This is a genomic window from Cryptosporangium japonicum, from assembly GCF_039524755.1.
GTDB classification, from domain to species: Bacteria; Actinomycetota; Actinomycetes; order Mycobacteriales; family Cryptosporangiaceae; genus Cryptosporangium; species Cryptosporangium japonicum.
This window is the reverse complement of record NZ_BAAAGX010000023.1, coordinates 57,326-114,996: the sequence shown is the minus strand read 5'-3', so window position 1 is coordinate 114,996 and position 57,671 is coordinate 57,326. Positions and strand designations below refer to the sequence as shown.

Below are 57,671 nucleotides of genomic sequence, written 5' to 3'. Positions count from 1 at the left end.
GCGGTGCAGCATGTCCGGATTGGTGAGCACGAGGCGGCTGTGCGCCCGGACCCACTCACGCTCGGTGTCGACGGTGTCGCCGTCGAACAGCGCGGGCCGGATGCCCTCGCCGAGGTCGATCAGCCCGCGCAGCTGGTCGGCGGCGAGCGCCTTGGTGGGGGAGAGGTACAGCGCGGTCGCCCGCTGGTCCGACAGCAGGGTGGTGAGCGTCGGCAGCTGGTAGGCCAGTGACTTGCCGGACGCGGTACCGGTCGCGACGACCACCGACTCGCCGGAGAACGCGGCCTCCGCGGCCTCGACCTGGTGCGACCACGGCCGCGACACGCCACGGGCGGCGTAGGCGTCGCGAAGAGACGACGGCACCCAGGTGGGCCACTCGACATGGACCGCCGGGCGGGAGGGAAGATGCTCCACGTGTGTCACGGGATCGCTCGTGCGACCCCGGCGTACCCGCTGCAACCAGAGCGCTGGAGAGGTCTCGGCGGACAGCTGCGTGGACACGCAAGAACTGTGCCACGTATGTACGAACGCGCCCAACGCCCAATTAGCACTCTTCGTAATTGGATAATGACGGTGTGAGGCGTGGTTGAATCAGGGCCGAGCTGGCCTTGGGCATCCTGGAGGGTCTTCGTGGAGCTGTCGTTGACGACCCGGGCCGTGGGACGTCACACGGTCCTCGCGGTCGGCGGTGAGATCGACGTCTACACCGCGCCGCAGCTCCGGTCGGAGCTGATTCGCCTCGCCGACGCCGGGTTCGCCCACATCGTCGTCGACATGGAGCGGGTGGACTTCCTCGACTCGACCGGGCTCGGCGTGCTGGTGGGTGCGTTGAAGCGGGCGCGCGCGGCCGGCGGCTCGGTCGAGCTGGTGAGCTCGCAGCCGAAGATCCTGAAAATCTTCAACGTCACCGGGCTGGAGAAGGTCTTCAACATCCATGCCTCGGTTGATGAGGCGGTTGCGGCCGGTTGATGCGCACCGTGAGGTTGGCGTTCTCCCCGACCCCGGCGCATGTCCGTACGGCGCGTCTGGTGGCCGTCGCGACGGCGCGTAACGCCGGTGTGGCCGAGGGGATCCTGGACGAGATCCGGCTCGCCGTGGGTGAGGCCTGTTCCCGTGCGGTCAGCCTGCACGTCCAGCACAAACGATCCGAGCTGGTCGAGGTCGAGTTCACCGACGGGCCCCGGTTCGAGGTGGTCGTGCGCGACTCCGCCCCCGCCGACCAGGCGCTGCACGCCGACCTGGCGGTGACCAGCCCGTTCGTCGCCGGTCCGGCGTTCGCCGAGACCGAGTCCGAGGAGGAGGTCGCGGCCGGCGTCGGCCTCGCCCTGCTGACCGGTCTGGTGGACGACGTTACGGTCACGCCCGCAACGGACCGGGACGGCACGGTCGTCCGGATGACGTGGGAGAGCGCGGCCCGCTGAAGGGCCCAAAGCTCGCGCCCGGTGGCGCTCCTACCGCAACTGCCTATTGCGGACGTTGGACGCTTTCACGCCATTAGCACGCAGGAGTCACTCGCACCGCATCGACCCCGCGGAAGAACTTGCGACTGCGTGCTAGGCGTCACGCCTACCGTGGGTGAACGGATCCCCGCGAACCGGATCGATTCCGACGCTTTGACCTTCCGGACGTTAATGCCGGTCACGGTTGATGTGACTCATCTCGCACCGCAGGTCGCGATGCCACCTGTGGTCAACGTCACCTAGACTCCCCGAATCCCGGCGGAGAGATCCCCCGTCCCTGTTCGTTACCGCCGGGCCCTCAGCGCAGGCTTCTGGGGAGCGTCTCACCGCGCTCGCCCGTTCAGGAGGACGCATGCAAGGGTCCATCTCCGCCATCGACGGCGGAGGCGTAAACATCAGCGGCGACAACATCACCTACGTGGTGATCGCTGCGGCCATCGCCCTACTCGCGCTCGGCGTAGCCGCCGCCCTGGTGCGCGCGGTACTCGCCGCGGGTCAGGGCACAGCGAAGATGCAGGAGATCGCCGCGGCGGTTCAGGAAGGAGCCTCCGCCTACCTGGCCCGTCAGTTCAAAACGCTCGGCATCTTCGTCGTCGTCGCGGTCATCCTTCTGTTCGTCCTCCCCGTTCCGGGTGACGACATCGGAGTGAAGATCGGACGTTCGGTCTTCTTCGTCGTCGGTGCGTTGTTCTCGGCGTTCATCGGCTACATCGGCATGTGGCTGGCCACGCGGGCGAACGTCCGGGTGGCCGCGGCGGCCCGTGAGGCCGACGGTGCGCCGACCGCGATGCGGATCGCCTTCCGCACCGGTGGTGTCGTCGGCTTCTTCACGGTCGGCCTGGGCCTGCTCGGCGCCTCGGTCGTCGTCCTGATCTACAAGGGCGACGCGCCGACCGTGCTCGAGGGCTTCGGCTTCGGCGCGGCGCTGCTCGCGATGTTCATGCGGGTCGGCGGCGGCATCTTCACCAAGGCCGCCGACGTCGGCGCCGACCTCGTCGGCAAGGTCGAGCAGGGCATCCCCGAGGACGACCCCCGCAACGCCGCGACGATCGCCGACAACGTGGGCGACAACGTCGGTGACTGCGCCGGCATGGCGGCGGACCTGTTCGAGTCCTACGCCGTCACGCTCGTCGCGTCGCTGATCCTCGGCCGCGTCGCGTTCGGCGAGGAGGGCCTGGTCTTCCCGCTGATCGTGCCCGCGATCGGCGTCGTCACCGCGATCATCGGCGTCTTCATCACCCGCCTGCGGGCCAGTGACAAGAACGGGATGACCGCGATCAACCGGGCGTTCTTCATCTCCGCGCTCATCTCCGCGGTGCTCTGCTCGATTGCGGCGTTCCTCTACCTGCCGTCGTCGTTCGACGGCTTCACCGGCGTGAGCGAGTCGATCGCCGGGCACGACGGCGACCCCCGCCTGATCGCGGTTGTCGCGGTGCTCATCGGCATCGTGCTGGCCGCGGCCATCCAGCTGCTCACCGGCTACTTCACCGCGGTCGGCAGCCGGCCGGTGCGCGACATCGGCAAGACCGCGCTCACCGGTCCGGCCACGGTCGTGCTCTCGGGCATCACGGTCGGCCTCGAGTCGGCCGTCTACACCGGTCTGGTCATCAGCGCCGGCGTCTTCGGCGCGTACCTGCTCGGCGGCGGCGTCACGGTGATCTCGCTGTTCGCGGTGGCGCTGGCCGGTACCGGCCTGCTCACCACGGTCGGCGTCATCGTCGCGATGGACACGTTCGGCCCGATCTCCGACAACGCGCAGGGCATCGCCGAAATGTCCGGCGACATCGACGAGGCCGGCGCGCGCACGCTCACCGACCTGGACGCCGTCGGCAACACCACGAAGGCGATCACCAAGGGCATCGCGATCGCGACCGCGGTGCTCGCGGCGACCGCGCTGTTCGGCTCGTTCACCGACGCGGTGCGCACCGCGGCCGAGGACGCCGGCCAGCGGGTCACCGGCGAGTACGCGGGCGTGCTCGACGTCGCCAACCCGAAGAACCTCGTCGGGCTGATCATCGGTGCGTCGGTCGTGTTCCTGTTCTCCGGTCTGGCGATCAACGCCGTGACGCGGGCAGCCGGAGCGATCGTGTTCGAGGTCCGCCGTCAGTTCCGGGAGATCCCCGGGATCATGGAGGGCACCGGCAAGCCGGAGTACGGCAAGGTCGTCGACATCTGCACCCGCGACTCGCTGCGTGAGCTGGCGACGCCGGGCCTGCTGGCGGTGCTCGCGCCGGTGGCGGTCGGGTTCGGGCTCGGGGTCGGGCCGCTCGGCGCCTACCTGGCCGGCGCGATCGCGACCGGCACGATGATGGCGGTGTTCCTGGCCAACTCCGGTGGCGCCTGGGACAACGCGAAGAAGATGGTCGAGGACGGGGCGTTCGGCGGCAAGGGCTCCCCGGCCCACGACGCCACCGTGATCGGCGACACGGTCGGTGACCCGTTCAAGGACACCGCCGGCCCGGCGATCAACCCGCTGATCAAGGTGATGAACCTGGTCTCGCTGATCGTGGCGCCCGCCGTCGTCACGCTGTCGGTCGGCGCGGACGAGAACGTCGGCGTCCGGGTGGCCATCGCGCTCGTGGCCACCGCGGTCATCGTCGGCGCGGTGATCGTCTCCCGCCGCCGCCCGATCTCGATCGCCGAGGACGAGGAAGAGCCGGCGAAGGTCCCCACCCAGCCGGTGGGGGTCTAACCACGGTCGGAGGGCCCGCCGCGATGCGGCGGGCCCTTCGTCATGCCGGGGGCAGCCGGACGACCGTCAGGAAGAACTCGTCGACCTGGCGAACGACGTTCACGAACTGCTCGAAGTCCACCGGCTTGGTCACGTAGGCGTTCGCGTGCAGGTTGTAGCTGCGCAGGACGTCCTCTTCGGCCTCCGAGGTGGTCAGCACCACCACCGGGATCCGGCGGAGCACCTCGTCGGCTTTGATCTCCGCGAGCACCTCCCGGCCGTCCATGCGCGGCAGGTTGAGGTCGAGCAGCACCAGGTCGGGTGTCGGCACGCCCTCGAACTCGCCCTCCTTGCGGAGGAACAGCAGGGCGTCGACGCCGTTGTTGACCACGTGCAGCGAGTTGCGCAGCTTGTGGTCATCGAACGCTTCGCGGGTCATCAGGACGTCGCCCGGATCGTCCTCGACCAGCAGGACCTCGATGGGTAGCGGTTCTGTCACGCGTTGCTCTCCGTTCGCGCGGCGCCCACCCCGGTCGTCGCGGCCTTGAGCTCCGACGGTACCGGCAGCGTCCAGCGGAAGGTCGTTCCACCGCCGGCGGCGGCTTCGGTGTCGAGCCAGATCCGGCCGCCGTGGTGCTCGATGATCTTGCGCACCATCGCCAGCCCGATGCCGGTGCCGTCGTACTGCTCCTTGCCGTGCAAGCGCTGGAAGATCACGAACACCCGTTCGGCGTACTGCGGCTCGATGCCGATGCCGTTGTCGCTGCAGGCGAACTCGAACGTGTCGCCCTTCTGCTCGACGGTGATCCGTACCCGCGGTGCGGCCATGCCGTGGAACTTGATCGCGTTGCCGATCAGGTTCTGGAACACCTGGGTGAGCAGGATCGGGTTGCCGTTCACGTGCGGCAGCACGTCGGCCTGGACGTCGGCGTCGCTCTCCTCGATCGTGCTGCCGAGGCTGGTGAGCGCCCGGTCGAGCACGCTGTCGAGCGAGATGTCCTCGAACTCACCCGTGGTGCGGCCCACCCGGGAGAACGCCAGCAGGTCGTTGATCAGCCGCTGCATGCGCTTCGCTCCGTCCACGGCGAAGTCGATGTACTGCTGGCCGCGCTCGTCGAGCTGGCCGGAGTACCGCCGCGAGAGCATCTGGCAGAAACTCGCGACCTTGCGCAGCGGCTCCTGCAGGTCGTGCGAGGCGACGTAGGCGAACTGCTCCAGCTCGGTGTTGGAGCGCTGCAGGTCGGCGGTCTGGGCCGCCAGCTGGTCGGTCTGCTCCTTGAGCCGGTCCTGGGCGGCGACCGCGGTGGAGAGCGCCGCCACCAGCGAGTGGCGCATCGCGTCGACGTCGGCGGCCACCGTGGTGATCTCCTTGGGGCCGTCCACCGTGACCTTGTGGGTGAGCGCACCGCTGACGACCTGCTGGGTCTCCGCGCCGATCCGCTCCAGCGGTTGCAGCACCCAGCGGCGCAGCGCACGCCACAGGACGACCCCGGCGATCAGGACGCACACCAGCGCCACGATCGCCACCGCGATGAGTGTCCGGATCGCCGACTGCAGGTCGTCGTAGATGCCGTTGCGGATGACCGTGAGGTCGTTCTGGAACTTGGCGATCGCTTTGCGGACCGCGTCGAACAGTTGTTTGCCCTCGTCGTCGACGGTGGTCGCGGTGGTCTGCCCGGTGCGTGCGGCGGCGATGGCCGGGTCGGCGTATTGGCTGCGCCACGCGGTGATCGCGCTGTCGACCCGCTCCAGGTCGTCGCGCAGGCCGTCGTCCTCGGGGATCGCGTCGCGGATCGTCCGCAGGTGTCCCTGCTGGTTGTTCAGGCCCTCGGTGTACGGCTCCAGGAACGCCGCCTGCTTGGTCAGGACGTAGCCGCGGACGCCGGTCTCCTGATCGAGGAGCGCGGACTCCAACTGGTAGCCCGAGAGCCGGGCCGGCCCGATGCGGTCGAGCAGGTCGTTGTTGCGGGTGATGACCCGGCCCAGCGCGGTGGCCGCGAGTCCGGCGATGACCGCGGTCAGTGCCCCGACCACGATGAACGTGATGACCAGACGCCGTCGGAGCGTCCACTCACCGGTGCCGGGTTTCATCGGACCTCTCCCTCGGCGGCGTACGAGAGCACGACCAGGGCCGCGTCGTCGGCCAACGCCCCACCGTTCTGCTCCTCGACCGCGTCCAGCAGCGTCTCCGGCCACCGGATGGGGACCGGAAGACCCGGGTGGTGCTCGGCGATCAAGTCGACGAGCCCCTCCTCACCGAGCCGATCCGGCCCGTTCCCGGTGCGGGCTTCGAACAAACCGTCAGTGAACAGCAGCAGCGCCCAGGACGGCGGCAGCGGCACCGGCACCGCGGGCCACCGGCCCTCGGGCAGGAACCCGAGCGCCGGGCCGCGCGGCCCCATCGGCAGTTGCCCCACGCCGCCCTCGACGAAGCCCTGCTCGCTGACCAGGATCGGCGAGGGGTGCCCGGCCAGGTACATGTCGGCCGACGTGCGGTCGGGCCCGATCACGACCATGCAGACGGTCGCGAACGCGAACGGGCTGTGCCGCTCGCGGACCACGAGCATGTCGAGCACCGGCAGCATCCCGGCGGCCGGGACGCCGGAGAGCACCAGCGTCCGCCAGGCGATGCGCAGGCAGACGCCGAGCGCGGCCTCGTCGGGGCCGTGGCCGCTGACGTCGCCGATCAACGCGAACACCGTGCCGTCACGTTCGATCACGTCGAAGAAGTCACCGCCGAGCAGCGCCATCCGGCGGCCGGGCCGGTACGCGTGGGCGAAGTGGACCTGGTCGTCGTGCAGCAGGGGCGTGGGCAGCAGGGCCCGCTCCATGCGCGCGTTCTCGCTGGCGAGCATCTCGGCCTCGCGCAGGCGCAGCGCGGCCGAGTCGGCCCGTTTGCGCTCGACCGCGAACCGGATCGCCCGGGCCAGCAGCTCGCCGTCGACCTGGCCCTTGACCAGGTAGTCCTCGGCGCCCGCGGCGACCGCCTCGACGCCGCGGTGCTCGTCGGCCAGGCCTGTGAGCACGATCACAGCGGCCTGCGGCGCGAGCTCGAGGACCTTGGTCAGCCCCTCCATGCCGGTGGCGTCCGGCAGGTTGAGGTCGAGCAGGACGCACCGCACACCGGAGTCCAGCGCCGACGTGGCGTCGGCGAGGTTCTGCACCCAGGTGAGTTCGAACGCCACCCGTGCACCGGCGAGTAGTTCCTCGACCAGGAACGCGTCACCGTGGTCGTCCTCGACCAGGATGACCCGGACCGGACCGGCGTCAGCCGGATCGACCGGGCGCCCGCTCAGCCCGTGCGTGGGCGGGTAGGTGGCTGCGCTCACCCCAACTCCTTCATTCGGCGTCACCGAGGATAGGTCGGCGCCGGGTGTACCGGGTCGGCCGGGCGCTCCGCGGGTACTCACCAGGGTTCACGGCCTCATATCGATAAGCGTTTGGCGCGGCCGAAACGTAACTGTTCGGCGCGAGCTGGTTTGCGTCCCCCGCTTTCTGGATAGAGGAGGCCAGACGGTAGTCGTCATGGCGGAGGTTCGCGTGTCGTTGCAGGTGAGTGTGGAGCACGTCGACGGTGTCGCGCGCTGCGAGATCGTCGGTGAGGTGGACATGGCCACCACACCGCAGCTGCGAGACGAGCTGCTCGGTCTGGTGGATGCGGGCAACCAGTACCTGGTGCTCGATGTGTCCGGAGTGCCGTTCCTGGATTCCACGGGGCTCGGTGTGCTGATGGAGGTGCACCGCCGGCTGCGTGACAACTCCGGCGCGGCAGCCCTGGTCGGTGCGCGGCCCGCGTTGGTGCGTCTGCTGACGATCACCAACCTGTCCCGTGCGCTGCCGGTGTACCGGTCGGTGGAGGACGCCTCCGCGGCCGTGACCGGTTCCCCCGCGGCCGAGGTCACGGGGTGACTGGGCGCTCACCCATCGCAGAAGACGAGTCCACCGGGTGGGACAGTGCCGGGCAGATCCGGTGCGAACCCTCCCGGTTCGGTTACCGGATCGTGCTGGTCGGTGAAGTCGATCTCACGATGTCCGTGGAGTGGGAGCCGGTCTTCGGGCTGCTCGCCGACAGTGACCCGTCGGACGTCACCGTGGACCTCTCGGCCGCGACGTTCATCGACTCCAGCGTGCTCGGCACGTTCGTCCGCCTGCATCGGACGGTGTCCGCGCGCGGAGCCGAGATGACGATGACCGGTGCCGAGGGTTCCGTGATGCGCACGATCTCGCTCGCAGGCATCGACCGCTTGATTCCGGTAGTTCCGGTATCGGAAACGTGAGTCGTTAAGGCCGAATGTCCCTTTAGGGATGTTAAGTTCCGCCCGTGCAGGCGGATGCCGCGTATGCGCGGTTGCGGGAGGCCATCGTCGACGGTCAGTACCCCGCGGGTGCTCGTCTGACCGAGGTGGAGATCGCCGAGACGCTCGGCATGTCACGCACCCCGGTCAGGGAAGCGCTGCGGCGGTTGGCCGGGGACGGGTTGGTCCGTGCCTCCGATCGGGGGGTCATCGTGGATCTGATGGACGAGGAAGAGGCGTGGCACGCCCGGACGGTGCGCGCCGCGCTCGACGTCCTGGTGGCCGAGCTCGCGGCTCGGCGGCAGAAAGCCGGCGAGGTCTCACCGGCGGCGCTGCGTGCCGCCGAGGAAGCGGCGGCCTCCGCGCAGACCTACTTGGAGCGTGGCGACACCGACGAGGCCTACCGGCACGACCAGCGCCTCCACCGGCAGATCGCGGAGATCGCCGGCAACCCGGTGGCGCTCCAGATGCTCGACCGGCTGGCCGATCGGCTCGAGGTGGCCCGGCTCGCCGCCGCGTCCCGCGCCGAGCGTCTGAAGAACATCGAGAAGAAGGTGGACGGCATCCACCTGGTGACGAAGGTGCCCGCGGCGGTCGGCGCCGGGTTCGACGGTGACGTGATGAACGGACTCGACCTGAACGGCCATGCCGTGAACGGTGCGAACGGGAGTCGCGGCGCTGGTGCCGATAAACCGGGCGACGAGGGTGCGTCCGGCTCGGCGTCGATGAAAAAGAACGGAAAGCGGGCCGGCGGGACCGTCGGCGACGACGGGATGGGACGGCTGGCGGTGCCCGTGCTCTCGCCCGACCTGGCCGAAGAGCACCGGCGGTTGCTCGACGCGATCGCCGCCGGTCAACCCGCGGCGGCCTGGCTCGCGGCCCGTGAACACGCTCACGGCTAGACGGGAACCCCCATTGGTTGTGAGCCGTTCATCCGGCGACAACCGGAGAGGTCGACGCCTTTCCTACGGTTCGGTAACCTACGGGTCCGTAGTAACCGAGGAGCAGAGGGCGCTGTATGGCCGAAATCGTGTACCCGCCGGTGATCACCCTCGCCAAGGCAGCCTTTGCCGGAATTCGGGTGAAGGTGGACGAGGTGGGTGGCGAGCACATCCCGCGCACCGGTGGGGCGGTCCTGGCCAGCAACCACGTCAGCTACCTGGACTTCCTGTTCTGCGGCCTGGCCGCGCAGCCCTCGAAGCGGCTGGTGCGGTTCATGGCGAAGGAGTCGGTGTTCCGACACAAGATCTCCGGGCCGCTGATGCGCGGGATGAAGCACATCCCGGTCGACCGGGCGGCCGGCGCCGGTGCGTTCGCCACCGCGGTGAAGGCGCTGCGCGACGGCGAGGTCGTCGGGGTGTTCCCGGAGGCCACGGTCAGCCGGTCGTTCCTGCTCAAGGACTTCAAGTTCGGTGCGGCGCGGATGGCCGCCGAGGCCGGGGTCCCGCTGGTGCCGATGATCGTGTGGGGCACCCAGCGGTACTGGTCGAAGGAGAATCCGCGCGACCTGACCCGCCGCAACAACCCGGTGCTGCTCCGGGTGGGCGAGCCGCTGAACCCGACGACGTCGGACGACCCGGCCGAGGTCACCGCCGAGATGCGGAGCCGGATGGCGGTGCTGCTCGAGGAGGCGATCGAGTCCGACCCGTACCGGCCGACCGGTCCGGACGACAAGTGGTGGCTGCCGGCGTCCAAGGGTGGCACCGCGCCGACGCCGGAGGATGCCGCCGTCCTCGAGAAAGCCGAGGTCGAGGAGCGGATCAAGCAGGCTCGCGCGCAGGCCCGAGTGGTCGCGGAAGCCCGGGTGAAGGCCCGTGCCAAGGCCAAGGCGAAGGCGGCCGCGAAGAAAAAGGCGTGAAGGTCTGACACGGCGCGAGTCGGGTATCCACGTCGATGACCCTGTGGATATAGGGGATTTCGGCGCGTCATAGTGCCACCCTGGAAAGCCTGTGTGCTACGTCCCTCTGGGCCGATCGGACGCAGCGCTCTACCCGACCGACGGACGGGCGGACATCGAACGGCCACGTCCGCGCGTTACGTTTGACAGCGGACGCCTGCTGGGTTGCACACTGCCCAGCGGCTGTGTCCGACCGAGCCATGTTGACCTTGGAGATTCGTGAGCGCTCCCACCACCACCGCTGCCGCCGCCAAGCGGGGCCGGCGTACCGGCACCGCGGCCGGCGCCGACGGCCTGCGTCTGGTGATCGTCGAGTCGCCGGCCAAGGCGAAGAAGATCGCCGATTACCTCGGCCCCGGCTACGTCGTCGAGGCGAGCATCGGACACATCCGCGACCTGCCGCGCAACGCCGAAGACGTGCCCGCGAAGTACAAGGGCGAGTCCTGGGCGCGGCTCGGCGTCGACGTCGACCGGGAGTTCGCGCCGCTCTACGTGGTCAGCCCCGACCGGAAAGCCCAGGTCACCAAGCTCAAGCAGCTGGTCAAGGACGCCACCGAGCTCTACCTGGCCACAGATGAGGACCGCGAGGGCGAGGCGATCGCCTGGCACCTGGTCGAGGAGCTCCGCCCCAACGTCCCGGTGCGCCGGATGGTGTTCCACGAGATCACCCGGCCGGCCATCCTCGCGGCGGTGGCCAACACCCGCGAGCTGAACCTGTCGCTGGTCGACGCGCAGGAGACCCGCCGGATCCTCGACCGGTTGTACGGCTACGAGGTCTCGCCGGTCCTGTGGAAGAAGGTCATGCCCCGGCTGTCGGCCGGGCGGGTCCAGTCGGTGGCCACCCGCATCGTGGTCGAGCGCGAACGCGCCCGGATGAAGTTCCGGTCCGCGGAATACTGGGACATCCGCGGCCATTTCGCGGTTTCCGAATCGGTCCCCGGCGAGCCGAACGACTTCCTGGCGACGCTGGTCGGCCTCGATGGCGACCGGGTGGCGACGGGCCGTGACTTCGAGCCGACGACCGGTCAGCTCAAGACCGAGGTGCGCGGCGACGTCATCCAGCTCGACGAGGCGGGGGCCCGTGGCCTGGCCGCCCGGCTCGAGGGCGCCGCGTTCAAGGTCGTCCGCGTCGAGGAGAAGCCCTACCGGCGCAAGCCCTACGCGCCGTTCATGACCTCCACGCTGCAGCAGGAGGCCAGCCGCAAGCTGCGCTTCGCCGCCGAGCAGACGATGCGTGTCGCGCAGCGGCTGTACGAGAACGGCTACATCACCTACATGCGTACCGACTCCACGAACCTGTCGGAGACCGCGCTCACCGCGGCCCGCCAGCAGGTCCGGGAGCTCTACGGCGACCGGTACGTGCCGGCCGAGCCGCGCCGGTACGCCCGCAAGGTGAAGAACGCGCAGGAGGCGCACGAGGCGATCCGCCCGTCCGGTGAGCACTTCCGGACGCCGGGCGAGTTGGCCCGCGAGCTCTCCACCGACGAGTTCCGGCTCTACGAGCTGATCTGGAAGCGGACGATCGCCTCCCAGATGATCGACGCCGTGGGGCAATCGGTGTCGGTCCGCCTGTCGGGCACGTCGTCCACCAACGAGGTGGCCGACTTCGCCGCCTCCGGCCGCACGATCACCGAGCCCGGATTCCTGCGGGCCTACGTCGAGGACATCGACGAGTCGCACGACGGCTCCGGGGGCGACGGGCAGGACGACGAAGAGCGCCGGCTGCCCCGCCTGGCCAAGGACGACCCGCTGACCGCGCACGACCTGCTCGCGGAGGGCCACAACACCCAGCCGCCGCCGCGCTACACCGAGGCGAGCCTGGTGAAGGCGCTGGAGGAGCTGGGCATCGGGCGCCCGTCGACGTACGCGTCGATCATGCGCACGATCCAGGACCGCGGGTACGTGTGGAAGAAGGGCGCCGCGCTGGTGCCGTCCTTCATCGCGTTCGCCGTGGTGCAGCTGCTCGAGCAGTACTTCCCGCGCCTGGTCGACTACAAGTTCACCGCGAACGTCGAGGAGGACCTCGACGACATCGCGGCCGGTGAGCGCCGCCGGGTCGACTGGCTCACCCGGTTCTACTTCGGGGCCCCGGACGACGCGAAAGTCCGGGAAGACAGCATCTCCCGGGCCGGCGGGCTCAAGCACCTGGTCGCGCTGAACCTCGGGGACATCGACGCGCGGGGCGTGAACTCGATCCCGCTGTTCACCGACGAGTCCGGGCGCACCGTCGTGGTGCGGGTCGGGCGGTACGGGCCGTACCTGCAGCGGACGTCCGGGCCGGACGACGAGGGCGACCGGGCGTCGCTGCCCGACGACCTCGAGCCCGACACGCTGACCCCGGAACGTGCCGAGGAGCTCCTGTCGGCCCCGCAGGGTGGGCGCGAGCTGGGCACGTCGCCGGTGACCGGTGAGCCGGTCGTGGCGAAGGCCGGACGATTCGGGCCGTACGTGCAGAGCGGCGAGACGACGTCGTCGTTGTTCAGCTCGATGTCGCTGGAGACGCTGACGCTCGACGACGCGCTGAAGCTGCTGTCGCTTCCGCGCACGCTGGGCGCACATCCCGGTGACGGGGAGCCGGTCACCGCGCAGAACGGGCGGTACGGGCCCTACGTGAAGCACGGTACCGAGTCGCGGTCGCTGGGCTCCGAGGACGAGCTCTTCACGGTGACGTTGGACGCGGCGTTGGCGTTGCTGGCGCAGCCGAAGCAGCGGGGGCGTCGGGCGGCGCCGGCCGCTCCGCTGCGTGAGATGAACGCCAACGACCCGGTGAGCGGTCAGCCGATGGTGATCAAGGACGGGCGGTTCGGCCCGTACGTCACCGACGGCGAGACGAACGCGAGCCTGCGCAAGGGCGACGAGGTGGCCGAGCTGACGCCGGAACGGGCGGCCGAGCTGCTGGCCGACCGGCGGGCGCGCGGACCGGCGAAGAAGACCACCCGCAAGAAGGCGGCGGCGAAGAAGGCCCCGGCCAAGGCGGCGGAGGGCGCGGCGAAGAAGACCGCGGCCAAGAAGACCACCAAGAAGGCGCCGGCGAAGAAGAAGGCGCCGGCCAAGGCGGCCAAGGAGTAACTAGCGGCGGGGCTCGTGCACGGCCAGCGTGGCCGGGAGCACCACGTCGTTCGGTGGTGCTTCCGGTGTGCGGATGCGGTCGAGCAGCGCGGTCGCGGCCTGTTTGCCCAGCTCGTACGTGGGCTGGGTGACGAGGGTCAGCGGGGGGAGCAGCCCGGTCTGCCAGGTCTGGTCGTCGAACCCGACGAGCGCGATGTCCTCGGGGTGGCGTAGTCCGGCATCGTCCAGAGCGGTGATCGCGCCGATCGTCATCAGGTTGTTGGAGACGAACAGGGCGTCCGGCGTCAGCTGGAGCAGGCGCTTCGCCGCGGCGCGGCCGCCGTCGATCCGGTAGTCGCCGTGGGCGACCAGGTCGGGGTCGAAGGCCAGCCCGGCCTCGGCGAGCCCGTCGCGGTAACCCGCCAGGCGGTCCGCGGCGGTGGTGGTGGCCAGTGGACCGCCGACGAACCCGATCCGCCGACAGCCGGTACCGACGAGGTGCAGGGTGGCCTCGCGCGCCGCCGCCAGGTTGTCGACCGTGACGCTGTCCACGGGGTGCCCGAGCAGCCGCCGGTCGACCGTCACCACCGGGATGCCCCGGCTCCGGAGCACGTCGATGTCGGTCTCCGCACTGGACGCCGGCGCCAGCACGACCCCGGCCATGCGCTCGGCCGCGGCCACCTCCAGGTAGCGCTGCTCCTTCGCGAGGTCCTCGTCGGTGTTCGCGAGCACCACCGAGAACCCGGCGGCGTGGGCGGCGTCCTCGACCCCGCGCGCGATCTCCGGGAAGAACGGGTTGGTGATGTCGGAGATGATCAGCCCCAGCACACTCGTGGCACGTGTACGCAGGCTGCGGGCCTGGCTGTTGGGCCGGTAGCCCAGCTGGTCGACGGCAGCCACCACACGTTGACGCAACTCGTCGGCGACGCCCTGGTTGGCGTTGAGGACACGCGAGACGGTGGCGGGAGAGACCCCGGCCGCCTTGGCCACATCGCCGATCGTCACGTTTTGCACGCGTTTCTCCCTGCACCGGTTCAGCCCCTGGCGAGGCGTCGTCTGAGCCTAGTGAGCCTTGACACAGCACCGGGTCAGCCTTAACTTCTGAGAAATCGATTTCAAGAAATCGATTTCACGCACCATATCTTCCCTTCGTCCGCTCGGCAATCGCACTGACCGGACCTGTGAGAAAACGATTTCAGGAGGAGGCGCCGTGGCGAGGATCGGGCTGTTGACGATGTCGGACGGCCGCGACTACGTCGCGAACGACATCCGCGAGTTCGTCGAGAACGCGGAGAAGGCGCTGGTCGCGGCGCTGGAGGCCGAAGGGCACGAGGTCGTCGTCGGCACCGACATGATCTGGACGAACCAGCTGGCGACGTCGGAGGCCCGGCGCGTGGCGGCGGCACAGCCCGACCTGACGGTCTTCCACTACCCGGTCTGGGCGTTCCCGCACTTCACGATGCTGGCCGCGGCGTCGACGAACGGGCCGCTGCTGCTGCTCGCCAGCCTCGACCCGGTGCAGCCGGGCATGGTCGGCATGCTCGCCGGCGGCGGTGCGCTCGACCAGATCGGCCGCGTGCACAGCCGGGCCTGGGGCGGGCTCACCGAGGACGTGGCGGCACAGATCCGGGCGGCCACCGCGGTCAGCCGGCTGCGCGGGTCGACGTTCGGCAAGATCGGCGGCCGCCCGATGGGCATGAACACCGCGACCGCGAACACCGACCAGTGGATGGCGACCTTCGGCGTCGACGTCGAGGAGATCGACCAGTGGGAGATCGTCCGGCGGTCGTCGGGTGTCTCCCAAGCCCGTGTCACGGCGGGACGCGAGTGGCTCGAGCGGCACGCGGCCGGCGTCCACTACGACGGCAAGCAGCTGACGCCGGAGCTGCTGGAGCGCCAGATCCGCTCGTATCACGCGATGCGCGAGCTGATCGAGGAGTGGAACCTCGACTTCTCCGGCATCAAGGGCCAGCCCGAGCTGACCAGCCACTTCACGACGATGGACATCACCGAGGCGTTCCTCAACGACCCCTACGACTGGGAGGGGCCGAAGGACACCCACGTCACCGCGACCGAGGCCGACATGGACGGCGCGCTGACGATGCAGATCCTCAAGCTGATCTCCGGCGACCCGGTGCTCTTCGCCGACGTCCGGCACTACCACTCCGACCTGGACATCTGGGACCTGGCCAACTCCGGCCAGCACGCCACCTGGTACGCGGCCCGCAGCGCGGACCCGCTGGAGAACCTCGCGAAGACGCACTTCTACCCCGAGGTGTTCTTCTTCCCGGCCGGCGGGGCGTCGGTGCACCATGTCGCCGCTCCCGGTGACGCCACGTTCGCGCGGCTGACCCGGCTGGACGGCCGCTACCGCCTGCACGTGGCCCGCGGTGCGTTCGAGAGCTACTCCGACGCGGAGAACGAGCGGCTGGCCCGGCTCTCGACGTTCGAGTGGCCGCACGCGTTCACCCGCCTGCAGGTCGACGCGGGTGAGTTCCTCTCGAAGTTCGGCGCGAACCACATCCACGCGGTGCCCGGTGACCGGGTCGCGGAGCTCCGGGCGGTCGCCCGCCTGCTCGACATCGACTGGGCCGGACTCGGCCCCCTGGCCTGACAGACCTTCAACGTTGAGGAGAACCATGGTTACCAGACGGGACCTGCTGCGCGCCTCCGGCTTCGGCGCGCTCGCTCTCGCCGCCGCACCGCTGATCGCGGCCTGTGGCGACGGCGGCTCCGGTGCCGGCAGCTCCGATCTCACCCTCAGCTACTTAGGAACCGCCGACCAGCAGCAGGTCTGGAACAAGCTCTTCGCCGAGTTCCAGCGCAAGAACCCCGACATCAAGCTCAAGGCCACCGGGTCACCGGTCGACAACTGGGCCGCCTACTTCGACAAGGTCTCGACGCAGCTGGCCGGTGGGGTCAGGTACGACCTGATCCAGGTGGCCACCGAGGGCATGCAGCTGTTCGCGTCGAAGGGCCTGCTGCAGCCGCTCGACGACCTGGTGTCGAAGAACCAGGCCGAACTCGACGACTTCCTGGCCGACGCCCACCCGAACCTGCCCAAGTGGAACAAGCAGTACGGATCGCCGGACGGTAAGACCTACTTCCTGCCGGGCGACTTCAACACGATGTGCCTCTGGTTCAACAAGGAGGTGTTCCAGCAGGCCGGGGTGGAGGCGCCCACGAACGAGTGGACCTGGGACGACTTCCTCAAGGCCGGGCGGACGATCAAGCAGAAGACCGGCGCGTTCCTGTACCCGGCCACGGCGGAGTACTTCATCGGCGTGATGCCGTGGCTGCTGACCAACGGCGCCAGCACGCTCTCCGACGACTGGAAGAAAGCCACCTGCGACACCCCGGCCGCGATCGAAGCGGCGGAGTTCGCGCGGCAACTCGTGGCGGAGAAGCTCAGCCCGCCGCCCGGCGGATCGTTCGACCGCTTCACGCTCGCGACGCAGGGCAAGCTCGCCACGTTCGGCGGCGGGCGCTGGCCGATCGTCAACATCCGCCAGGCGAACGCGGTGGAGAAGTTCGGCATCGTCGCGTGGCCCCGGAAGGTCAAGCAGGGATCGCCGGTCGGGTGGAACGGCATCCCGGTGATGAAGAGCTCGAACAAGCCCGAGAAGGCGTTCGAGTTCCTCAAGTTCCTGATCTCCAAGGAGGGCGACGCGTTCTTCGCGCAGCTCGGCGGCACGATCGTGCCGGCGCGCAAGTCGGTCGCGGAGAGCACGGCCTACCTCGACAACTCGCCGACCGGCACGGAGAACCTGTACGCCGCGCTGGACTACGCGACGGTCATCCCGGCACCGGCCAAGGGCAACCTGATCCAGCGGGACATCGAGGACACCTGGGGCCAGATCCTGGCCGGCAACACGAAGCCGGCCGACGGCATGAAGAAGATGCAGGAAAAGGTCGCCGCGAATGTCTGAAGTGGCGGTCACCCCGTCGGTCGCCAAGCGGCCGACGGGGGAGCGGGTGGCGCCGTACTTGTTCCTGAGTCCGGCGCTCGTGTTGTTCCTGATCTTCGTGCTGGGGCCGATGGTCGGGACGCTCGTGCTCAGCCTGTTCAACTGGGACCTGCTCGGTGAGCCCTCGTTCGCCGGTGGCGAGAACTACTCCAAGCTCGTCAGCGACGAGACGCTGCGCAAGGCCCTGGGCAACACGTTCGAGTTCACGTTCTGGTCGATCGTGCTGCACGTCGGTCTCGGTCTGCTGCTGGCGCTGGGCGTCACCCGCAAGATGTGGCGGGTCACCCGCTACTTCCTGCGCACCGCGTACTTCTTCCCGTTCCTGATCTCGTGGGCGGCCACCGCCCTGATCTGGAAGTACGCCTACGACCCGGCGTTCGGCGTCTTCACGTACTACGGCGACAAGATCGGGCTCCCCGGCGGCGTGCTCGTCGACGCGCACTGGGCGATGCCGGCGCTGATCCTCGTCGATCTGTGGCACACGATCGGGTTCTCCTTCGTCGTGATCCTCGCCGGTCTCCAGGCGATCCCCGAGCACCTGTACGAGGCCGCGCTGCTCGACGGCGCCAACGCGTGGCGACGGTTCTGGCACGTCACGCTGCCGATGCTCTCGCCGACGCTGTTCTTCGTGACCGTGATCAGCTTCATCGGCGCGTTCCAGATCTTCGAACCGATGTACCTGATGACACGGGGCGGGCCGGACAACGCCACGATCAGCGTCGTCCAGTACCTGTACGAGACCGCGTTCCGGAACTTCCAGGTGGGATACGCGTCGGCGATCGCGCTGCTGGTGTTCGCGATCGTGCTGCTGGCCACGCTCGTCCAGTTCCGGCTCCGACGCAGGTGGGTGCACGAATGATCATCCGTCGACTGTTGACGACGACGTTGCTCTGCGCCTTCGCCGTGCTGATGGTGGCGCCGGTGTTCTGGCTGTTCGTCACCGCGATCCTCCCGGCCGACGACCGGTTCGCGCTGCCGCCGCACTGGATTCCGACGTCGTTCGACTTCAGCCCGTTCAGCCGGGTCTCGGAGCTGATCCCGCTCGGGCGGATGGCGTGGAACAGCGTCAAGGTGACGTCGTTGATCACGGTCGGTGCGACGCTCACGTCGGTGCTGGCGGCGTACGCGTTCGCCCGCCTGGAGTTCCGCGGCCGGGAGTTCTTCTTCCTGCTGTTCCTGTCCGGGCTGATGATCCCGCCGCAGATCACCGTGATCCCGGTGTTCCTGCTCATGCGTGAGCTGCAGCTCGTCGACACCCACGCGTCGGTGTACCTGCCGGGGATGGTGAACGCGCTCGGGATCTTCCTGCTGCGGCAGTACTTCCTGTCGATCCCGCGTGACCTGGACGAGGCGGCGCGCATCGACGGCGCCGGGCACCTGACGATCCTGCGGCGGGTGATCCTGCCGCTCGGAGCGCCGGCGATCTCGGCGCTCGCGATCTACCTGTTCCAGATGTACTGGAACGACTTCTTCTGGCCGAACGTGTTCCTCTCCTCGCCGGAGAAGCTGACGCTACCGCTCGGACTGGCGTCGCTGCAGGGTGCGCAGGGAGAGGGACAGGCCGCGGTGGTGTTCGCGGCGATCACGCTCGTGGTCGCGCCGCTGCTGCTGATCTTCCTGGTGTTCCAGCGGACGCTCGTGGACAGCATCGCCAGCTCGGGTCTGAAGGACTGATCGCCGTGTCGACGTTCACTTCGCCGCGCGTACCCGTGGTGCCACTCGCGGTTCTCCTCCGGGAGGCCGGGCCGCGGTTGTGGCGCGGCCTGCCGGTGCTGGTGGTGGCGTCACTGCCGATGGTGGTCGCGGTCGCGCTCACCGCGGTGTTCGCCCTCGGTGGCGCGGTGCTGCTCGCCCCCGCGGTGGCCGCGTTCACGATCGGGCCGGCGTTCCAGCTGCTCACCACGCTGGCCGGGGAGCCGGTCGCGGTGCGGGCGTTGCCGCGGGTAGCGGCGGGGGCCTACCGACCCGGCGTCGTGCGGGCACTGCCGGTCGCCGGCGTGGCCACGCTGGCGTGCGCCGGTCTGCTCGCCCGCGACGCCGGTCCGGTCTTCGCCGCCTCGCTCGCGGTGAACCTCGTCGTGCTGGGAGCGACGCTGCTCATCGCCCCGTTCGCGTACGCGAGCGGCAGCTGGCGCCGTGGCGCCGGGCTCACCGCGGCCAGCCCGGCCTTCGTCCTCGCGCTACTGACGCTCGTCGCGCTCGCGTCCGGGATCGCGACGCTCGTCGGGCCGCCGTTCCTGTTGCTGCTCCCCGGCGTGGTCGCCGTCGCCACCGCCGCCCAGGTGCACCTGCTGACCAAGGAGTTCGCGAAGTGAGGACCTACACGGGTGACCAGCGGCGCGCCGTCGCGTTCCCCCTCGGCGGGCTCGGCGCCGGCCACGTCGCCCTCGGTGCGGACGGCGCGCTGCGTCAGTGGCAGCTGCACTCCCGGCCGAACCACCGGGGTTTCCTGCCCGGCAGTTTTTTCGCGCTGCGCGTCAGCTCGATCGAACCTCCCGACGACGTGTGCCGCCTGCTGCGCTCCGCGCCGATCGCGCCGCACCCGCACCCGGCGCCGAACGTCGACGACGACCACGTGCCCGACGCCGGGAATCTGCCGCCGTGGCCCCCGGTCACCGACACGACGTTCACCGCGACCTATCCGTTCGCAAACGTCACGTATCACGACGAAACGCTTCCCGTTGACGTCAGCTTGAGCGCTCATACACCGTTCGTCCCGCTCGATGCCGACGAATCCGGGCTGCCGTTGGTCAGTTACGCGTTTACCGTTCACAACCGTTCGGCGGAGCTCCGGCACGGCTGGTTGATCGCGAGCCTGCAGAACGGCGTCGGCTGGGACGGCGTCGCGCCGATCGACGGCGTCCGCTCCTCGGGTTACGGCGGCAACGTCAACCGTCGGTACCGGCGCCAGGGCGTCGTCATGGACAACCCGTCGCTCCCGGACGACGATCCCCGTGCCGGCGAGATGCTGCTCTGGGCCGACCGGCCGGCCGCGGTGCTGCCCCGCTCCGGCGGGGCGGCCGAGACCCTCCGGTTCGCCGAGGCCCTCAAGCTCGTCACGCCCGTTCAGCTCTGGGACTTCTCCCGGGCCACGATCGACGAGGCCCTGACGTCGATCCCACCCACGCTGACCGGCGGCGAGGGCCCCAGCCCGGCCGGCCACACCTGGGACGCCGTCCTCGCGATCCCGTTCGCGCTGGCACCGGGCGAGGAGACCACGATCGAGGTCGTCCACGCCTGGTACTTCCCGAATCGCTACGTCGACTGGGACCAGTTCGGACCGGAGCGGCCGTACGGCAAGTCGAAGCTCTGGCTCGGCACGCACTACGCGACCCGGTTCGGCGGCGTGCTCGACGTGCTCGACCACTACCGCGCGAACCCGGTCGCGTCCCGGGCCTGGGCCGACGCGGTCGGGACGCTCGCCGAGCCGCTCGCCGAGCTGATCTCCGCGCAGGGCACGCTCGTCCGCTCGCCGACGATCTTCCGCACCGAGGACGGCGTCGTGCACGGCTTCGAGGGTGGTCTCGGCGCGTCCACCCGCAACTTCAACGGGGACGTCGGCGGCTCGTGCCCGGTCGACTGCAACCACGTCTACAACTACGAGCAGGCCCTGTCCCGCTTGTTTCCGCAGCTCGGCGCCACGATGCGCGATACCGAGTGGTCGATCGCGGCGGCCGAGGGGTACCTGCCGCACCGCGCGGTGCTGCCGACGTGGTTACCGCAGCTGCACGGCGTCGAGATCGGTGGACCGGCGAAGCCGGCGCTGGACGGCATGCTCGGCGCGGTGCTCAAGACGTACCGCTCGGTGCGTGACGGCGCCGGCCTGGACTGGCTCCGCGGCCACTGGCCGGCGCTGCGGAAGCTGCTCACCTACGTCCGCGAGACCTGGGACGCCGACGGGGACGGCGTCCTGCGGGGCGAACAGCCGGTCACCTACGACATCGCGCTGCACGGGCCCAACATGTTCGTCGGCTGCCTCTGGTTGGCCGCTCTGCGCGCGGCCGAGGAGATGGGTCGGCTGCTGTCGGAGGACACGGACGCCGACCGCTCCCTCTTCGAACTGGCCGCCAAGGGTTACGACGAGTTGCTGTGGAACGGCGAGTACTACGCGCAGCCGCCGACCGGTGAGGCGTACGACTTCGGCGCGGGCTGCCTCTCCGACCAGTTGTTCGGCCAGTGGTGGGCCAACCAGCTCGACCTCGGCCACCTGCTCCCGGCCGACCGGGTACGCACGGCCCTGCGGTCGATCGTCCGCCACAACCTGCGTACCGGCTTCGAGGACCACGGCTACCGCGTGTTCGCCGACGGTGACGAGACCGGCCTGGTCGTCTGCTCCTGGCCGCGCGGCGGGCGTCCCGAGGTGCCGCTGCGCTACTGCGACGAGGTGTGGACCGGGGTGGAGTACACGGTGGCCGCGCTGTGCCTGGCCGAGGGCCTGCACGACGAAGGCGGACGAGTGATCGCCGCACTCCAGCGGCGCCACGACGGGTCTCGGCGCAACCCGTTCAACGAGGTGGAATGTGGTGACCACTACGCCAGGGCGATGGCCGGCTGGTCGGTGCTCGACGCGGTCACCGGGTTCCGCTACAACGCCGCGACCCGGGCTCTCCGGGTGAGCGCGGCCCCGGGCACCTACCCGTTCGTGGCGGGTACCGCGTGGGGCACGTTCACCGTCGACGGCGAGAACGTCTCGATCGACGTCCACGGCGGCACCCTCCCGACGACGTCGATCGAGGTGGTGCGCTGATGCTGCTCGGAATCGACATCGGCACGTCGAGCTCCAAGGGTGTGCTCGTGCACCCCGACGGCACTCTCGTGGCGTCGGCGACCCGTGAACACGGCGTCTCGACGCCCCAGCCCGGCTGGGTGGAGCACGACGCGGTCGACGTGTGGTGGGCCGATTTCGCGGCCCTGGTCACCGAACTGCTTCCGGCGGCCGACGAGATCACCGGCGTCGGCATCTCCGGGATCGGGCCGTGCGTCCTGGTCACCGACGCCGACGGCCGGCCGCTGCGCCCGGCGATCCTGTACGGCGTCGACACCAGGGCGACGGCCGAGATCGCCGAGCTCACCGACCGCTACGGCGCGGAGGAGATCCTGGCCCGGGGCGGTTCGCCGCTCACCACCCAGGCGGTCGGACCGAAGCTGGCCTGGCTGCGACGCCACGAGCCGTCGACGTGGGCCGCCGCGCGCCGGCTCTTCATGGCCGGCTCGTGGCTCGTGCACGAGCTCACCGGTGAGTACGTGCTCGACCACCACTCGGCCAGCCAGTCGAGCCCGCTCTACGACGTCGACGCGCTGGCGTGGGCCGAGGACTGGGCGAACGACATCGCGCCGGGCCTGGAATTGCCGCCGCTGGCCTGGCCCGGCGACGTGGTCGGCCGGGTCACCGCGCGGGCCGCGGACCGGACCGGGCTCCCCGAAGGCGTCCCGGTCGTCGCCGGAACCGTCGACGCCTGGGCCGAGGCCGTCAGCGTCGGGGTCCGGAACCCCGGCGACGTCATGCTGATGTACGGCACGACGATGTTCCTGGTCGAGGTACTGCCCGAACGGCGCAGCTCGGCGAAGCTCTGGGGGACGGTCGGCGCGTTCCCCGGCACGTACACGATGGCCGGCGGCATGGCGACGTCGGGCGCGATCACCGCCTGGCTGCGGAGCCTCACCGGCCGCTCGTACCCCGACCTCACCGAGGCCGCCCGTGAGGCCGGGCCGGGCGCCGACGGGCTGCTGATGCTGCCGTACTTCGCCGGTGAACGGACGCCGCTCTTCGACCCCGACGCCCGCGGTGTGGTGGTGGGGCTGACGCTGCGCCACGGCCCCGGCCACCTCTATCGCGCCGCGCTGGAAGGCACCGCGTTCGGCGTCCGCCACAACCTCGAGGTGATGGGGGACCACGGCGGTCGCCGTCTCGTCGCCGTCGGCGGTGGTCTGCAGGGTGGTCTGTGGACGCAGATCGTCTCGGACGTGTTGCAGGAGCCGCAGCAGCTGCCGACCTACACGATCGGCGCCAGCTACGGCGACGCCCTGCTGGCCGGCCTCGGAACCGGGCTGGTCACCGACGCGAGCGGGTGGAACCCGATCGTGTCGGTGGTGCAGCCCGACCCCGGCGCCGCCGCTCGTTACGACGAGCTGTACCGGCTCTACCGGGAGCTGTACCCGGCGACGCGGCACACGGCGCACCGCCTCGCGGCCGGTTGAGTGCGTTACTTGACGGTGGCCGCGGCCATGGCGGCGCCGACGATGCCCGCGTTGTTCTGCAGCGTGGCCGGCACGATCTCGGCGTTGACCTTGACCTCGTGCAGCCACTTGTCGGCCTTCTTGCTGACGCCGCCGCCGACGATGATCAGGTCGGGCGAGAACAGCATCTCGAGGTGGCTGAGGTACTCGTTGACCCGGCCGGCGAACTTGCTCCAGCTCAGGTCGTGCTCCTCGCGGACCCGGTCGGAGGCGCGCAGCTCGGCGTCCTTGCCGTGCAGTTCGACGTGACCGAGCTCGGTGTTGGGCACCAGGTCGCCGTCGCGGAACAGCGCGCTGCCGATCCCGGTGCCGAACGTGAACAGCAGGACCGTGCCCTTCCGGTCGCGCCCGGCGCCGAACGCCATCTCGGCCACGCCGGCGGCGTCCGCGTCGTTCAGCACGGTCACCGGCCGGTGGGTCAGCTCGGTGAAGACCGTGCCCGCGTCGACGCCGATCCAGTCCTTGTTCAGGTTGGCGGCGGTCTTGATGACGCCGCGGACGACCACGCCCGGGAACGTGACGCCGATCGGGCCGTCGCCGGGGAACCGCTTCGCAACCTCGGCGATGACCGGCATCATGTCGTCCGGCGCGCCGCCCTTCGGCGTCTCCAGCCGGTACCTCTCGGCGGTCAGGGCGCCGGTGTCGAGGTCGACCGGTGCGCCCTTGATGCCGGACCCGCCGATGTCGATGCCCAGGATCGTCATAACCCGCCTCCAGCGTTCCGCTTCCCTACGGGATCTACCAAGATCGCCCGCTGCGGAAACGTACCGGGTCAGTCCGACGACCGTCCCAGCGCGTCCGCGAGGAGTGCGTCCACGGCGGTGAGCGTCGGACAGGCCCCCTGGCGGCCGCAGGCGGCGCACCGTCCGTTGGCGTCGGGCTGGTGTGCCTGCCAGAGCTGGACGCAACCACGCCAGTAGGTACGGACCCGCGCCTGCGGCGGAGGGTCAATCGGCGGCGGTTGCTTTCGGCTGTAACCGCTGTACGTCACGACTATCTCCCGGTGTTCTCGATAGTCACTCTTAGTCGTGCAGGGACTACCTTTGGCGACCGTCTCAGACTGATCACCAGTAACGCAAGTCGCGAACAGGGCTTACGGCTCTTATCGGTTGCTAAATTCCAAAGGGGACGGTCCGGGTACTGTTGGACAGTGGACGATCGGATCATCGGAACGTTGCTGGCCGCGGCCTGCGCGGACGCGCTCGGTGTCGCGTACGAGCCGGAGCAACGCGGCCCGGCCGACGGCCGGCCGCGGATGCTCGGCGGCGGGTACGGCCCGTACGCGCCGGGGGAGTACAGCGACGACACCCAGATGGCCGTGGTCGTCGCCGAGGTTGCCGCCGATGGCTGGGACCTGCGTACCGAGGAGGCGCTCGACCGGATCGCGGCCGGGTTCGTGGTGGACTGGTTCGGCGGCGGGGCGACCGACGTCGGGACGCAGACGCGTTCGCTGCTCTCCCGTGCGGCCGGGACCGGTGGCGGCGCGGCCCGGCTCCGCGAGATCGGCGCGGAGCTGCACGCGGTGTCCGGGCGTACGGCCGGGAACGGTTCGTTGATGCGGACGGCGCCGGTCGCGCTGGCGTTCCGGGGTGACGCCGACGCCATTGTCGACGCCGCCCGCGCGGTGAGCGCGCTGACCCATCACGACCCGGTGGCCGGCGATGCGTGCGCGCTCTGGTGTCTGGCCATCGATCACGCGATCGGAACCGGGGAGCTCGACGTCCGGGTCGGGTTGTCGCGGGTCGACGGGGGCGGTTACTGGGCGGCGCGGATCGCCGAGGCCGAGGCGGAGCCGCCGTCGGCGTTCGCCTCGTCGTCCGGGTGGGTGGTCGGGGCGCTGCAGGCGGCGTGGTCGGCGATCGTCCGCGGCGACGGTCTGCGTGGCGGGATCGAGGCCGCCGTGAACGGTGGGGGCGACACCGACACGGTGGCCGCCATCGCCGGTGCGCTGCTGGGAGCGGCGTACGGGGCGTCCGCGGTGCCGGCCGAGTGGCGTTCGGTCGTCCACGGCTGGCCCGGGTTGGACGCCTCCGGGCTGACGACGTTGGCCTTGAGGTGCGCCCGGCGGGACTGATTTTGGAGTATATGCCGCATTAGTCTGCTCATCGTGGTGAGCAGACGGGCGGTACTGGGCACGGGCGTCGCCGGACTCGGGCTGCTCGCCGCCGGTGGAGTCGGTCTGGTCGGTACCGGTGTCGTGCCCGGTGAATCCCGGCTCCGCCGCGCGCTCGGAGCCTGCGACGTCTACGCGCCGGACCCGAAGACGGAGCCCGGTGACGTCGTCGGCGGGCAGTTCCGGTCGGCGCATCGCCGCGCGACGGTGCGCTACCAGATCGCGTACCCGCCGGGCTTCGCGGCCGGCAGCTCGCTCCCGGTCTGCCTGGTGCTGCACGGCTACGGCGGCGACGAGCGCGTGCTCGGCGCGGAGATCGCCCTGCCCGGATACCTCGCCGACGTCGTCGCGGACGGCGTTCCGGCGTTCGCGCTGGCCGCGGTCGACGGTGGGCCGCGCTACTGGCACCCGCGCGCCGACGGCGACGACCCGCTCGGCATGCTCACCGACGAGTTCCTGCCGCTGCTGGCCGGCCGAGGGCTGCAGACCGGGGCCGGCCGGCGGATCGGGCTGCTGGGCTACTCGATGGGCGGTTACGGCGCGTTGCTGTTCGCCGAGCTCAACGCGGCCCGGGTGGCTGCCTGCGCGGTCGGCGGACCGGCGATCTGGCGCAGCTACGCCGACGCGCGTCGCGAGAGCGCGTCGGCGTTCGACTCGGCCGCGGACTGGAGCCGGTACGACGTGCTGGCGCACGGGGCGGCGCTGGCGGGGGTGCCGGTCCGGGTCGACTACGGCACCCACGACCCGAACGCGGCGGTCATGCCCGCGGTGAGGGCGGCGCTGCCCGAAGCCCGGGTCCGTGAGTCGCCGGGGTGCCACGACGCCACGTTCTGGCGGTCGACGGCGCCGGGCGCGCTGACGTTCATCGGGCGGACGTTCGCCCAGGTGCCGCTCACCGGATGAGGTGCGGTGGCGGCGCGGGCGGCACCAGCGGCGCGTCATCGGTGGTCACCACCGCGCCGGCGGTGAACTTCTCCAGGTCCGGCCCTTCCAGCACGCGGGTCGGCGCGACCGAGCGGGCCAGGAGCCGCGCCAGGTCGCTGGTGGGCAGCGGGGCCGGCGAGGCCAGCAGCACGAGGTTGCCGTACCGGCGTCCCTTCAGGACCGGCGTCTCCGACACCAGCGCGACGTGCTCGAACGTCTTCCTCGCCGTCGCCACCTCGGCTCTGGCCAGCGCCAGCGGCGGCCCGTCGGTGACGTTGGCCAGGTAGAGCCCGGTCGGGCGCAACACGCGGGCCACGTCGGTGACGAACTCGGTGGTGGTGAGGTGCGGCGGCACGACCGGCCCGACGAACGCGTCACGCACGACGACGTCCGCCGAGGCGCTGTGTTGGCCGGCCAGCACGTCCCGGCCGTCGCCGGCCCGGATCCGCAGACCGGGCCCGGTGCGGACCCCGAACACCTCGCGGATCAGCGCGATCAGCTCCGGGTTGTACTCGGCCACCAGCTGGCGAGCCCCGGACCTGGTCGCCGCCACGTACCGCGGGAACGCGCAGGCGCCGCCGCCGATGTGCACGAAGCTCACGACGTCGGCCTCGGGTTCGTGCAGGTCGACGGCACGGCCCATCCACTGCTGGTACTCGAACTCCAGGTGGGTGGGGTCGTCCAGATCCAGGTACGAGTTCGGGACGCCGTCCAGGAGGAGCATCCACCCGGCGTCGGTGTCGAGGTCGCGCACGATCTCGGCGGTGACGTCCGTCAGCTGGTGGGTGCCGGGCTGTGGGCCGGATGTTTTGTTCTTACGACCCCGCTTCGCCATGCCCTCAGTTCTAGCTGGTGGCGTTCCAGGCCGTCGCGCGGACCGTGGTCTGGCCGTTGGAGCTGGGTGCGGTGATGACGAGCACGGCCATCTTCTGCGTGATGTCCTCGCCGATCGCCTTGTCCGACGACGTGAGCACGCAGACCACCTTGGTGCCGTCGATCGCGATCGGGTTGTCGGCCGGTGCGTTCTTGATGCTGGTGGCGCACTGCGCCGGGCGGATCGTCGGACTCTTCACCACCGCGGCGGTCACGCCGCTGACGAAGTGCAGCTGCGGGGTGCCGTAGCAGCCCATCCGCGGCTTGTAGAACAGGTCGGCGCGGGAGGCGTCCGCGTCGACCCTGGGCTCGTCGATGTCGACGTACCGGGTCATCGTGGAGCCGCAGGGCGGCAGCGTGAGCTGCAGGGCCTGGCCGCGATAGGCCTGGGAGTAGCCGGTGACGCCCAGGGTGGGGCCGGCGAACTGGTCGTCGGGCAGCGGCTGTCCCGGCAGCGGGGCGACGGCCTGCCCGGAGGGTGCCGGCTGCTGGCCGGTGTCCGGCTGGTCGGCCTCCGACATCGCCACGATCGTCTGCAGGTCGGACATGCTCAGCCAGGTCAGCACGGCGACGCCGAGCGCGACCGTGGCGAACAGGGCCGCGACCCCGGCGAGCGCCAGTGCGATCGGGTCGCGCCCGGACGGCTCCGGCGGGGGCGGCCGTTCCTCGGTGGGCTCGGCGAGCAGGTCGAGCAGTGGCGTGCCGGGCAGGGGAGGGTGCGGCCGGACCAGCCCGGGGTTGTGGTGCCCGTGGATCGGGTTGGTGGGCATCGCTCCCCCGTGCAAATAGGTGCAAACTACGCTTAAGTAACGTTACCAAATCGGGTGGCTTCGGCGGAGTGCTGGCCCGCGTAGTGGACGCTCAGCCGGCTCAGGGCGCCGGAGGCGAGCAGCGCGAGACCGGCGCTGACGATGGCCAGGCGCTTCAGCGTCTCCCGCCGGGGGGCGAGGCCGCCGAGGGCGGCGACGGTTGCGCCGACCGTGGTGAGCGCGGCCGCGGCGGTCAGCAGACGTCCGGCGGTGCCGCCCCGGAACGAGACGCCGGCCGAGCCCGGTGCCGCACGCAGCCGGGCCGTGGCGGCCAGCTCCATCGCCGCTCCGGCCACCGCCAGCCGCCGGGCCGGGGCGGGGTCGCCGCCCAGCGTCGCGATCAGCGCGATGCCCGCCGCGCCGCTGATGCCACTCCCGGCGAACAGGAACGGCAGCTCCCGGTAGGCCTCGTGCCAGGCGGGCACCTCGGTGTCGACGAGCGCGACCGCGGTGTACGTGCACACCGCCGGCCCCAGCACGCCGGCCGCGGCGCCGGTCACGGCGGCCGCGACCCGCCAGCCGGCCAGCTCCGCGCCGGCCGTCACGGTCGCCAGCCCCGCGAACGGCACCACCAGCCACGTCCCCAGGCTGAGCGGGAAACTCGGGTCGGGTGCGCGGAGTCCGGCCAGGAACCGTTGCGGTCGGCGGAGGTCGCGGGCCGCGGCGGCCACCGCGGCCAGCGCGCAGCCGGCCGCCGCGAACCGGGACGCCGTCGCCAGCCGCCGCTCACCGGTCAGCTCGGCCAGTGCGGCCAACCCGGCGGACGCTCCGGCGATACCGCCGAAGTACAGGTAGGCCGGGATGTCCGGCGCCTGGCGGACGGGCGTGACCCGGATCGACCGGTGGACGTAGGAACTGGGGACCGTCGACGGTTCGCCGGCCATTGACCGCCTCCAGAGCGTCGGAATCAACTCCAGCTAGCCAATCGGAAGCAATGGCCGAAATTGCAGTGGAAATGCCGCGATAAGCGGCATACCTGCACGTCACTGGTCTGATCGTCCGATCGGGCGAAGCGCGATAACCATCCGGCGCCAATGACTGACCAGTCACCGCAGACCCTTCCGCCCCACTCGTCACGGAGGGTCGCGACCACGGCAGAATGGCAGGGACGAGCGCCGGGGCGGGCGCGACCGTCGTTCCGTTGCGTAGAGGAGTTCGAATGTCGTACAGCCCGCGTCGTGTTTTCCACAGCCTCGGGAGCACCTGGACGTAAATCTGCTCGGGCTACCTGGGCTTGGTTACGCTTTCATCGCCGGCGAACCCCACGTAGCCAGGAGTAGTAGCCATCAGTGCGGACCCGGGCCCACCCGGCCCTCCCGAACCCAGGCCGCTCGCGACCGACTCGTCGCAGATCACAGCGGTCCTGCGTAACCGGCCCTTCCGCCGGTTGTGGCTCACGTTCGGCCTGTCCAGCTTCGGCGACTGGCTCGGTCTGCTCGCCACCAGCCTGTTCGCGGCCGGCCAGGTGAGCGGCCCGACGGCCAAGGGGCTCGCGTTCGGTGGCGTCGTCATCGCGCGCCTGTTACCCACGATCGTGCTCGGGCCGCTGGCCGGGGCGTTCGCCGACCGGTTCGACCGGCGGCTGACGATGGTCGTCTGCGACCTGGTGCGGTTCGTGCTCTTCGCGTCGATCCCGCTGGTGGCCGTGGTGGGTTCGGCGCCGGTCGCGGTCGGGTGGGCGCTGGTCGCGACGTTCGTGATCGAGGTCGTCGGGATGTTCTGGAACCCGGCCAAAGAGGCGTCGGTGCCGAACCTCGTGCCGCGCGAACAGCTGGAGGCGGCCAACCAGCTCAGCCTCGTCGTCACGTACGGTGTCACGCCGCTGCTCGCGGTGTTCATCGGCGCCGGGCTCAACCGGCTGCTGCTCTCGCTCGTCCGCGACGACCCGTCCCGGCTGCGCCTCGACCCCAACGACGCCGCGCTCTACCTGAACGCGTTCACGTTCCTGGTCGCGGCGGTGGTCGTGTTCACGATCCGCGAGATCAGCACCGGCGAGGGCCGGTTGCGCCGCTCCGGCCCGGCCGGCGTACCCGAGCCGAGCCTGCCGACCGCCCTGCTCGACGGCTGGAAGTACGCCGGGCGGACGCCGCTCGTGCGTGGTCTGGTGCTCGGCATCCTCGGTGCGTTCGCGGCCGGCGGGGTGGTCGTCGGGGTGGGGCAGTTCTTCGCCCGTGGTCTCGGCGGGGGCGACGCGACGTTCTACCTGCTGTTCGGCTCGCTGTTCGTCGGTCTGGCCGGCGGGATGGGGCTGGGCCCGTCGCTGGTGCGTGGCTTGTCCCGGCGGCGCTGGTTCTGCGCGAGCATCGGGCTGTCCGGCCTGGCGGTCGCGGTGCTGCCGTTCTCGCTGCACCTCTCGATGGCGATCCCGCTCACCGTGCTGGCCGGTGCCGGCGCCGGGATGGCGTACCTGGCCGGCACGACCCTGCTCGGTGCCGAGGTGCCGGACGCGATGCGCGGTCGGGTCTTCGCCTTCGTCCAGTCCACCGTGCGTGTCGTGCTGCTGCTGGCGATCGCGGTCTCGTCGCTGCTCGTCGGGGTCGGCGGCGGGCGGAAGATTCCGCTCGGCGCGTTCGAGCTGGATTTTTCGGCCGCGCGCGTGCTGCTGTTCGTGAGCGGCCTGTTGGCGATCATCGCGAGTGTGCTCTCATTCCGGGCAATGGACGACAAACCTGGTGTTCCACTGCTCCGTGATCTGTACTCGACGCTCCGCGGGCACTCGCTGCCCGTCGCCGGTGACCGGTCCGGTGACGGGCTGTTCATCGTGTTCGAGGGCGGCGAAGGGGCCGGGAAGTCCACGCAGTCCCGCGCCCTCGCCGACTGGCTGAGCGGGCGCGGGTTCGAGGTGGTGTCCACGCGTGAGCCCGGCGCGACGCCGCTCGGGCGCGAGATCCGCTCGCTGATCCTCGACCACCGGGAAGACGCGCCGTCGTCCCGCTCGGAGGCGCTGTTGTACGCGGCGGACCGGGCGCACCACGTCGCCACCGTGATCCGGCCGGCGCTGGCGCGCGGCGCGGTGGTGGTCTGCGACCGCTACGTGGACTCGTCGCTGGCCTATCAGGGCGCCGGACGGGACCTGGCCACCGAGGACATCGAGTGGCTCTCCCGGTGGGCGACGGCCGGGCTCGTTCCCGACCTGGTGATCCTGCTCGACGTCGATCCGTCGATCGGTCTGACGCGGGTCGGCAACCGGGGCGCGGCCGACCGGTTGGAGGCGGAGTCGATCGACTTCCACCAGCGGGTGCGCCGTGCCTTCCTCGACCGGGCCGCCGCCGATCAGCGGCGGTACCTGGTGCTCGACGCCGGTAGCTCGGCCGGGATGCTCGCCGACCGCATCAAAGTGCGCGTCGCGCCGCTGCTGAAGGTCCACCCCGACGTCAACGAGCCGCTGCCCCAGGCACCGGCGGCGGTCGCCGCCCCGGCCGCTTCGGCGGACGAGGCGGACGAGAACGGCGGCGTAGGGTCGGAAGCCGATTCCAGCTCTACGACGGAGGCGCGATGACCGTCGCTCTGGTGCCCGGCGTCTTCGCGGACGTCATCGGGCAGGACGAAGCCGTCACCGTGCTGGCCCGGGCCGCGGCCGCCGCCGGGCGCATCGTCGCCGGCGAACCCGTGCAACCCGGCGAGATGACCCACGCCTGGCTGTTCACCGGCCCACCCGGTTCCGGGCGCTCGGTCGCCGCCCGTGCGTTCGCCGCCGCGCTGCAGTGCCCCCGCGGCGGCTGCGGCGAGTGCAACGAGTGCCACACCACGCTCGCCGGCACGCACGCCGACGTACGCATCGTCGCCCCCGAAGGCGTCTGGATCAGCGTCAACGAGATGCGGTCGCTGGTGCTGCGCGCGGCCAGCTCCCCGTCGGGCGGCCGCTGGCAGATCGTCCTCATCGAAGACGCGGACCGGCTGCACGAGCGGGCCTCCAACGCGCTGCTGAAGGCGATCGAGGAACCCACCGACCGCACCGTTTTCCTGCTCTGCGCGCCCTCGGCGCACCCCGACGACGTGTCGGTCACGATCCGCTCGCGCAGCCGGGTCGTGCCGCTGCGCATGCCGTCGGCGGAGGCGGTCGCCGGCTTGCTGATGCGCCGCAACGACGTCGACGAGACGACCGCGCGGTGGGCCGCGTCCGTCGCCCAGGGGCACGTGGGCCGCGCGCTGCGGCTGGCACGCGACCCGGACGCGCAGGCCAGGCGCCGCGCCGTGCTGGCCATCCCGCGTTCGCTCACCGGCATCGCGGCCTGCTACAACGCGGCCGCGGCGCTGATCGCGGCGTCGAACGAGGAAGCCGCGGCGGCCACCGAGACGCAGAACGCCGACGAGAAGGCCGCACTCGAGCGCGCACTCGGCGCCGGAGGCACCGGCAAGGGCGCCGCCGCGGCCACCCGCGGCACCGTCGGCCAGATCAAAGACCTGGAGAAAAAGCAGAAGTCACGGACGACGCGGGTGCAGCGTGACGCGCTGGACCGCGCGCTCGTCGACCTGGCGGCGTTCTACCGCGACGTGCTCATGGTGCGCCTCGGTGCGTCGGTGCCGCTCGTGCACATCGACGTCGAGGAGATGGTACGAGCCGCGGCGGCCCGCTGGGAGCCGGAGTCGATCCTGCGGCGCATCGAGGCCGTGCTGAAGTGCCGCACGGCGCTCGACGAGAACGTGAAGCCGCTGATCGCGATCGAAGCGCTGATGGTGACGCTCTTCGAAGGCTGAGCGGTGCACGTTCCCGTCGGGCGTCGATTCAGGCCCGGCGACGCACGGCGCGGATGACGATCCAGCCGATGGTGAGCAGGGCGAGGCCGAGCGCGGCGATCAGCGGCAGGCTGGCGCCGGTGCGGGGAAGGGTTTCCGCGGCGGCGGGAACCGCTGAGGTGGGGGTGACCGGCTGCGGGGACGCGCTCTCGGCCGGCGGTGAGGCCACGTTCTCGCTGGGCGTCAGCGCGATCTCGTCGTTCGCGCACGGCTCGCAGGGGTCGGCCTTCTGGTGGTCGGCTCTCGGGTGGTCGGCTCTCGGGTGGTCGGCCTTCTGGTGGCCGAGGCCGCCGACCGGGACGTGCGCCGAGACGTCCAGGTCGCCGATCGTGGCGTCGAGGAGGCGGTCCTCCGCGCCCACGATCTGCAGGCGGACGGCGGCGGCCGTCGCGTCGACGCTGGTGTGGCCGACCCGCTCGCGGACCGTGCCGAGCCGGACGCGTACGAGGCGGTTGCAGCACCCCGGGCCGTCCAGCGGCACCTCGATGCTCTCGCCGGCCGCGTCCAGGCGGTAGCTACGGCCTTGCGACGCGGTCACCGCGACGATCGGCGGCACGTACCGGACGTCGGTGCGCTCGCTCCCCGCCGCCACGGCCATCAGCGACGGCGCGCGGAGGAACCGGATCGTCACCTCGGTGGAGGTGCCGCGGAAGAGCGTGACCGCGGAGAGCTCGGCCTTGGCCGTGGTGCGCAGGCCCAGCGTCGACTGCCCGGCGACCGCCACCAGCTGCGTCTGCGTGCGGGTCTGGCTGCCCCGCCAGACGTGCATCAACGCCTCGTCGTCCTCCGGGCGCAGCACCAGCTCACCGGGCCGGGCGAGCGCCGAACTCAGGGCGATCGGACCGTCCGGGTCGGCCCAGTTCGCGGTCGCGGTCAGGCGGCTGGCGCCCAGCGTCAGAAACGGCAGTTCGACGCCCGAGTTCGACCGGGTGGCCGTTCCCGACTCCTCGTCGTTGTCGCCGCCGCCGGCCCGGCGCGTGGCCGACGTCGGTGGCGCTCCCGGTGGGCCGGTGAGTTGGGTGGCCGAAGCGGTCGACTCCTCGGCGTCGACAGTGGCGTTCGCCGTGCCCAGCCGTAGTCCGTTGAGTGCGGTGGCGTGCGGCCCGGCGTCCGAATTGGTGAGACGCAGGACGTTCGCGGAGGCGTGGGCTGAAAACGACGTCTGTTCGACGCGGGCGACATTGGTGCTCATGGTGCTTTGTCCGCCGGTATTGATCGTGACTACCCAGACGGCCGTGAGAGCCAATCCTGCCGCTCTGCGGGACCACTGGCGCATAAGGAACCCTGTTCTCCGGAGGGGACAGTACGGGCGAATTAACGACCACTTTTGGCGAGTCGTGACGGTCGGTGCGTGGTAAGTGGCGTACTGTCTACTCTTTGCTGTCCGAATAGCCCCACCTGAGGGGTAGCGCCCGGTACTGTGCGCTCATGGGGATGCTGTGCGCGGTGACTTTCGCCCGGTACGGCCGTCTCTATTACGCGGACCCGGGGGCCTTTTCTCCCGCGGTGGGTGACCACGTCCTGGTGGCGACGGACGACGGCCCCGAGGTGGCCCAGTGCGTGTGGGCGCCGTCGTGGGTGTCGGAAGACACGTCCGGCTTCCCGGTGCTCGCCGGGATGGCCTCCGATACGGACCTTTCCCGCGACAAGCTTCTGCGCCGGAAGAAGGCGCAGGGAAAAGTCGCCGCGAAGCGGTTGATCCGCGAGCACGAGCTGCCGATGAAAGTCGTCGCGGTCGATCACGCCCTGGACGCCAACCGCACGACGATCTACTTCACGGCGCCGCACCGCGTCGATTTCCGATCACTGGTGCGTGACCTCGGGGCGACGCTGTCGGCGCGGGTGGAGTTACGTCAGCTGAACCCGCGTGACGCCGCGAAAGCACAGGGCGGTATCGGCCCGTGCGGGCGTGACCTGTGCTGCTCCACGTTCCTGACCGACTTCGAACCGGTCACGATCAAAATGGCGAAGGATCAGGACCTGCCGCTGAACCCGATGCGTATTTCCGGGGCGTGCGGGCGCCTGATGTGCTGCCTGAAGTACGAACATCCGCTCTACCAGGCGTTCTCGTCGTCGGCGCCGGCGGTTGGTTCGCAGGTCTCCACGCCGTCGGGTGACGGCCGGGTCGTCGGCCGTTCGGTACCCACTGATTCGTTGACGGTCCGTCTGGACGCGGACGGTTCCCGGTGTTCGTGCAGCCGTGCCGACGTGTGCGCGCCGCGGCAGGCGTACGAGGGATAATTGTCCGTATGGAGCAGGTCGATACCCGTGTTGCCTATCAGAACCCTTGGTTGAGCGTCCGGGAAGACACCGTGCGCTGGCCGGACGGCTCCACCGGCATCTACGGGGTCATCGACAAGCGGAACTTCGCACTCGTGGTGCCGTGGGACGGCGAGGGGTTCCACCTGGTGGAGCAGTTCCGGTATCCGGTGCAGGAGCGCTGCTGGGAGTTCCCCCAGGGCGGTTGGCCGCCGGGCTCCCCGGGAGGCTCGGGGTTGGCGCTCGCGCAGGCGGAGCTGGCCGAGGAGACGGGTTTCACGGCTAGTACGTGGACGCGGTTGGGCTTCCTGCAGGCGGCACCGGGCGTGATGAGCCAGTACTTCGACGTGTACCTGGCATCCGACCTGGTGGCCGGCGCCCCGTCCCGGGAGGCGTCGGAACAGGACATGCGCCAGAAGTGGGTATCGAGGTCGTCGCTGGAGCAGATGATCCGCTCCGGCGAACTGCGCGACGCCCACTCCATCGCCGCGTACGGCCTGTTCTCACTCGCGATGGCGGGATCGCGAGACGAGCACGATCGCGACGATCAGAACGGCGATGATTCCTAACGCGGCGATGATGCCCTCGACCGGCATGAACTGATCCTCCTAGGAGATCCGGTGCGTGCCACCGCACCGGGTCGCGAACGGCGTGCCGTCGGCGTCGAGCGCGTAGACCTCGTAGCGGTCGCCGATCCGGAAGTCGACGCCACACGCGTCCGCGCTGTTGTTGGTCCGGACGCTGAGCGTCGGCCCGGCCTCGCCTTTGAGGACGCGCTCGACCGTGAAGCGGTAGGTGACCGGGTCGGGGGAGCCTTCGTCGGGGTGGCCGACACGCTGTGTGGCCGTGCCGACGAAGACGGTGCTGGCCTCGCTCCGCGCCTCGGCCGGTGTGAGCGGCACGCAGTCGCAGGCCTGAGCCGGCGTTGATGTCATCAGCGCGATAGCCGTCGCTACCGCACTAGTCCACGACCCCCGTCGCAACCCCGTGTCCCTTTCGTGCTCTTACCGGCGCCGGTTCTGGCGGCGCCGTACCTGCTTGACGCCGGGTTTAGGGGCGTCGGTAGCGGCCTGCTGCGTAGGCCGGTAGGACTACCGCTTGGGCCACCAGCGTCTGATCTCCGGCGAACGTGATCGCCGGTGACCCGTACAGCTCATAGCCCTCGTCCAGTGCCTCGCTCACTCGTGTCGCCAGCTCGTCCCCGTTAGGGGCAGTCAACAGAATGTAGCGGAGACGTTCCGTAGTGTGGTCCATCCGGCAGCTCCCGGCCGTGAGGGGGATGTGTCCACCGTACGGGGTGCACGTTGAGGCACCTACCGATTCGGCCGTTGGGGGAGGACCCGCTACACTGGGGTCGCACGTTGCCGCCTTAGCTCAGTCGGCCAGAGCGACGCACTCGTAATGCGTAGGTCCCGGGTTCGATTCCCGGAGGCGGCTCCCCTGGCTAGTGCAAGCGCCCGCAGTCTTCGACTGTCGGGCGCTCTCATCTGCGGGCATCGCTGAAGCGAGACCGGCAGACCGCCCGCAGAGGCCTAGCGTCGGCTCACCGGCGGAGCCGCTCGGCGGTCCCGGAAGGCCGGCTTACTCTGGGACAGGCGCGTTCGGCGCAAACGTGCTCAATTCGGGCCGTCGAGTCGTCTGCGCGGAGGAGGAGTACGAATTCACATCCTTCAACCATTCCGTTCTCTTTCACCAGCACTCTCAGGCTGGAGATCTGGGCCGCGCTCGTCGCGCGCTTGAGGACGATCGGTGTGGGATGACCGGTGATGACGAAGGTCCTGACCATGGGGGCCTGTCGCATGCCGAGCTGCCATGTGACCCAGCTGCTGACTACAACGCCGCTACCCCGAAGGATGTCCTTATCCACCGTGAGTCGGACGCCAAACACGTTTCCAGCAGGATCGGCGGCCATCCTCGCCGGCCGTGTCGGGCTGCTTTCCTCGATCGGGGTAGCACCTCGCGCGACCAACTCAATCAGACCGTCTGCCGTCGTGCCCACTCTGTCGTCCAGCAGGCATTGGTGCAGGCGCCACGGGGTCACCGGATAGCGCTCGCCGACCCGCGAGAAAAGAGCATCCTTGTGTAGCGGCCCATGTTCGGTCAGCACAGCGACGAGGGCCTCCATGGCGTTCGGGTACGGAGTGACGTGCAGATGAGGCCATTCGGTCAGCGCCCACTTACCCTCCAGACGGAGCTGCACGAACCTCTCGTCCCGCCTGAGAGCCTCGGCGACGGCGGACTTCCGCCCAATCCCAGTCGGTGCCAGCAACTCCTCCGCTCGGCAGGGTTCGCCATTCGCCAGGAGGAAAAGGTAGGCCGCGTCCCTTCCGCGGGCGCGACGGCGCAGCCAAGTTCCCCCAACGCCGGGCACCAGCGGGCTGTCCGGATGTCCGAGCAGATCCAGCAAGGGGACGTTGTCCGGTACTCCGGCAGCCGCGAAGGTCGCCGCTATGTCCTCCCCACGCAGTGGCGCCTCCTCCACCCCTCGCCGAATTAGCACTTCCAGGGCGCCTGAGCTGCGGGTCCACCAGCCATTTAGACGACCAGCCCACGTCAATGGATGTTCAGCGCCCACAGCTTCGACAAGCGGCCCCACAGCCACCTGGTCACGTACACCCAACACCGACGCCACCTCCGATTGGGGCACGGCCGAGCGCCCCGTGAGGGCGGTTAGCCGATCACGCCAGCCACCCACGAACTCGTCGGCGACGGCGCAGAGATACTCCTGCGCCTTCAGAAGCAACTGGCGGACCCGTTCGCGGCTCAGCTCATGCTTCTGACCAATACTTTCGAGGGTCTTCCCGTCGGCACGATCCTCGATCATGCGACGTGACCGGATGGGAAGCGCAGCGAAAGCGACTTGAAGCCAGTCATCGTCCCTAGTCATGGCGAGCTACCGTTCAGCCATCGGTGACGTGCGCACTGATCAAACCAAGCCGCTTCGCGATTCGCTCGTTGGTCGCCTTCTGGTCTGGGGTGATCTTCCGAACAAACGAGTCCACCGTGCAAATTACCCACGGAAGGGTGTCGCCTCCAGCCTGAGCCGCGATGGCTGCCCAAGCAAGATGCTTGAAGTCGCGCATGGGAGCCCAGGCGAAGCGCTGCTCCATCTCCTCGTCGTGCTCGTGGCGAATCGTCACGCAGAGCGGCTTGATGCCGAGCGTCTCAAGGTCGACGTTCCAGCCGCGACCGAGGGCCTTGTCGACGAGAGCGCTGACCGGAGTGGCCGGCTTGACCACGAGCGGAGCCCATTTGCCCACCCCGTAGGTGGCCCGGATGTACTCCTTCATGGGCCTGTCCTTGAGCCACGGCCGGACGTTCTCCGGCTTCCGGACGAACGGGAGGAGTCGTCCCCCGACCTCGGGGTCGGAGGTCCACGCCTGATAGTGACGCGTGCGTTCAGTGTCCGTGAGATAGGTCCAGTTGAGGTCGGCGGCTCGCCTGTAGAGGAGACGCACGACTTCTTCTTCCAGGTCCGAGGGGATCGCATAGTTGGTCATTCGACTCCAGTCGTCAGAGGGAACTGAAGACGAACCTCGTCCGCCTTCGTCTCAAGGTCCGCCGCGTCCTGGATCCAGTGGTCCATCAGCGACCCGACGGTCTCGTCGCTGAACTGGATACGGGAGGCGTGGGGCATTCGTACGCGCAGGTGCTCGCTCTCCTGAGCCTCCAGCGATCGCCGGAGGTCCAAGGTCGCCGCTACCCTCCGAATGTCGGTCACGAAGTCGAGGACCCTCAGGGCCTCCTTGCCAGGGCTGAGTCGGAGTCCGCGCCCGAGTTGCTGGACGAAGATCCGCCGACTGTGTGTGACCCGTAGGAAGGCGATGAGGTTCACGTCCGGAACGTCGACACCCTCGTTGAAGACGTCGACACACGTGATCACCGGCACCCGCCCGAGTCGGAACTCGTTCAGCAGGACCTGGCGTCGCTGCCGCGGGAGTGCGCTGTGCAGAAAGGACGCGTTAGCCCACGCCGCGTCGGACGAGGCGAACAACCGGGCCATATGCTCGGCGTGCTCGATGGTCTGACAGAAGACGATGGCCCTCGGCTCCGTCGTCGTCCGCCACGCCTCACGGAAGTGCTCGATGATCTCCTCGTCGCGTTGCGGCAGGAACAGCGACTTGTTGAGGTCTTTGATCGACCGACCGTGCACACTGGCTTCCCGGACGGCGTTCCAGTCGACGTTGTCGACGTAGAGTCGGTAGTCGACGGCGGAGAGGAAGCCAGCGGCCATGCCCTCTGCGATGCCCATCTTGAAGCTTGGGTATCCGAACCGGGACGTGATGTCGAATTTATCGCCGCGCCAGGGTGTCGCCGTCACCCCAAACTGTTCAGCATCCCCACACAAGTCGAGCAATTCCGCAAACCTGCCGGTCTCAGCCACGTGGTGCGTCTCGTCGATCATGATGAGGTCGGGTCGGTAGCCCACGCGCACTGCGCCGAGAACGGATTCGACCGTTCCCACCACCACTCCGTCGAGGCCGCCGGGGTGGCTTTCTCCCGTGAGCAACCGTGTGGGAACCGACTTGGGTATGTGCCGCCACATCGCCTTCTCCAGCTGGGCGACGAGTTCCTTCATGTGCGCGACGACGAGAACCCTGGCGTTCGGATTGGTCTTGAGGTGACGGCTGATGATCTCCCCGCCCACCACGGTCTTGCCGAGACCTGTCGCGAGAACGAGCAGCGCGGTGCCGTCGGCGTCAAGGTCCCGGCTCACCGCGTCCACCGCCTCGGCCTGGTAGGGGCGCAGAGCGTACTTCGCGGGAACGGTCTCGGGCATGCGCTCCCCAATCGACCTCAGGGTCGCGCCGTGCCAGACGGTGATCGGCACGCCGACTCCGTTGAGCGCCACGCGACGGGCCTCCGCCGTCGCGTTGATGTCGGTGTTGGTGACGAGGATGGCCTTGTCCGCGCGGTAGCGCGTACGCGCGCGCTCAAGGTCGTCGACACCGCTCCTGTCGACTTTTCCTCCGGCCTTCCACTTGCTTTGGAAGACCCACTGCTCCCGACCGCGTACCGCCAAGAGATCCGCGCCTTGGTCGCCGGCGCCGTCGATCACACGTACGTCGTTGAAGCCGAGGTACCAGAGGGCCCGTTCGACGGCATGCGTGAGACCCGCCGGCCCTCCCTTCAGCAACTCGTTCGCCGAGAGGAAGGCAGCGCTCACTTCTCCTCCGCGAGGTCGTCGGCCAGAAGGCGAATACTCAGCCTTGTCCGCAGCAGCTGGTCCGGAAGACTGGCCCCGGCATAGGTCGCCTGCGTCGCGATATCGGAGAGGTAGCCGACCGTGCGCGCGAGACTGAGCCGGCGGGCGGACGCGGAGGCAACACCCTCGTAGACGCCCTGGAAGACACGGTTGTCCATGAACAGCGAGGGCAGCGACTCGACGAGACGAACCAGGAAAAGGGCGGGTACGTACAGCAGGAACTCACCGCTTGCTCCGAGATCGGTCGTGCGGGCGACCTTGCCGTTGGCGATCATAGTGTGCTCGGTGTAAGTCAGTTCATCGGGCGAGAGAAATTGAAACGCCTTCTCGGGTTCCCCGGCGTGGTCCAGTTCGGACGCCATGCGACGACGAACCTCGGCCAGCAGTTCCTTGGCCTCGGCGCTGATCATCTCGGCGTCCAGAGCGCTGGCGGGCAACGATTCCGTCCGGATCGCCGCGATGAGCTCCGAGTGGCTCCACTCCGAACTCGTCTGCACCTTGAGCAGCACTGCGATCTCCGCGAGCAGCAGATCAGCCGGGTCCGCTCCGAACCTCAGAAAGACCGGATGATCGAGGTCGAGGAAGGCTACGAGGGTGTTGCCGCTGCGCTGGTCCAACAGGACGGGAGTGCGGTGGAGATTATCGTCGGTCAGGCTTCCCGCCGTTAGTCGACGTGCCTCGACATCGAGGAAGCCGACGCGCGGGTGACCGAACGCGCGACTCAAGCCCGGGTAAGTGGTCGAGTTCGTCGTGTAGCGCGCGACGCGCTCCTGCCGTGTCTCCTTACGCCTCTCTGGAAGCCGCGCATGGGTTTCGGGTTCCGTCTTTTCCGCACCACCAGTCGCATGGGGACTCGGACTACCGGTTTCCTCCGCACCGTCGAACCCGAGAGCCTCCATCACGGCTGCCTCGTCGGGCTTTCCGGGGGTGGCAGCGGCCGCCTTCGCGTTCTTCCCCCTGCTCTTGGCCGCCTCGTGGTCCTCGACCGCCTGCCACCAACGCTCATCGGTCTGGTAGTCGGGGTTGCCCCGGTGGAACTCTTGTCCCCACCGCCGGGTGTCATCGTGGATGGGCTTGCGGCCGTCTCCCGGGATCAGGTACCGCAGTCCGGCGTCGTTACGACGGTATCCCTTGAAAAGAAGCGCGAGCGGGCTGGTGTTTTCCTCGTATTCGAGGTTTGCCGCGCGCTGGGGCAGCAGCGGCGCGACCCCTCTCACGATCTCGACGGCCGAGCGCCAGCTGCGGTCGCCGTATTCGAAGGCGTCCTTCTGATACGTGACCGGGACGTGGTCGAGGTGAATCTCCCCGATGATGCGGCCGCCCTGGTGCGCGAGGTCCACCGGATACTCCGGCTCCTCATTGCCCACCGCTCCGTCAGGGTTGCGCCAGGTGAACAGCTGCTTGTCCCAGCGGAGGATTTTGCGGCCGTTGCGCAGGAAGTCGATCCCATAATCTTGTTTGTGTATGTAGCGCTGGATGCCGAGCCATCCGTGCACCCGGCGCTCACGAACGGTGAGGCGATCGCTCCCGCAGTCCTCGCAGGCGTGGCGGTCAGGGAGCTGCCACTGTCCGCAGTCACCACAGGCGAGACCGTTCTCCAGCCTCTGGTCGATCTCGACGTAGGCGGGGATACGCTCCTTGTTGTTGTAGAGGACTGAGCGGTCGTCTCCCCAACGGCAGTGCTGGACAGGCTTTACCTGGAAGCCGCCGACCCACAGCTCGAACGGACGGTTCAGGAAGATCCAGGAGTAGACCTGTCCAAGGATGTTACGTAGGGCTGAGCCGTTCTTCTGCAGCCATCGAGCGCGCGTGGGATGCAGACGGCTGATGACGATACGCGTGCCGTGCTCGTTGGGATCAGCCTTCGGCGCCGTGATGTCTTCGGCCTCGAAGTCGTCTCCGATACGGTCCAGGTCGATCTCCACCCCGATCCACTCGGTGTCGCCCTGGCGCGTGGTAAGGACGCGCGTGCGCTTGCCGAGCCGCGCCGTCGAGACGTTGAACCCCATGCCGAAGAGCCCGAGTTTGTCGTGCATGTCGTTGCCCGACCAGCCAGCCCGCACGGCCCGCTCCAGCCGGTCGTACGTCATGCCGCGACCGGTGTCGGCGATCACGAGCTGGCCCTGCGCGGAGTCGGGGAGCTCGACGCTGACGCGGTACCCACCCGCCCAGGGGATCCCGGATCGATGAATCTCCGTGAAATCGTCAAAGGCGTTGTCGATCAGCTCGGCGATGCACTGCCACTCGTCGAACTCGATCTCGCCGAGCATGCGCAGGACACGCGCGGAAGGAGTGATCTTCATAGGTGGCCGGTCCTCTGTCCTCATCTCGCGTGGGTACACCGAAGGAAGCCCTACCGCGGGCAGCGCTCGGCGTGCGGCTCGGGTAGAGCCGTGCGCGTGATGAAGAGACTAGAGGGCACCACTGACAATCGCGGTGAGCTTCCTTCCGCTCAATGCACCTAGGTCCACGACACGTTGCGTTATCCGGCGGCCAACCGTCGCGATCGCGAGGTCCTTCGACGACCTCTTTCATTGCTGGAAGACGCCGCAGTTCTCGGGAGACTCCTCCCGCGATCCCTGAAGGGCCGAAGTATCTGAAGAGCGCGATGGGCGCGTCGACCTGCTCTTGGGGCTGTTGTTGGCCGAGGTCGGCGTCAACGTGGGAGATGACCTGATCGCGCTCAGCGACGGGCGTATCGTCCCGCGCCGAGCCTCCGCCGCCATCGACGTTCTTCTGAATTACGGCACGTTGTAATCATCCTGTGCCGCAAAGTCGCGAACAGCCGCAGCGACCCGGCCCGCCGCATGTACGGGATCCTCATGCTCCCAAATTCTGATGGCATGCCATCCCGCCTCCGCCAAGAACTGGTCGGTCTGGGCATCCCTGGCCCGGTTTCCATCGATCTTGGTGCGCCAGAAATCGCTGTTCGTGCGTGCTGGGCGGCAGTGATCGGGACACCCGTGCCAGAAGCACCCGTCCACGAAGACGGCCACACGGGCGCGGGTGAAGACAAGATCGGCGGTTCGCCGCACCCTAGGAAGCGGCCGCGTCGAGACTCGGTAGCGCAAGCCCTCGCGGTGCAGCAGTGAGCGGATACGGAGTTCCGGTGTTGTGTCGCGGCCTCGGTTCCCGCGCATCGTCGACCGTGTGGCAGGGGACGACGCCCACGACCCTTCCGGAACAGCGCGCTCTCCAACCATTCCCCGGCCCTTGGCGATCCGCCAAGCCTGTTCGAGATTCGCCGCACGCGTAAGGTGCTCCACCTCCCCGACATACCGGGCGGGTGAACGCCCGCCCTCCGACCAGCGGAGATAGGCCCTGATTCGACGAGTTTTCGGCAACAGCTTCAGTGTGATCGAGGCCAGCGCGTAGTCACCGTCCTCACGCTTGACATAGCGGCCCTCCCGACCACCCGCCGCACGATCCTGTTCGGCGGTGATCGCCTTCCTCGTCCGTCCCTGCCGTCCCCGCCAGGCCATCTCGGGCGGCAACTTGTCCCGCCAGCCCATTTGCCGGGGTTCGGCGGCGTCGTTCACGAGCGTCGTTCCGCGTCGTCGAGTGCTTTCGCTACGGCGCTGGTGAACACCTCGCCCAGCTTCACGGGAACCGCGTTGCCCAGCTGCCTCATACGTTCGCCACGAGGGCCGGCCATGCTCCAGTTATCACCGAATGTCATGACCCGCGCAGTCTCACGCACGGTCATGTACCGGTGCTCGGGGCGCAACTGACCGGTCTTCTCGTCATGGACCAAGTTGTCGAGCTGCATGACCGACTCGCCACCGGGCACACCGTGCACTCCGGCCTTGACGGTCTTGGCCGGCCGGTCTAGTTCGTTAGGCGTGTGCCCATCGTAGATCCTGGCTCCGGGCCACCCGATGTGGTCGGGGAATCCGCCCTGCTCCGTCGTCTTGTCCAACTTGCTGGTGTTGATCTCGGGGAGTCCCATTATCGCGTCTCGAAGGGTGAGCCACGGTTGGAGCGTCTCATCCCCGCTCTCGAACGACAGTTGCTCATCGGCGTAGCGTGAAGTCACCAGATCGATGACGCGTTTCGGAATCTTGGCGCCCGCCTGCTTGTGGCGGTTCCAGTAGGAGCCTTCGAGGATCGTCCGCGCGAGAGCCGCATGGGAGTGGGTGCGGGCGACAGCGCGCTTGACTAGATCCGGGTCCACGGCCAGGTCGGCGCGGAACGCCAGAAGGATCACGCGGTTGCGGATCTGGGGCACCCCATAGTCGGCAGCGTTCACGGCGTGTTGCGTGACCTTGTAGGTCTCCGCCGGATCGGTGTCCCTAGCGTCGAGTCTTTCCTGCAACGCGTGGTCGTGCCTCTGCCATGTGGCGCCATCTTGGCGCTTCACGAACGGCAGGGACAGCTCGCGCTTGATGTACTCGAAGTAGGGCTTGAAGGACGGGCGAAGTAGCCCGCGGACGTTCTCACATATGACGGCCTTGGGGCGGATCTCGCGAACCGCCCGGAACATCTCCGGGAACATGTTCCGCTCATCCTCGTCGCCCTTCGCGACTCCGCCAAGGCTGAACGGCTGACATGGTGGCCCGCCGGCCAGAAGGTCAACATCTCGATCTCTGAGAAAGCGCATGTCCAACTCTCGGACGTCGCCGGTGACCAAGGGAGGGTGCTGGGGCCGTTCAATGGCGCCCGCAGCGTCGAAGCCCTCCGCGCGCTGCTGATCGATCTGGTCCAGCCACTTGGCCAATACCTCGGAATCGATGTCCGCTGGGAACGCCTCGAAGCGATTGCCCTCAAGCGTCTCGCACGCCCTCTTCGCGAACTCGTTCAGCAGTAGGTGCCGGAAGCCGGTGTTCGTGCTGGCTTGGACCAGCCCGCCCCCGCCCGCGAAGAGCTCCACCGAAGTCCGTTGCATTTCCACTCCTAGCAGTTCAGTGCGACCAAAACCATACCGCGGAGTAGTGCGCTTCGCGGCCCACGCGCCGCAGAACTTGTGTGATCTCGGACGCGGTGAACCACGATGAGGGGCGACGAACATGGCGGCGCCAACAGAGAGCCCAGGGAGTCGACGTTCCTCCGAAGCTTTACCCGCAGCATCACGGAGGCGCTCGGCGATCAGCTCGCGGCGGATCTCGCCAAGCTGACCCGGGCTCCCCTTGAGCGACGTGAGCATCAACCAGCTACTGCGGGAGGCCTCGAGGTCCCGGCAGGCAAGGCACACGTTCCTCGACGGCAGTCTCTAACGCATCGACCGTGTCACCATGGCCGGCGGCAATGACCGGCCCCACTCTTCAGGCAAGCACTAGGACCACGGTCGGAACATGCAGGCATGGGTGATCCAGCCAGCAGATCAATCTGGACCTCTCTACCGCTGCCCCGGAGCCTCGGCACGACACGCCCGCGAACACGGAATCCTCGACGCCGTCGGCGTCCGGGCGCTGGCCGACACCGGATACCAAGGCGCCGGCCCATCGGTCACCGTCCCGCAGCGCCGCCGCCGCAAGGCTCCGAACCGGCAAGTACCGGCGCTCTGTCGGAGGCGCAGTAGATCGTCAGCACCGCCCACGCACGGCTGCGCGGACCCGAAGAGCGCATCGACGCAGAGCTCAAGAACCGGAAGGTCCTCCGTAAGATCCGCTCAGGCCCCGACCAGGCCGGACCACCGATCAACGCTGTCAGACTCTCATCCTGGCGAACTGAATTTGCTCACTCCCCGTGATGGAATCAGCCGACGGCGATCGGGTCCAAGCAGGACGGGGCAGTTGCGGGGTCAGTGGCGGTACGCTGACGTGCGTACAGGTGCGCCGCCATCCGAAAAGCACCCTGACCTGCAGCGACGTACGTCAGCCGACCTCGGACCGACCGGCTCGTAATGCGTAGGTCAAGGGTGCGATTCCCTTAGGCGGTTCCATCCGTGAGTAGTGCCAACGCCCCGTAGCCGCTGGCTGCGGGGCGTCGACGTGTAGGTCAACCATGGAGGCTGGTCTTCAATGCGTCTCGAAGAGATCGCACCAGCTGGTAGAGCTCCTGCTCCGATCGCCCGTCGAAATTAATGAATGCGTCGAGACGTCGCAGCCACTTGATGCTGTCCCGGAAAATATGTCTGTCCAATACGCCTGCGGTGCTTCCCGCGTCATCTCGGTGTGCTCGGACGATCGCACGTACAGTGGAGGTGAGGCGCGATGTCCTCACGTCTACAGATGATCTGGTCCATATCGTTCTCACCGAGAACGCCGACCAGTACGGGTACGCGCGCCGGCGTCGAACAGCAGATGCGCGCGTAGCCACAGCCGTGAAAGCGTGTGTCGAGTGACATCGGCGCGGCGGAAGCGCTCGTCGAAGTATCCCTTGGTAGGTGACGGAGGGTATCGCGCAGATGTCGGGACCAACACGAGCCCGAAGTACGACCAGATCGGTCGCTGCGAGGCTTCTGCCGAGGAGAGATCGAACGCGGAACGAAGTGCGGCGGATCGTCAGTGGACGGTGGATCGGCTAGGTCGACGACAGTTCGGCGTAGCGGGTCAGCAGCGCTTTCTGGCGATTCTGGAGGGTCGGGAGATCCGCGCCGAAGGCCTCATCGACAATGCCGTCCAGCGAGGCGTGGGCGGCCAGGAGCGCCGCTGACGTCCTGTCCGGGGCGTACTGGACGGCGAGCGAGGTGCTCGGATCGCGTGCCGAGAGCACCGCTCGACCTGCGGCTGTGATTCGGCGCCGTACTTCGGGGCTCACCGGGGGGAGCGGGAGGGTGTTCCAGACCACCGTGTTGGTGAAGCTCGGGTCGGATTTCATTCGGCCGCCGACCGTTTTTTGCCAGGTCAAGAACGCGGCTGAGGAGATGATTCCGAAGAGGAAGCCGTCTGGGTCCGGGGCCGTGAACAGCTTGATCGACGCTATGACGTCGGGTGGGAGGTAGCCCGCGGTGGCGTACGAGCGGTTGTCGGTGAATGTCTGCGGGATGCCCAGGTACGGCACCGAGGGCTGGCGACGCTCGTGGAACAGATGCGGGGTTGCGGCGGCGGATCGGGTGGCGGATTTGGGGCTGGCTCGGCGGAGTTCGCGCACCGCGTCGAGCCGTGCGGCCAGCAGCGGTGAACGGTACAAGTAGTCCAGCGAGGCGCCCTCGAACCAGAGGCACCACCGTTCCAGGGCGTTGATCAGTTCCTCGCCGCCGTAATAGGGGCGCAGGAACGACGACGCGATCGGGTCGGTGGCTACGTCGGCGTAGTCGGACGGGGAGACGGTCAGGTGACCCCAATCGACCGCTTTGGAGCCAGCCCTTACTGCGGGAAGGTCCGGCGCTAGCGGGGTGCGGCGGGGCGTCACGAGGACGTCGGGTCCGTCGACCAGGTACGCGTTGATCCGCGTCGGGACGGGCGAACGGGTGAATCCGACGATGACGCAATGCACTGCGGCGGCGGGCCAGGTGAACGGGCGTTGGGCGAACTTGATCCGCCAGCCGGCGTCGAAGACCGCGCCGAACAGCGTCGGTACGCCCTGGCCCTGGACGATTGAATTCGTCGCCACGAACGCCCAGTCGCCTTCGCAAAAGGCGGCCGCTTTGGCGAACCATCCGCTCACGTAGTCGAGCAGCCCGGAATAGCGCCGACCCCAGACCCCGCGGAGGTCGGCGGTCTGCTGAGCGCTTCGCTCCTTCGGGCCCACGAACGGCGGATTTCCGGCCACGACCAGCGAAGACGACGGGGCGCACACCGACGCCCAGTCGAGGGTCAGCGCGTTGCCGACGACGATCGTTGCCGGTGGCCCGGGCGGCACCTCGACGCCGAAACGTTCGAAGAATTCACGATTGCAGTCGTGTTCGACGAGACGCAAAGCTTCGGACGCGACGTGCGCGGCTCCGGCGTCGACTTCGATGCCGTAGAAGTTTTCGAGGCGCACCCGTGGCTGCGCGGGTTCGCCGCCCGACCGGGACAGGATCTCCAGTTCGAGCCGGCGCAACTCGCGGTACGCGACGACGAGGAAGTTGCCCGAGCCGCAGGCCGGATCCAGGAAACGCACCGCCGCGATCCGATCCACATCACCCGCCGCTCGCAGCGAATCGAGAAACAGTGGCCCCAGCGTGCGGAGCACCACGGGCTCTGGCGTGTAGTGCTCGCCGTACGCGCGGCGCACCGACGGATCCCGCGAGGCCTGGTAAGCCTCGCCCAGCGTCAGCGGATCCACGCTGACCAGGTTAAGCAGCAAGCGGTAATAGCACGGTGACGACGAGCCCACCCGATTGCCCCGGAGACGCCGAGATGCGGCCTCCGTGCGCTCGAACCACCGCGTGAACGATCGACAACCCGAGCCCGGCGCCGGAGCCCATCCGATTCGCCAACCGTCGAAACGGCTGGAACAGGCTGGGTACCTCGTACCGTGGCACGACCGGCCCGGTGTTGCGTACCTCCAAGAACGCCGCCCCTGACACCACACCGGTGAACACCTCTACCGTTCCGCCGTCCGGGAGGTTGTAGCGCAGTCCGTTCTCCACCAGGTTCTGCACCAGGCGTTCCAGCAGCACCGGGTTGCCGGTGGTCGGGGCTTCGGCCAGCTTCGGCCGGACCGTCACCGGCCCCGGCGACAACGATTCGAGAATGTGGTCGGCCAGATCCGCCAGATCGACGTGGAACCGCTCGCCGATGTCGCGCTCGGACCGCACCAACAGCAGCAGTCCGTCGACCAGACGTTCGTGCCGCTCGTTGACGGCCAGCAACGTTTCGGCGAGCGTCCGCACCTCCGGGGTCGGCTCGTGCCGGTACAGCGCGACTTCCAGCAACGCGCGATTGACGGTCAACGGTGTCCGCAACTCGTGGGACGCGTTCGCGATGAATCTGCGCTCGCCGTCGAAAGCGTGATCGAGGCGTTCCAACATGGCGTCGAACGTGTCGGCGAGCTCCTTGACCTCGTCCTGCGGGCCGTCCATCTCGATCCGTTCGTGCAAGCTGCTCGGGGCGTCCGCAATCCGCCGCGCGGTTTCGGTGACGCGGTGCAGCGGCTGCAGCATGCGCCCGGCGATCAGCCAGCCGAACGCGGTCGCGGCCAGACCGACGATGACCAGCGCAATCGCACCCTGAGTGAGCAGCGCGGACAATGCATCGTCGGCGGTTTCCTTGACCAGCTCGACCTTCGGCGCCTCACCGGCAGGGCTGCTGGCGCGCACCGCCGCCCCGCTGGTCGGCAAACGTTGCGCGACCAGCGCGTACGTGACGCCCAGCAGCAGAGTGCCCGAAAGCAGGAACAGCCCGCCGTAAACCAGCGAGAGCCGCAGCCGAATCGTCAGCCGGTTCATGGGATGCGGTACCCGACACCAGCTTCGGTGAGCACTACCGGCGGCTCGCCAAGTTTGCGTCGAAGCTTCAGAATTGTGAGCCGCACCGCGTTCGTGAACGGGTCCGCGTTCTCGTCCCAGGCCTTCTCCAGCAACTGTTCGGCCGAGACCGGCGTGCCGTCGGCTCGCAACAGCTCGGTCAGCACCGCGAACTCCTTCCGGGACAGCGGCACGTACCGGCCGTCCCGGAACACCTCGCGGCGGTGCGGATCGAGCCGGATGCCCGCTCGCTGCAACACCGCCGGTGCCGCTGGCCGCGCGCGTCGCCCCAGCGCCGTGACCCGCGCGGCGAGTTCCCGGAACGCGAACGGCTTCGGCAGGTAGTCGTCCGCGCCGAGGGCGAGACCGGTGACCCGGTCATCGATCTCCGCTGCCGCGGTCAACATCAATATTCGGACGTCAGGGCGCTGCGCGGCGACCGCGCGGCAGACGTCGTCGCCATGGATTTTCGGCAGGTCACGATCGAGCACGACGACGTCGTAATCGTTGATGTCGACGCGCTCGAGTGCGGTGGCACCGTCGAGCGCGATGTCGACGGCGTGCGCCTCGCCGCGTAACCACTCGGCGACGGCGTCGGCCAGTAGCGATTCATCCTCGGCCACCAGGATCCGCATCTCTCCATAGTGACCTGCCAGCGCATTTCCTCGACGTTTCCGAATGTGGAAACGATCGGGAAGCACGCCGATGGCTCCAATTCGAGGCGCGGACGCCGCACGACGTCCGCTCGTCGAATCGAAAAGGAGTGAGTGATGCGCCTGAAGCTAGGTGTGGTGGTGGGCGTGATGACCGTCTTGGCGCTGGCCGGTGGCGGGAGCGCGGCGATGGCGTCCGAGGGCGGGGGTCCGACGCACGACAGCTCGTCCGAGCCTGGCGACCGCGTTGCTTCGATCGGTATCGCGAGCGTGAAGCCGATCTCTTCCGCGGAGATCAAGAAGTTCACCACGTGCATGCGTGCCAACGGACTTCCGGACTTCGAGGCGCCGACGGTGACACCGCCGAGCGGTGACGAACCGGGCCGAGTTGAGTCGGTGTTGCCGAAAGACGTCGACCCGGAGGTTGCCCGTAAGGCGACCGAGAAGTGTGCTCCGGCGAAGCCCCGGCCGTCGGCCGCTCAGGTGAAGAAGCTCAAGCGGTACGCGAAGTGCATGCGTGAAAACGGTGTCGAAAACTTCCCGACGCCCAGCGCGGACGGGTCGTTGCGGCTGAGCAAGGACGACGTCGACCCGGAGAGTGACGATTTCAAGGCCGCTGAGGAAGCCTGCAAGAAGTACGCGCCCGCGCGTCGGGTGAAGGAGCGCCACCACGCGAGCGGCGGCGAGCGGGCCGATGGCGGACCGGTTCTGTACTCCCGAGCCGGCGCTCACCACTGAGTCTTTTTGTCGAGTTGGTCTCCACGGAGCGCGTGGAGACCAACTCGGCGTCAGAAGTTCCAGGCCGGGGGCAGTACCGGCTCGGTGCGTAGCTCGGCCTTGGCGATCGAGCGCAAATGCACCTCGTCGGGGCCGTCGAACAGGCGCATTGCCCGGTGCCAGGCGTACATCCAGGCCAGCGGCGTGGTCTCGCTGACGCCGGCGCCGCCGTGCACCTGGATCGCACGATCGATCACGTTGGTGGCGGCGCGGGGCACGGCGACCTTGGCCAGCGAGACCAGGTTTCGAGCGGCTTTGTTGCCGGCCTCGTCGATCGTCGCGCAGGCCAAGTGGCAGATCACGCGGGCCTGCTCGATCTCCAGCCGGGACTCGGCGATCTGTTGCTGGACGACACCCTGGTCAGCGAGCGGGCCGCCGAACGCGTGGCGGGACTTCGCTCGCGACACCATGAGCGCGAGAGCCCGCTCGGCGGCGCCCAGCGCACGCATGCAGTGGTGGATGCGGCCCGGGCCGAGGCGAGCCTGCGCCGCGGCGAACCCGCCGCCCTCCTCGCCGATCACGTTCGTCACCGGTACCCGCACGTCGACGAACTCGACCTCGGGGTGACCGTGCTGGTCCCAGTGGCCGAGCACGGAGTGGTCACGAACGATCCGGACGCCGGGTGTGCTCCGCGGGACCAGCACCATCGTCTGCTGCCGATGGCTCGGCGCGTCCGGATCGGTTTTGCCCATCAGGATGAAGAACGCGCAGCGCGAATCGGCCGCGCCGCTGGTCCACCATTTGCGACCGTTGATGACGTACTCGTCGCCGTCGCGGACGATGCGCGTGCTGATGTTCGTGGCGTCGCTGCTGGCGACGTCGGGCTCGGTCATCGCGAACGCGGACCGGATCTGCCCGGCGAGCAGCGGCTCGAGCCACTGCTTCTTCTGCTCGTCGGTGCCGAGCAGGTGCAGCAACTCCATGTTGCCCGTATCGGGCGCCTGGCAGTTGATCGCTTCCGGCGCGATGTCGTTGACCCAGCCGGACAACTCGGCGATCGGCGCGTACTCCAGCTGCGTGAGGCCGGACTCGGACGGCAGGAAGAGGTTCCAGAGGCCGAGCTTCTTCGCGGTTTCCTTCAGCTCCTCGACGACCGGTGGCACCTCGTGGTCGTCAGGGCCGGCGCCGTGGCGAGCCTCGATGTACCGGGCCTCGGCGGGCAGCACGTGATCCCGAAGGAAGCCGACCATGCGTTTGCGCAGCTCCACCGCGCGTTCGGAGGGAGCCGGCAGGGCCGTGGCGGTCATCATTGGCCTCCTGAACAGACCGATCGCTTGCTCTGCTGAACATAGGCGCCTGACGCTACGCGCGTCAACGCCTCGCACGGACGAGATCGAGAGCGAACTCGACGTACTGCGCCGCCACCGTCGCCGGCGGTGTGGGCCCGTCCGGCGACCACCAGGTGGGCAGCGCGGTGCACATGGTGACCACGGCCCGCGAGGCCTCGTGCGGCAGCGGCGTGGTGAACAGACCTCGGCGGACGGCCTCGCGCACTTCGGCGTCGACCATCCGTTGCAAGCCGACGCGGAGCGCGGCGATCCGGCTCCGGTCGGGCTCGTCGATGCTGCGCATCTCGCTGGCGCCGATGAAACCCAGCTCGCGCCGGTGCGTGTGGAACAGCGCCAGGAATTCGACGAGCAGTTCGAAGCGTTCGACCGGACCGTCACCCTCGGCGCGCGCGGCCTCTGCGCGCGTGATCAGTTCGTCCATCGTGCGGTCCATCAGCGCGACCAGAAGGTGCTGCTTGGTGGGCCAGTGGTGGTACAGGCCCGGCACCGACAGCTCGGCCCGCTGCGCGATGTCGCGGATCGTGGCGCCGTGGTAGCCCAGTTCGACGAACGCGCTGAGCGCGCCCGCGAGCGGCGCGGGAAGATCGAGCGGCGGGAAATCGCGCCAGGTGGTGGGCGTCGGTGTGGCTGGATGGTGGGACGTCACGAGGATCTCGACGTCCGCGCCGAACAGGCTCGCGGCTGCGGACACACGATCGGTGGTGATGCGGGTGCGGCCGTTCTCGACCGCGCTCCACGTGCCTACGCTGACGCCGAGCGCCTCGGCCGCCGCGCGGAGCGTGATGCCGGCGCTCTGCCGAGCCTCGCGCAGGCGGGCGCCGACGACTTCGCGGTCCGCGGTTTCCACACGGCCTCCTTCGGTCTTGACAGGGTTACGCTACACCCGGCATGTTCATCTGAACAGATCGAACGATCGCTCGTGATCAGGAGATTCCATGGCTACCGTGCCGGGTGTCGACGTCGCTACGCTCGAGGCTCACCTGCGAGCAGAGCTGCCCGGATTGCTCACCGGGCCGCTGAGCGTCGAGTTGGTGGCCGGGGGCCGGTCGAACCTCACCTACCTGCTCAGCGACGGGGCGGGGCGTTGGGTGCTGCGCCGGCCGCCGCTCGGGCACGTACTGGAGACCGCGCACGACATGGGGCGCGAGTACCGCCTGCTCAGCGCACTGCACCCCACTGACGTCCCGGTGCCGGAGCCGCTGCTCCTCGGCGACGCCGACGTGATCGGTGCGCCCTTCTACGTGATGACGTTCGCCGACGGTGCCGTGTTGCGCACCCGCGAGCAGCTCGAGGCGTTCAATCCGGTACGCGCCACTGCGGTGGCCGACGGGCTCATCGATGTCCTCTCCCGGCTCCACCGCCTCGAGCCGGCGGCGGTCGGGCTCGGTGAGCTCGGGCGTCCGGTCGGCTACCTGGAGCGGCAGCTGCGTCGGTGGGCCCGGCAGCTGGACGCGTCACGCACCCGCGAGCTGCCGGAGCTCGATCGTCTGCACGAGCGGCTGGCCGCGAAGCTGCCCGAGCACCAGGGGGCGGCCATCGTTCACGGCGACTACCGGCTCGACAACGTGGTGGTCGATGCCGGTACTGGCGCGGTGAACGCGGTGCTCGACTGGGAGATGGCGACGCTCGGTGATCCGCTCACCGATCTGGCGTCCACCGTCATGTGGTGGGACGGGATGCGTGGTCTCGACATTCCGGTGGCGGCGTTGCCTGGTGATGTCGCGGCGTTCCCTAGCGGTGGGTATCTCGTGGAGGGGTATCAGAAGTTGACGGGCGCGGATTTGGGGGAACTGCCGTGGTACCTGGGGTTCGCGCACTACAAGATGGCGGCGATCTTTGAGGGGATTCATTATCGGTCGTTGAAAGGTATGACTGTCGGTGAAGGCTTCGATCTGCTCGGGCCGTTGGTGGCTCCACTGGCCGAACGAGGCCATGCTGCGCTCTCTGGTTCGCGGCCTTAGGTCAGCTTCTTCGGTGCTTGTATGCATCGCCGGATTGGCTGTTCGCCACGGGCCGAGGCGGTCTGGTTTGCAGTAGTGGCCTGGCCTCACGCTGAGTCGCGCGGGCTTGCGTTGAGCCAAGGTCGCTTTGAGCCAAGCTCGCGTTGGGCCGGGCCTCGCGTTGAGTGGACCTCGTGTTGAGCGGCCGGGCTCCTGTCGCGATGCTTGCGTATTGCAGTGATGCCTGCAGTCCATCGCGCTGCTTATCGTTCGTCGTGGTGCGTGGTGTGTTGCTCGGTTGCGCCGTGTCGCGTTCCTAGCTGTTCCGCAGATCTGGGGGTGGTGTGACGTTTGCCGCGACTGGCTGGCCGCCCTGTTTTCCGAACCCCGCGGTGCCGCACCGCATGAACGGGATGGAGGTCTGGCTGCCGCCGTGCTCCTCCGAAGCTGCTCTTTGTGCGCGGCTCCTAGATACCGAGTTGGAACTCGCTGAAGTCCGCGTTAAAAGCTGAAGCCCGCGTTGGAAGTCGTGCGCGGGCGCCAGGATTAGGAGGGCTACACGTTCGCCGCATCTTGGCTGGCGTTGGGCATTCACAGAGGCTGCAGGGAAGCGGGGCGATCGCGCAGTCTGGCTCCCCGATTTCGTTGTCGAGTTCCTCAGGCTCGTAAGCATCGGCGCCACGTAGTGCCCGCTCAGGCCAGCCGTTGATCAGCACCAGTCGGGCATTCGATGTCCAGGCGCACCGCATGGTCGAGCTCTGCCGGTTGATAGTCGGCGGTGTGACCTGTCCCCGCTTGCCGACAGCATCGCGATCGTCGTGTGGCGCCGTGCTGAGCCGATGACAGGTTGCGCAAGCTCGCGTGCTCCTGAAGCGCTGCCTCCCCCGTTCAACGCGCATTTAAGCCACGGTGCCCGGCGGTGCCACGGTGCGTAGAGATGCTGCGGTGTCGCCCCGCGTACCTGTGGTGTCGCCCTGAGCCTGCCTGTGGTGTTTGCCGTGCCAGTTCTCGTCCCAACGGCACCGCTGTGTCACGTCAGCCCACGCTGCTTATCTACGAGGCTTGTGGGTTCGCCGCCCTGGCATGCTTTGCTGCCGTCGGCCCGTTAGGACTCGATCGGTGCTCTGCCGTGCCGGATGCAGGTCGACGGGCCGCGACAGGTGGCGCGGATGTGCGGGCCGGGCGGCAATCGTGCTGACCTACTGACCAGCCGGCACCGCGTGCCTCATCGGGCTGAGTGCATCCACGCCCCCGGCTGGTCGGATCTTGCACGACCGTGCTGCGTCGGCGTCAGGTCACGCACACGTGCCGCAGTGCCCAGCCGCAGCTGCGGCGCCGATTCGAGCGCGCCCTGCCCGCATTGCTGCAGGTCGAGCACGACCTCCGGCATCGAGGCGAGCACGACTGCCGCGCCCAGACAAGATCGCTCCCGCGCGGCCGCGTCACATCGGTAGCGCGGCCGCGCGGAGCGCCAGCTAAGAACTGATCAGCTCGCGGAGGCGAGGGGCGACGGCGTCGAGGGGGACGCTTTCCGTTTCGCCGGTTGCTCGGTGGGTCAGCTCCAACGCCCCGGCCTTCACGCCTCGCGAACCCACCGTCACGCGGAACGGGATACCCACCAATTCCACATCGGCGAACTTCACGCCCGGTCGCTCGGCTCGGTCGTCGAGGATCACGTCCACGCCTGCTGCCTGCAGTTCCGAATAAAGCCGCTCAGCCGCGGCCACGGTCTCCTCGTCCTTGCCGACCACGACCACCGCCACCTCGAAGGGCGCGATGCTCACCGGCCAGACGATGCCGGCTTCGTCGTGGTGCGTCTCGACCGCGGCGGCCAGTGCTCGTTCCACTCCGATGCCGTACGAGCCCATGATCGGCGTCACGCGGGTGCCGTCGGCGCCCAGCACGGTCAGGTCCAAGGCCTCGCTGTACTTGTAGCCGAGCTTGAAGATGTGTCCGACCTCGATCGTGCGCAGCACCTCCAGGCCGGTGCCGCAGTTCGCGCACGGCTCGCCGGCGACGACTTCGCGCAGGTCGGCCCAGGAACCGACCGCGATGTCCCGGCTGATGTCGACGCCACGCAGGTGGACCTCGTCGACGTTGGCGCCGGTGAACATGTCACGTCGGCCCTGCAGAGCCAGGTCGGCGACGATGCGCAGCCCCGAAACGCCGACCGCGCCGAGGCTTCCGGGCAGCGCGCCCAGGGCCTCGCGGATCTCCTCCGGGTGCGCCGGACGCACCGACCGCGCGCCCGTGGCGTCCAACAATTTCTGTTCGACCAGGCCGTGGTCGCCGCGCATCAGCACCAGCGTGAGCTCGTCGTCGAGCAGATAGACGAGCGTCTTGATCTGCCGGTCGGCGGGGGCGCCGAACCCGTCGGCGAGGTCGGCGATCGTGCGGACACCGGGGGTCGGGAACTGCTCGGGTGCGTCGGGCCCGGCCTCGTCGGCGGCGGCCTCCACCTGGGACGTCGCTTTCTCGACGTTCGCCGCGTACCCGCACGACGGGCACCGGACGATCAGGTCCTCACCGGCCGACGACGGACACATGAACTCCACTGACGCACTGCCGCCCATGCTGCCGCTGGACGCCTGCACCGCGACCGCCGGAATCCCCAGCCGCTCGAAGATCCGCACGTACGCCGCCTGCTGCGCGTCGAACGCGGTGTCCAATCCGGCGGCGTCCACGTCGAAGCTGTACGCGTCTTTCATCGTGAACTCGCGCACCCGGATCAGCCCGCTCTTCGGGCGCGGTTCGTCCCGGAACTTGGTCTGGAACTGGTACCACATCTGGGGCAGGTCACGGTACGAACGCAGCTCGAGCGCCAGCGTCGTGAAGATCTCCTCGTGGGTCATGCCCAGCGCGATGTCGGCGCCCTTGCGGTCACGAAGGCGGAACATCTCGTCGCCCATGACGTCCCACCGGCCGGTTTTCTGCCAGATCTCGGCGGGATGCATCGCCGGCAGGGAGAACTCCTGCGCGCCGATGCGGCTCATCTCCTCGCGGATGATGTCGACGATCTTCGTGCGGACACGCACCGCCAACGGCAGCAGCGTGTAGTGGCCGGCCATCAGCTGGCGGATGTATCCCGCACGCAGCAGCAGCCGGTGGCTGACCGCATCCGCGTCCGCCGGGTCCTGACGCAACGTCGGCACGTACAACCGTGACCAGCGCACCGCGGTTCTCACCTTCACTCGGTCCCATCCGTGACCACAGGTTATTCAGTTCCGGCCCGCCAGGTCGA

47 protein-coding genes, 1 tRNA gene and 2 pseudogenes (2 of these 50 running past the window's edge) are annotated in these 57,671 nt (G+C 68.9%); 24 read left to right on the top strand and 26 right to left on the bottom strand.

The features are described 5' to 3' along the window. Positions 1-489, bottom strand: the 5' portion of a protein-coding gene (locus ABD437_RS28395) for a DEAD/DEAH box helicase (protein ID WP_425558276.1). Its footprint begins 1,860 nt before the window's first position; 489 of the gene's 2,349 nt are visible here — the first part of the coding sequence; its start codon is at positions 487-489; its stop codon lies beyond the left edge, outside the window. A 141-nt stretch (positions 490-630) separates the two neighbouring features. Between ABD437_RS28395 and ABD437_RS28390 the strand changes: the two genes are divergently transcribed. From ABD437_RS28390 to ABD437_RS28380, 3 genes are all read left to right on the top strand, one after another. Next, on the top strand, positions 631-969 hold the full coding sequence (locus ABD437_RS28390; protein WP_035847862.1) for an STAS domain-containing protein: 339 nt from the start codon (positions 631-633) through the stop codon (positions 967-969). Further along, positions 969-1,421 carry an ATP-binding protein gene (locus tag ABD437_RS28385; protein ID WP_344651997.1) on the top strand — a complete coding sequence of 151 codons (453 nt, stop codon included), beginning with the start codon at positions 969-971 and terminating at the stop codon, positions 1,419-1,421. Before ABD437_RS28390 ends, ABD437_RS28385 begins: the two co-directional genes overlap by 1 nt. A gap of 391 nt (positions 1,422-1,812) precedes the next feature. Continuing rightward, positions 1,813-4,152, top strand: coding sequence for a sodium-translocating pyrophosphatase (locus tag ABD437_RS28380; protein WP_344651996.1), 2,340 nt, complete (start codon positions 1,813-1,815; stop codon positions 4,150-4,152). Positions 4,153-4,192: 40 nt separating this feature from the next. On the opposite strand, the gene ABD437_RS28375 is transcribed toward ABD437_RS28380, so the two are convergent. Genes ABD437_RS28375 through ABD437_RS28365 form a run of 3 tightly spaced genes read right to left on the bottom strand, consistent with a single transcriptional unit; the run spans position 4,193 to position 7,460 of the window. Continuing rightward, positions 4,193-4,630: a response regulator gene (locus tag ABD437_RS28375; protein WP_344651995.1), complete on the bottom strand. Its 438-nt coding sequence runs from the start codon at positions 4,628-4,630 to the stop codon at positions 4,193-4,195. Continuing rightward, a complete protein-coding gene (locus tag ABD437_RS28370; RefSeq protein WP_344651994.1) occupies positions 4,627-6,222 on the bottom strand; it encodes a sensor histidine kinase in 1,596 nt (531 codons plus the stop codon). The genes ABD437_RS28375 and ABD437_RS28370 overlap by 4 nt, the downstream gene beginning before the upstream one ends. After that, positions 6,219-7,460, bottom strand: coding sequence for a PP2C family protein-serine/threonine phosphatase (locus tag ABD437_RS28365; protein ID WP_344651993.1), 1,242 nt, complete (start codon positions 7,458-7,460; stop codon positions 6,219-6,221). The genes ABD437_RS28370 and ABD437_RS28365 overlap by 4 nt, the downstream gene beginning before the upstream one ends. Before the next feature lie 196 nt (positions 7,461-7,656). Here ABD437_RS28365 and ABD437_RS28360 point away from each other — a divergent pair, with 196 nt between their 5' ends. The 5 genes and pseudogenes from ABD437_RS28360 to topA all read left to right on the top strand — a co-directional run bounded on the left by ABD437_RS28360 (position 7,657) and on the right by topA (position 13,392). Next, a complete protein-coding gene (locus ABD437_RS28360) occupies positions 7,657-8,040 on the top strand; it encodes an STAS domain-containing protein (RefSeq protein WP_344651992.1) in 384 nt (127 codons plus the stop codon). Beyond that, a complete protein-coding gene (locus ABD437_RS28355; protein ID WP_344651991.1) occupies positions 8,037-8,408 on the top strand; it encodes an STAS domain-containing protein in 372 nt (123 codons plus the stop codon). The genes ABD437_RS28360 and ABD437_RS28355 overlap by 4 nt, the downstream gene beginning before the upstream one ends. Before the next feature lie 44 nt (positions 8,409-8,452). Then, on the top strand, positions 8,453-9,328 hold the full coding sequence (locus ABD437_RS28350) for a GntR family transcriptional regulator (protein ID WP_344651990.1): 876 nt from the start codon (positions 8,453-8,455) through the stop codon (positions 9,326-9,328). A gap of 116 nt (positions 9,329-9,444) precedes the next feature. After that, positions 9,445-10,170, top strand: a pseudogene (locus ABD437_RS28345) (lysophospholipid acyltransferase family protein); the annotation flags it as partial. Positions 10,171-10,542: 372 nt separating this feature from the next. Next, on the top strand, positions 10,543-13,392 hold the full coding sequence (gene topA, locus ABD437_RS28340; RefSeq protein WP_425558270.1) for a type I DNA topoisomerase: 2,850 nt from the start codon (positions 10,543-10,545) through the stop codon (positions 13,390-13,392). On the opposite strand, the gene ABD437_RS28335 is transcribed toward topA, so the two are convergent. Next, a complete protein-coding gene (locus tag ABD437_RS28335; protein ID WP_344651989.1) occupies positions 13,393-14,385 on the bottom strand; it encodes a LacI family DNA-binding transcriptional regulator in 993 nt (330 codons plus the stop codon). It lies immediately after the preceding gene. A 196-nt stretch (positions 14,386-14,581) separates the two neighbouring features. On the opposite strand from ABD437_RS28335, the gene ABD437_RS28330 reads away from it, so the two are divergent. Genes ABD437_RS28330 through ABD437_RS28300 form a run of 7 tightly spaced genes read left to right on the top strand, consistent with a single transcriptional unit; the run spans position 14,582 to position 23,537 of the window. Next, a complete protein-coding gene (locus tag ABD437_RS28330) occupies positions 14,582-15,985 on the top strand; it encodes an L-fucose/L-arabinose isomerase family protein (RefSeq protein WP_344651988.1) in 1,404 nt (467 codons plus the stop codon). Positions 15,986-16,010: 25 nt separating this feature from the next. After that, a complete protein-coding gene (locus ABD437_RS28325) occupies positions 16,011-17,300 on the top strand; it encodes an ABC transporter substrate-binding protein (protein WP_344651987.1) in 1,290 nt (429 codons plus the stop codon). After that, positions 17,293-18,198, top strand: coding sequence for a carbohydrate ABC transporter permease (locus ABD437_RS28320; protein WP_344651986.1), 906 nt, complete (start codon positions 17,293-17,295; stop codon positions 18,196-18,198). Before ABD437_RS28325 ends, ABD437_RS28320 begins: the two co-directional genes overlap by 8 nt. Further along, positions 18,195-19,013 (top strand): carbohydrate ABC transporter permease, encoded by an 819-nt coding sequence (locus ABD437_RS28315; RefSeq protein WP_344651985.1) that lies wholly within the window; start codon positions 18,195-18,197, stop codon positions 19,011-19,013. Before ABD437_RS28320 ends, ABD437_RS28315 begins: the two co-directional genes overlap by 4 nt. Positions 19,014-19,018: 5 nt before the next feature. Beyond that, positions 19,019-19,654 carry a hypothetical protein gene (locus tag ABD437_RS28310; protein ID WP_344651984.1) on the top strand — a complete coding sequence of 212 codons (636 nt, stop codon included), beginning with the start codon at positions 19,019-19,021 and terminating at the stop codon, positions 19,652-19,654. Then, the gene (locus ABD437_RS28305; RefSeq protein WP_344651983.1) at positions 19,651-22,086 is read left to right on the top strand and encodes a GH116 family glycosyl-hydrolase; all 2,436 of its coding nucleotides are present in this window, start codon (positions 19,651-19,653) and stop codon (positions 22,084-22,086) included. Before ABD437_RS28310 ends, ABD437_RS28305 begins: the two co-directional genes overlap by 4 nt. Continuing rightward, on the top strand, positions 22,086-23,537 hold the full coding sequence (locus tag ABD437_RS28300) for an FGGY-family carbohydrate kinase (RefSeq protein WP_344651982.1): 1,452 nt from the start codon (positions 22,086-22,088) through the stop codon (positions 23,535-23,537). Before ABD437_RS28305 ends, ABD437_RS28300 begins: the two co-directional genes overlap by 1 nt. Positions 23,538-23,542: 5 nt before the next feature. Here ABD437_RS28300 and ppgK read toward each other — a convergent pair whose 3' ends face one another. Further along, a complete protein-coding gene (gene ppgK, locus ABD437_RS28295; RefSeq protein WP_344651981.1) occupies positions 23,543-24,280 on the bottom strand; it encodes a polyphosphate--glucose phosphotransferase in 738 nt (245 codons plus the stop codon). Positions 24,281-24,726: 446 nt separating this feature from the next. Here ppgK and ABD437_RS28290 point away from each other — a divergent pair, with 446 nt between their 5' ends. Both ABD437_RS28290 and ABD437_RS28285 read left to right on the top strand, forming a co-directional pair. Beyond that, a complete protein-coding gene (locus tag ABD437_RS28290) occupies positions 24,727-25,650 on the top strand; it encodes an ADP-ribosylglycohydrolase family protein (RefSeq protein ID WP_344651980.1) in 924 nt (307 codons plus the stop codon). A 33-nt stretch (positions 25,651-25,683) separates the two neighbouring features. Then, positions 25,684-26,592 (top strand): alpha/beta hydrolase-fold protein, encoded by a 909-nt coding sequence (locus ABD437_RS28285; protein ID WP_344651979.1) that lies wholly within the window; start codon positions 25,684-25,686, stop codon positions 26,590-26,592. Here the strand turns inward: ABD437_RS28285 and ABD437_RS28280 are convergent. The 3 genes from ABD437_RS28280 to ABD437_RS28270 are packed head-to-tail and all read right to left on the bottom strand — an operon-like array spanning position 26,582 to position 29,179. Continuing rightward, entirely contained in the window at positions 26,582-27,448 is an 867-nt protein-coding gene (locus ABD437_RS28280) for a spermidine synthase (RefSeq protein ID WP_344651978.1), read from the bottom strand. The genes ABD437_RS28285 and ABD437_RS28280 overlap by 11 nt on opposite strands. Before the next feature lie 10 nt (positions 27,449-27,458). After that, positions 27,459-28,256, bottom strand: coding sequence for a hypothetical protein (locus ABD437_RS28275; RefSeq protein WP_344651977.1), 798 nt, complete (start codon positions 28,254-28,256; stop codon positions 27,459-27,461). Between the two features lie 32 nt (positions 28,257-28,288). Then, positions 28,289-29,179, bottom strand: a complete 891-nt coding sequence (locus tag ABD437_RS28270; protein WP_344651976.1) for a polysulfide reductase — start codon at positions 29,177-29,179, stop codon at positions 28,289-28,291. A gap of 503 nt (positions 29,180-29,682) precedes the next feature. Between ABD437_RS28270 and tmk the strand changes: the two genes are divergently transcribed. Further along, the gene (tmk, locus tag ABD437_RS28265) at positions 29,683-31,794 is read left to right on the top strand and encodes a dTMP kinase (protein ID WP_344651975.1); all 2,112 of its coding nucleotides are present in this window, start codon (positions 29,683-29,685) and stop codon (positions 31,792-31,794) included. 11 nt (positions 31,795-31,805) lie between these two features. Beyond that, the gene (locus ABD437_RS28260; protein WP_344652227.1) at positions 31,806-32,993 is read left to right on the top strand and encodes a DNA polymerase III subunit delta'; all 1,188 of its coding nucleotides are present in this window, start codon (positions 31,806-31,808) and stop codon (positions 32,991-32,993) included. Between the two features lie 28 nt (positions 32,994-33,021). Here the strand turns inward: ABD437_RS28260 and ABD437_RS28255 are convergent, their stop codons facing one another. Further along, positions 33,022-34,224 carry an LPXTG cell wall anchor domain-containing protein gene (locus tag ABD437_RS28255; protein ID WP_344651974.1) on the bottom strand — a complete coding sequence of 401 codons (1,203 nt, stop codon included), beginning with the start codon at positions 34,222-34,224 and terminating at the stop codon, positions 33,022-33,024. 236 nt (positions 34,225-34,460) lie between these two features. On the opposite strand from ABD437_RS28255, the gene ABD437_RS28250 reads away from it, so the two are divergent. Next, positions 34,461-35,273: a PSP1 domain-containing protein gene (locus ABD437_RS28250; protein ID WP_344651973.1), complete on the top strand. Its 813-nt coding sequence runs from the start codon at positions 34,461-34,463 to the stop codon at positions 35,271-35,273. An 8-nt stretch (positions 35,274-35,281) separates the two neighbouring features. Beyond that, positions 35,282-35,860, top strand: a complete 579-nt coding sequence (locus tag ABD437_RS28245; protein WP_344651972.1) for an NUDIX hydrolase — start codon at positions 35,282-35,284, stop codon at positions 35,858-35,860. A 39-nt stretch (positions 35,861-35,899) separates the two neighbouring features. On the opposite strand, the gene ABD437_RS28240 is transcribed toward ABD437_RS28245, so the two are convergent. Beyond that, complete coding sequence (locus tag ABD437_RS28240) at positions 35,900-36,226, bottom strand: hypothetical protein (RefSeq protein WP_344651971.1); 327 nt, start codon at positions 36,224-36,226, stop codon at positions 35,900-35,902. Positions 36,227-36,341: 115 nt separating this feature from the next. Further along, positions 36,342-36,545, bottom strand: a complete 204-nt coding sequence (locus ABD437_RS28235) for a DUF1737 domain-containing protein (RefSeq protein WP_344651970.1) — start codon at positions 36,543-36,545, stop codon at positions 36,342-36,344. Positions 36,546-36,654: 109 nt separating this feature from the next. On the opposite strand from ABD437_RS28235, the gene ABD437_RS28230 reads away from it, so the two are divergent. Beyond that, positions 36,655-36,728, top strand: a tRNA-Thr gene (locus tag ABD437_RS28230). Between the two features lie 106 nt (positions 36,729-36,834). Here the strand turns inward: ABD437_RS28230 and ABD437_RS28225 are convergent. From ABD437_RS28225 to ABD437_RS28185, 10 genes and pseudogenes are all read right to left on the bottom strand, one after another. Next, positions 36,835-38,178: a sigma factor-like helix-turn-helix DNA-binding protein gene (locus ABD437_RS28225; RefSeq protein WP_344651969.1), complete on the bottom strand. Its 1,344-nt coding sequence runs from the start codon at positions 38,176-38,178 to the stop codon at positions 36,835-36,837. A 13-nt stretch (positions 38,179-38,191) separates the two neighbouring features. Further along, entirely contained in the window at positions 38,192-38,791 is a 600-nt protein-coding gene (locus tag ABD437_RS28220) for a hypothetical protein (RefSeq protein ID WP_344651968.1), read from the bottom strand. Continuing rightward, entirely contained in the window at positions 38,788-40,458 is a 1,671-nt protein-coding gene (locus ABD437_RS28215) for a DEAD/DEAH box helicase family protein (RefSeq protein WP_344651967.1), read from the bottom strand. Before ABD437_RS28215 ends, ABD437_RS28220 begins: the two co-directional genes overlap by 4 nt. Beyond that, positions 40,455-42,800, bottom strand: coding sequence for an ATP-binding protein (locus tag ABD437_RS28210; protein WP_344651966.1), 2,346 nt, complete (start codon positions 42,798-42,800; stop codon positions 40,455-40,457). The genes ABD437_RS28215 and ABD437_RS28210 overlap by 4 nt, the downstream gene beginning before the upstream one ends. 438 nt (positions 42,801-43,238) lie before the next feature. Next, entirely contained in the window at positions 43,239-44,036 is a 798-nt protein-coding gene (locus ABD437_RS28205; RefSeq protein WP_344651965.1) for a very short patch repair endonuclease, read from the bottom strand. Beyond that, positions 44,033-45,382, bottom strand: coding sequence for a DNA cytosine methyltransferase (locus ABD437_RS28200; RefSeq protein WP_425558268.1), 1,350 nt, complete (start codon positions 45,380-45,382; stop codon positions 44,033-44,035). Before ABD437_RS28200 ends, ABD437_RS28205 begins: the two co-directional genes overlap by 4 nt. 1,306 nt (positions 45,383-46,688) lie before the next feature. After that, positions 46,689-46,919, bottom strand: a pseudogene (locus ABD437_RS43240) (DUF6339 family protein); the annotation flags it as partial. Positions 46,920-46,959: 40 nt separating this feature from the next. Beyond that, a complete protein-coding gene (locus tag ABD437_RS28195; protein WP_344651963.1) occupies positions 46,960-48,648 on the bottom strand; it encodes a DNA methyltransferase in 1,689 nt (562 codons plus the stop codon). A 10-nt stretch (positions 48,649-48,658) separates the two neighbouring features. Continuing rightward, positions 48,659-49,753 (bottom strand): sensor histidine kinase, encoded by a 1,095-nt coding sequence (locus ABD437_RS28190; protein ID WP_344651962.1) that lies wholly within the window; start codon positions 49,751-49,753, stop codon positions 48,659-48,661. Next, positions 49,750-50,406, bottom strand: coding sequence for a response regulator transcription factor (locus ABD437_RS28185; RefSeq protein WP_344651961.1), 657 nt, complete (start codon positions 50,404-50,406; stop codon positions 49,750-49,752). Before ABD437_RS28185 ends, ABD437_RS28190 begins: the two co-directional genes overlap by 4 nt. A 132-nt stretch (positions 50,407-50,538) precedes the next feature. Between ABD437_RS28185 and ABD437_RS28180 the strand changes: the two genes are divergently transcribed. After that, positions 50,539-51,162, top strand: a complete 624-nt coding sequence (locus ABD437_RS28180) for a hypothetical protein (RefSeq protein ID WP_344651960.1) — start codon at positions 50,539-50,541, stop codon at positions 51,160-51,162. A 50-nt stretch (positions 51,163-51,212) separates the two neighbouring features. On the opposite strand, the gene ABD437_RS28175 is transcribed toward ABD437_RS28180, so the two are convergent. Beyond that, positions 51,213-52,448: an acyl-CoA dehydrogenase family protein gene (locus ABD437_RS28175; RefSeq protein WP_344651959.1), complete on the bottom strand. Its 1,236-nt coding sequence runs from the start codon at positions 52,446-52,448 to the stop codon at positions 51,213-51,215. A 64-nt stretch (positions 52,449-52,512) separates the two neighbouring features. Then, a complete protein-coding gene (locus ABD437_RS28170) occupies positions 52,513-53,337 on the bottom strand; it encodes a TetR-type transcription factor C-terminal domain-containing protein (RefSeq protein WP_344651958.1) in 825 nt (274 codons plus the stop codon). Positions 53,338-53,425: 88 nt separating this feature from the next. On the opposite strand from ABD437_RS28170, the gene ABD437_RS28165 reads away from it, so the two are divergent. Continuing rightward, on the top strand, positions 53,426-54,451 hold the full coding sequence (locus ABD437_RS28165) for a phosphotransferase family protein (RefSeq protein WP_344651957.1): 1,026 nt from the start codon (positions 53,426-53,428) through the stop codon (positions 54,449-54,451). 1,454 nt (positions 54,452-55,905) lie between these two features. On the opposite strand, the gene ABD437_RS28160 is transcribed toward ABD437_RS28165, so the two are convergent. Then, positions 55,906-57,603: a proline--tRNA ligase gene (locus ABD437_RS28160; protein WP_344652226.1), complete on the bottom strand. Its 1,698-nt coding sequence runs from the start codon at positions 57,601-57,603 to the stop codon at positions 55,906-55,908. A gap of 45 nt (positions 57,604-57,648) precedes the next feature. Continuing rightward, a protein-coding gene (locus ABD437_RS28155; RefSeq protein WP_344651956.1) for a hypothetical protein crosses the window boundary here: on the bottom strand, positions 57,649-57,671 show its end. It continues 769 nt past the right edge of the window; 23 of the gene's 792 nt are visible here — the last part of the coding sequence; the start codon falls outside the window, past its right edge; the stop codon is at positions 57,649-57,651.

Excerpts from the sequence above, each read along its gene's own strand:
- ABD437_RS28370 (WP_344651994.1), bottom strand. The coding sequence starts at position 6,222 with ATGAAACCCGGCACCGGTGAGTGGACGCTCCGACGGCGTCTGGTCATC.
- ABD437_RS28210 (WP_344651966.1), bottom strand. The coding sequence starts at position 42,800 with ATGAAGATCACTCCTTCCGCGCGTGTCCTGCGCATGCTCGGCGAGATC.
- ABD437_RS28360 (WP_344651992.1), top strand. The coding sequence starts at position 7,657 with ATGGCGGAGGTTCGCGTGTCGTTGCAGGTGAGTGTGGAGCACGTCGAC.
- ABD437_RS28225 (WP_344651969.1), bottom strand. The coding sequence starts at position 38,178 with ATGACTAGGGACGATGACTGGCTTCAAGTCGCTTTCGCTGCGCTTCCC.
- ABD437_RS28220 (WP_344651968.1), bottom strand. The coding sequence starts at position 38,791 with ATGACCAACTATGCGATCCCCTCGGACCTGGAAGAAGAAGTCGTGCGT.
- ABD437_RS28185 (WP_344651961.1), bottom strand. The coding sequence starts at position 50,406 with ATGCGGATCCTGGTGGCCGAGGATGAATCGCTACTGGCCGACGCCGTC.
- ABD437_RS28325 (WP_344651987.1), top strand. The coding sequence starts at position 16,011 with ATGGTTACCAGACGGGACCTGCTGCGCGCCTCCGGCTTCGGCGCGCTC.
- ABD437_RS28315 (WP_344651985.1), top strand. The coding sequence starts at position 18,195 with ATGATCATCCGTCGACTGTTGACGACGACGTTGCTCTGCGCCTTCGCC.
- ABD437_RS28165 (WP_344651957.1), top strand. The coding sequence starts at position 53,426 with ATGGCTACCGTGCCGGGTGTCGACGTCGCTACGCTCGAGGCTCACCTG.
- ABD437_RS28280 (WP_344651978.1), bottom strand. The coding sequence starts at position 27,448 with ATGGCGAAGCGGGGTCGTAAGAACAAAACATCCGGCCCACAGCCCGGC.
- ABD437_RS28235 (WP_344651970.1), bottom strand. The coding sequence starts at position 36,545 with ATGGACCACACTACGGAACGTCTCCGCTACATTCTGTTGACTGCCCCT.
- ABD437_RS28175 (WP_344651959.1), bottom strand. The coding sequence starts at position 52,448 with ATGACCGCCACGGCCCTGCCGGCTCCCTCCGAACGCGCGGTGGAGCTG.
- ABD437_RS28200 (WP_425558268.1), bottom strand. The coding sequence starts at position 45,382 with ATGCAACGGACTTCGGTGGAGCTCTTCGCGGGCGGGGGCGGGCTGGTC.
- ABD437_RS28255 (WP_344651974.1), bottom strand. The coding sequence starts at position 34,224 with ATGAGCACCAATGTCGCCCGCGTCGAACAGACGTCGTTTTCAGCCCAC.
- ppgK (WP_344651981.1), bottom strand. The coding sequence starts at position 24,280 with ATGACGATCCTGGGCATCGACATCGGCGGGTCCGGCATCAAGGGCGCA.
- ABD437_RS28245 (WP_344651972.1), top strand. The coding sequence starts at position 35,282 with ATGGAGCAGGTCGATACCCGTGTTGCCTATCAGAACCCTTGGTTGAGC.
- ABD437_RS28250 (WP_344651973.1), top strand. The coding sequence starts at position 34,461 with ATGGGGATGCTGTGCGCGGTGACTTTCGCCCGGTACGGCCGTCTCTAT.
- ABD437_RS28270 (WP_344651976.1), bottom strand. The coding sequence starts at position 29,179 with ATGGCCGGCGAACCGTCGACGGTCCCCAGTTCCTACGTCCACCGGTCG.
- ABD437_RS28320 (WP_344651986.1), top strand. The coding sequence starts at position 17,293 with ATGTCTGAAGTGGCGGTCACCCCGTCGGTCGCCAAGCGGCCGACGGGG.
- ABD437_RS28275 (WP_344651977.1), bottom strand. The coding sequence starts at position 28,256 with ATGCCCACCAACCCGATCCACGGGCACCACAACCCCGGGCTGGTCCGG.
- ABD437_RS28385 (WP_344651997.1), top strand. The coding sequence starts at position 969 with ATGCGCACCGTGAGGTTGGCGTTCTCCCCGACCCCGGCGCATGTCCGT.
- ABD437_RS28300 (WP_344651982.1), top strand. The coding sequence starts at position 22,086 with ATGCTGCTCGGAATCGACATCGGCACGTCGAGCTCCAAGGGTGTGCTC.
- ABD437_RS28240 (WP_344651971.1), bottom strand. The coding sequence starts at position 36,226 with ATGACATCAACGCCGGCTCAGGCCTGCGACTGCGTGCCGCTCACACCG.
- ABD437_RS28190 (WP_344651962.1), bottom strand. The coding sequence starts at position 49,753 with ATGAACCGGCTGACGATTCGGCTGCGGCTCTCGCTGGTTTACGGCGGG.
- ABD437_RS28380 (WP_344651996.1), top strand. The coding sequence starts at position 1,813 with ATGCAAGGGTCCATCTCCGCCATCGACGGCGGAGGCGTAAACATCAGC.